The sequence below is a fragment of the Cryomorphaceae bacterium 1068 genome (genome assembly GCA_027214385.1).
Taxonomy (GTDB): Bacteria; Bacteroidota; Bacteroidia; order Flavobacteriales_D; family Cryomorphaceae; genus JAKVAV01.
Genome location: JAPVXR010000001.1, coordinates 1 through 57671, shown reverse-complemented (window position 1 = coordinate 57671; position 57671 = coordinate 1). Strand labels below are relative to the sequence as shown.

Below are 57671 nucleotides of genomic sequence, written 5' to 3'. Positions count from 1 at the left end.
TCGCGGCCACGTAGCTTGAACTTGCTGAGCTAGCCTAAATTCAAAAAGATCAGAAGTACCTGAACGAAACGTTTGGAAACCCGCTATCGCAGCATTTAAACTGATATCCTTATTCACCTTAAAGCTTGCCGAAGGACGCAGATAGATGGTGCTAAACTCATCTGATGTCAAGATACCTCTCGTTCCACCATCGCCGCCAAAAGTCCACTTAGGTGAAGCGATGTACGAGTAATTGAAATCAACCCAAGAGTTGAAGTCTTGATCTTTTTGACCACTCAATTTTTGAGTTGAGAAAAAGAATAGACCCATCAAAAGAAAGGGATAAAGAACCGCTCGGTAAATCAAATCATTCATCGGAGTATTCGAGGGTCTTTTCCAAAACGAATTTGGGCAGTAAAATAAGAGCATGCTTAAAACCTCGCCGACAAAAACAAATTGCCTCCACTAAAGTCGAACAAAACGCGTCCCTCAAAATCATTGCTTAAAGGAAAATCCTCTACAACGTACTGTGAAGTCGAATAAGCTGCACCAACTCCTACATTTTTAAGAATAAAATACTCCAATGAGGCCCTTGTTTCAAGAACATTAATAGTAAGATCTTCAACACTCAGTGCAAAATATTCTATGCTATATCTGGCCAATAGACGATCTGTAAGGTAACCCGAACCATGAAGACCAAAGAGTACTGAAGGAGCGATAACACTGGAAGATTCGCCATACTCCGACCCATTGAAGGTGGCGTCTGCTTTGACCACAAATTCAGCTGCCCGAAGCCCGAAGGAGACACCCGCATTCCAATTGGGATGGTTGAAGAATGAGTACCTCCAAGTGAGCGCGTAATAATTGACATCAAATTTTAAATCTAACCGGGCCCCGATGTAGAAACTTGTATCACCGATTTCTATATCTCGGTCTATTTCAAGGCTGCTATTGCGAGACATGTTTTCAAATGCCAAAACGAATTGCGAGCGATTCTTCACTCTCACAACGGCTTGTGCATAAAACACGGCAATGCGCTCATCAAAATTAAAGTCATCTTCTAACCCCAGATCAGTTCCCAATCCATTTTTTGAATCCACTCTAAGCGAAGTCGTCAAATTGGGGAAAAACAAACCTACACTGGCATATGCACGGGTAGATACGGTATCTCCCTCAGGGCTGATATAGCCCTGTCCGTTAAGACTTGCCGAAAAAATCAGCAGAACGAAGAAAAATAAAAATCTCATGGGCGAAAGATAGCCTCTTTTACTATTTTACCGTGCAAATGATTGCTGTAAAGAGGTAAATTCTTTCTTCTGACTAATTCTACCAAAAATGAGTGAGGCCAAACAAAGACGCCTCGAATTTAAAGTATACCTAGTCCGAGAAGTTCACACCTCAGTACAGCGAGAAAATTTAAGATTTTCTTAATAGGTTAGTCGATTCCCATTCAAATAATCTTGACTTATATTGCAAACGATGCGCATTAAGTCGGTTCTCCTTTTTGTAATGGCGATTTGTTCCATTACGCTATTTGCTTCGGGTGATACTTCAGGAGCAGATTCGGGTCATCATGATCCTTTCGCTCGTGTCTTCGAATTCTTTTTCCTCATCTTATTCTTAGCCTTGATCGGTCGATTCGCTTCGAAAAAGCTGAATCAGTCGGCAGTTTTGGGAGAACTACTGATAGGAATTATCGCCGGAGCCATTTTATATCCATTGGATACTCCGGTACTCACGGTATTCCGAAACTTTGAAGTGATTGAAGAAGTAGGGCGAATGGTTACCCAAGAGAATGTCAACTATACCGCCGCCATTGATATCATTTTGACCGACGCAGATCTAAAACCTGAAGCTGCCTCAAAATTACGCAACTTGTTTATAGAGCCCGATTTGAGGGAGTATCTCATCATCGCTAATTCAATCCGATTTATATCGAGTTTAGGGATCATCCTCCTTCTATTTATGGTCGGTTTGGAGATCAGCATCAGCGATATGAAGAAAAGCGGACGCAATTCCTTCATCGTTGCCGTATTGGGTGTTATTCTGCCATTCGCTTTTGGATATTTTGTTAGCCTTTGGCTATTGCCACAACTAGATGATGGCGCTCATATTTTCGTCGCTGCTACATTGTGTGCCACAAGCATTGGAATCACAGCTCGAGTTTTCAAAGACCTGCACAAGTTGTATCTACCCGAAGCCAAAATTGTATTGGGTGCGGCCGTACTGGACGATATACTGGGACTTATTATTCTGGCAGTAGTCACAGGTGTTGTTACCACAGGTGCCATAAGCGTTTCTGAGGTCATTATCATATTCGTAAAAGCAATCGTATTTTTTGCTGCCATTTTATGGTTTGGATCCGCCTTATTGAAGAGAACCGTCAAACTCTTTGCTCGTTTTGATCGCGCCCAAGTAAAACTTCTTTATCCCTTTGCTTTGCTCATGATCTGCGCTTATTTGGCAGATTTGGTTGGGCTCGCGACAATAGTCGGAGCATTTGCAGCCGGACTGATCATACGCGAAGAGGCATTTCAATTGAGTGATACTATTGGTATTAGTTCAAAGGAATCTCTTGAAGTGATTCTAACACCTCTCGAAGGTATTTTCGCTCCTGTTTTCTTCGTGGTCATGGGTCTACAAGTCGACACTTCACTGCTTTTTACTTGGGATGTACTTATGTTAGGAGGAATTCTGACAGTTGCAGCTATTTTGGGTAAATGGCTTGCAGGATTGCCTCTGCGGAAAGGTTTAAACAAAAATGTCATCGGATTTGGTATGGTTCCCCGCGGGGAGGTTGGTTTAATATTCGCCGGAATAGGAAAAAGCATTGGCGTCTTGGACAACAAGCTGTTTGCAGCCGTAATTCTAGTCGTTCTCCTTACTACAGTCATCACCCCGCCTATCTTGGTAAAGCTTTTGAAAAAATAGCTTGCGCAAAGAATTAGCTCTGCTACCGAAGGACTATTTAGTAAAATGAAAGGCTATCTTTGGAAGTTGAAAGACTTTAAAAATCACTCTTATGTTGAACAGAATTACCTGCGTTACCCTCCTCTGCACATTGCTTTTTAGTTGTGCCAATACAGAGAACAAAACGGAAGAAGAAGGAACAAAATCAAGTTTCGTAGAATCCTCCTCGGTTCTGCTTTCTTGGAATGATGATGAAACACGCGATCGCCTCATCTCTTTCGTTACAAATAGTGTAGACTCTTCTCATGCAGACTTCCTCAAAACAGAGGACCGCATAGCCGTTTTTGACAATGACGGCACCCTCTGGGCTGAACAGCCTTATTATTTTCAACTGGCATACGCCATGGATCAGGCCAAGTTTATGGCCACGGACCATCCTGAATGGATGGAAGATGAAACGATGAAAGCCGCAGCAGAAGGAGACATAAAGGGCGTTTTAGCTGAAGGTGAAAGGGGACTCATAAAAGTGGTCATGTCGACGCACGCAGGGATGACTGAAACGGAGTTTGCCAATTCCGTAAAAGCTTGGGCGGATACTGCTACTAACCCTTTAACCGGAAAAAGATATGTCGAAATGATCTACGAGCCGATGCTCGAACTCCTCGACTATTTGAGAGAGAACGAATTCAAAACATACATCGTGAGTGGAGGGGGCGTAGCTTTTATGCGAGCAGCCCTATTGGACACGTATGGAATTCCTGCTGAGCAAATTATTGGATCGACGATCAAAAGAGAATTTGTAGATGGTGAAATCGTTCGGATGCCCGAAATCGAATTCATTGACGATAAAGAAGGTAAAGCCGTGAACATCGAAAGAATCATCGGCAAGATTCCGGCTATTGCTTTTGGAAACAGTGACGGCGACTTAGCCATGCTTCAATATACCGCAAGTGGCGGATCGAACAGGCTCATGGGATACGTTCACCATACCGATAGCATTCGCGAATATGCCTATGATAGAGACTCCCATATTGGACGATTGGACAAAGGATTGGATGAAGCCATAGAAAAAAATTGGCTAGTCGTAGACATGGCTGAAGACTGGAAAACCATTTATCCGAATGACTAAAATTTATCCGAAGTACATTCTTTGCCTGACCATATTGGTTGCATCAGTTTCCTGTTCCGAACCTGCTCCGGATCAATCCCCAGAAGTGAAGGTAGCCGAAGTTGAGTCACCCCAAAAAACGGTGAATACAGACGGGATGGTCTGGATAGAAGGTGGAGTCTACGTCATGGGTAGCGATGGAGACTACGCCGAAAACCACGAAGGTCCCGAAGTCACGGTGGAAGTGTCTGGGTTTTACATCGACACCAAAGAAGTCACCAACGGGCAATACCGCAAATTTGCGGAAGAGACAGGCTATATCACCCTTGCAGAGAAAGATGTGGACTGGGATCAAATTTCCAAAGAGTTGCCTGCCGGCACTCCCAAACCTGCAGATAGTTTACTGGCCGCAGGGTCGCTTGTTTTTACTCCTCCCTCAGGCCCTGTTCCGTTTGACGATATCAGGCGATGGTGGCGATGGCAAGAAGGTGCCAATTGGCGGCACCCGTACGGTCCCGACTCAGACCTGAAGGGCAAAGATGATCACCCTGTTGTTCACATAGCTTATGAAGACGCTGTCGCTTATTGCGATTGGGCGGGAAAAAGACTGCCCACGGAGGCGGAGTGGGAGTTTGCTGCAAGAGGTGAATCCGGTGATTCCCAATTTCAATGGGGCGAAGAGTTGACACCCGACGGAAAATACTTGGCCAACTTTTTTCAAGGGGAGTTCCCTTACGAATTGAGAGCTGAAGATGGGTTTGAGTATTCGGCTCCGGTTGGAACCTTTCCACCAAACTCTTATGGACTTTACGACATGATTGGGAATGTATGGGAATGGACTTCAGACTACTACCGACCCGACATAAAAAAGCAATACGTTGCCATGAATGTGCAAGTATGCCGCGATCCGCGCGGGCCTTCTACCAGCTATGACCCAAATGATCCTTACGCCACGGAAAAACGTGTTATAAAAGGAGGGTCGTTTCTCTGCAGCGAACAGTACTGCGCAAATTATCGTCCCACCTCTCGCATGGCTACCAGCTTTGACTCAGGTCAAAATCACTTGGGGTTTCGGTGTGTTATGGATAAGGTCGAACTATGATTCGGACCATCTTAATACTCATATTCAGTCTAACAGCATCGACTGGTTTTAGTCAAGAAACAGAAGGCAACTCGGAGGAAAAAGAAAGAAGGCACCGCATTACTTTCATGCCGAGTCATACCTATGTAAAAGTTGATGTTGACAATAAGCAGAAGTGGAAGTCTTTCGCTTCTTACGGACTGAATTATGACTACTGGATTAAAGAAAACATCGCTATTGGGCTGCATACAGACTTGGTCGGGGCATCGTTTGCAGTGACTCGCTTCGATGACAAACAAATCCTTGAACGAAAAAGACCGGTAGCAGTCATCGGTGTTTTTCTCTACAAACTTAAGTTCGGCTTAACTCCTGTAGTAGGTTTAGGTGTAGAAATTGATGACGAAGATCAGCTGGCACTCCTTCAACTGGGATTGGAATACGGAGTTGAATTCGGAAAGGGCTGGGAAGTTGGTGCTAATGCCACCTTCGATGCGAAAGTAGAAGTGTACGACTCCATTACTTTCGGCTTATCCCTTTCGAAAAAGCTTTAGGAAGGAATGGTTCTGGTTTTCGGGACTTATAAATAGGCGGTAAACAGCTCATAAAGGTTTCTTTGGCGATGAGCGGGCACAAAGAGCCTGAAAAACCCGACTGATCTTCGTATTTTTGCGGCTCTAAACGCTATGTCGGTTAGAAAACCACCAACTCGAAGATTATGGAAACCATTGCTCCTTATAAGCCCAAGAACAAGGTTAGAATAGTAACCGCTGCTTCGCTATTTGACGGCCATGATGCTGCTATCAACATTATGCGTCGCATTATTCAATCGACTGGTTGCGAAGTGATACACCTCGGTCACGACCGCAGTGTAGAAGAAGTCGTGAACACCGCGATTCAAGAAGATGCTCAGGCCATTGCCATGACCTCTTACCAAGGAGGACACAATGAATACTTCAAGTACATGTATGACCTTTTGAAGGAGAAAGGTGCGGGTCACATCAAGATTTTCGGTGGTGGCGGAGGAACCATTCTTCCTGAAGAAATCGCCGAACTTCAAGCATATGGCATCACCCGCGTGTACCATCCCGATGATGGCCGCAAGATGGGCCTCCAAGGAATGATCAACGACATGGTTGAGAAGTCTGATTTTCCAACGGGCCAGAATCTGAACGGAGAAGTAAAAGCGTTTAAAAGCAAGGACAAGCTCAGCATAGCTCGAATGATTTCGGCAGCTGAGAATTACCCCGACTCTTTTAAAGAAGAACTTGGACGGATCAAGGAAATTGCCAAAAAAGTCGACACTCCGATTCTTGGAATTACAGGAACAGGAGGAGCAGGAAAGTCATCATTGGTAGATGAGCTGATCCGACGATTTTTGGTTGATTTTGAAGAGAAAACGCTGGCCATCGTATCCGTAGATCCTTCTAAGAGAAAGACAGGAGGAGCCCTTTTGGGAGATCGAATCCGAATGAATTCGGTGAATAACGATCGTGTCTACATGCGGTCTTTGGCTACTCGCCAAAGCAATCTGGCGTTAAGCAAACACGTGGCCGATGCGCTATCTATTCTTAAGGCGGCCGAGTTTGACCTCATCATTTTAGAGACCTCCGGAATCGGTCAAAGCGATACCGAAATACTCGATCACAGCGATGTATCCCTATACGTAATGACTCCCGAATATGGAGCGGCCACTCAACTGGAAAAGATCGACATGCTCGATTTTGCCGACCTCATCGCCCTGAACAAATTTGACAAACGCGGGGCACTCGATGCGCTTCGCGATGTGAAAAAGCAATACAAGCGCAACCATCAACTTTGGGAAACTCCAGACGAAGAACTTCCCGTACACGGAACAATCGCATCGCAATTCAACGATCCGGGAATGAATGCGCTCTACCGATCGGTGATGACGAAAATCACTGAAGAGACCAAAGCTGATCTGCAAACGACCTTTGGTGTTTCCAGCGAAATGTCGGAGAAGATTTACATCATTCCGCCAAACCGAACTAGGTACCTGTCGGAGATTTCTGAAAACAACCGAGGCTATGACAGTCGCGCAAATCAACAAGCCGATACGGCCGATAAACTTTACAGCTTAGCTCAATCACTGCTCTTGATGGGCGGCCCTAACAAACTAAATGGTGAATCAATAGCTTCAGATGCCGACGAACTGGTGAAGCAATTGGACGAGCGATTTGAAACCATCAAAAAGGATCTGGACCCCCACAATTGGGATACAATCGTAGGGTGGAACGACATGAAAGAAAGCTACAAAGCTGACGAGTTTGTCTTCAAGGTGCGCGACAAGGAAATCCGTGTTCCCACACATACCGAATCCCTTTCTCACTCTAAAATACCCAAAATCGTTACGCCTAAATACCGCAGTTGGGGAGATATCCTAAGATGGACTTTGCAAGAAAACGTGCCGGGCTCATTTCCCTACACTGCAGGAATTTATCCTTTCAAGCGGGTGGGCGAAGATCCGACCAGAATGTTTGCGGGTGAAGGTGGCCCCGAAAGAACGAATCGTCGTTTTCACTACGTAAGTGTAGGAATGCCAGCAGCTCGTTTGAGTACGGCCTTCGATTCTGTGACCCTTTACGGAAATGATCCCGATCATCGCCCAGACATCTATGGTAAAATTGGAAACTCCGGGGTAAGCATTTGTTGTCTCGATGATGCCAAAAAGCTCTACTCGGGATTTAATCTCTGTGATCCGACCACTTCCGTGAGTATGACCATCAACGGCCCTGCCCCAATGCTACTAGGCTTCTTCATGAATGCCGCCATCGATCAGCAATGTGAGATTTACATCAAAGAAAACGGCCTGGAGAAAGAAGTAGAAAAAAAGATTAATGCCAAGTACAAAGAATTAGGTTTTCCACGCCCCGAGTACCACGGCGAATTACCCGAAACCAATGATGGCTTAGGCCTGATGCTTTTGGGAATAACGGGAGATGAAGTTTTGCCGACTGATGTTTATAATGACATCAAAGCCCGCACGCTTAACGTTGTTCGTGGAACTGTTCAAGCCGATATTCTAAAGGAAGATCAAGCGCAGAACACGTGTATTTTTTCAACAGAATTTGCCTTGAGACTGATGGGTGATGTGCAGCAATATTTCATCGATCAGCAAATCAGAAATTTCTACAGTGTTTCTATCTCCGGATATCATATTGCCGAGGCAGGAGCCAATCCGATTACTCAGCTGGCGTTTACACTGGCCAATGGGTTCACTTACGTGGAATACTACTTGAGTCGAGGAATGGACATCAATAAGTTCGGGCCCAACCTTTCTTTCTTCTTCTCGAACGGAATCGATCCCGAATACGCTGTGATTGGTCGCGTAGCTCGAAAAATTTGGGCGAAAGCCATGAAAGAAAAGTACGGAGCTAACGCCCGTGCGCAAATGCTGAAGTACCATATTCAAACTTCAGGACGCTCGCTTCACGCGCAGGAAATCGACTTCAACGACATACGAACCACGCTTCAGGCACTTTACGCGATTTACGACAACTGCAACTCGCTGCATACGAATGCTTACGATGAGGCGATTACCACTCCAACGGAAGCTTCGGTAAGGCGTGCCATCGCGATCCAGCTTATCATCAACAAGGAATTGGGTTTGACCAAAAACGAAAATCCGATTCAAGGTTCATTCATCATCGAAGAGCTGACCGATTTGGTTGAGGAGGCAGTCTTGACAGAGTTTGACCGCATTACCGAAAGGGGCGGTGTGCTTGGCGCCATGGAGACCATGTACCAGCGTAGTCAGATTCAAGAGGAGAGCATGTACTATGAGACGTTAAAACACAACGGAGAATTGCCCCTTATCGGAGTGAACACTTACTTGAGTAAAAGTGGCTCCCCCACCTTAACTCCGGGAGAGGTAATTCGCGCCACGAATGAGGAAAAAGAAGCGCAGATCAATACGCGCGACATGCTTCATAAACGAAATGCCAATGATGGCCCCTCTGCTTTGAAAAGAGTTCAGGACGCTGCACTCAAAAACGAAAATCTCTTCGAAGCGCTGATGGAAGCCACCAAGGTTTCTTCCTTGGGGCAGATTACCAATGCCCTGTTTGAGGTGGGTGGACAGTACAGGAGGAATATGTAGAACTGGTATTGCGTATAGGGTATTGAGTATTGCGATGGCTGTTAGCTATTAGCTGGTGTTCATTCAGAAATCACACGTTCGCAAGTTCTTTTTGGGTCGCCAATTTCTTTTGGCGAATTTTTGGGTTAATCGGGGTAAAAACACAATTCCACAGTTCGTAGATTTATCTGCACATCAGAACCACCGCACAAAAAGTCATTTTCTTGTAATCCAAATACTTAAGTTCATTACATCGTTAAAAAAAATTCGTACGGTTTTTGCAATTGAAAAGCAAAACTTAACATCATGGACTTAAAAGACAAAGTAGCCATCGTAACCGGTGGCGGATCAGGAATCGGAGAGCACACTGCCAAACTTTTTGCTCGACACGGTGCAAAGGTAGTTGTGAGCGATATCAATGAGGAAGGTGGAAATCGAGTAGTAAGTGAAATCAAAGACAAAGGTGGAGCTGCCTTATTCATGAAGGCCGACACTTCAAACCACGAAGATTCGAAAAAAACCGTGGATGCCGCGTTGAAAGAATTCGGGAAATTGGACATTGCCGTAAATAATGCCGGCGTTGGCGGACCACAGTCTAAGATCGGCGAAACAGATATCGACGAGTGGAACAAAGTTATTGACATCAATCTCAACGGTGTTTTCTACGGAATGCGCTATCAAATTCCCGCGATGCAAAAGAACAATGGAGGTTCGATTATCAATATGGCCTCCATACTTGGCCAAGTCGGTTTTGCCACCAGTGCGGGATACGTATCGGCGAAACACGGAGTAGTCGGTATGACAAAAAACGGTGCCTTGGAATATGCCGCAGAAGGAATTCGCGTGAATGCCATAGGGCCGGGCTTTATCAAAACTCCACTAATCGATGACAATCTTCCCGAAGAAGAGCAAGAGCAACTCAAACAGCTGCACCCGATAGGAAGACTGGGAAAACCCGAAGAAGTGGCAGAACTCTGCCTTTGGTTAGCGGGAGATAAATCCACTTTTGTAAATGGGTCATACTATCCGGTTGACGGCGGATACTTGGCGCAGTGAGACTCGTACGTCGTTGTGCGTAGCGCGTGGCCAAAATAAAAATTAGTCTTGGGCTTTCCAGAGATAGAGACTCGCTATACTGCGGTAGGGAGACCAAATCTCGGCTCGTTGGATGAGCTTTTCGTGTGATTGTTTTTCTCCTTCGAAGATCAGGTTTTCCATTCCGCGTCGTATCCCCAAATCTCCGATCGGGAAAACATCTTCTCGAAGGAGAGTGAACATCAAGAACATTTGAGCCGTCCAGACGCCTATACCCTTAATTTCTGTAAGGGTATTGATGACTTCCTCATCAGGCAATTCATGAAGTTGATTGTACACTTCAGGTTTTCTCGAAAAGGCTTCCGCCAGAGCGTATAAATAGGTAGTCTTTTGACCTGATAGCCCTGCGCTGCGCAATTCTTCTGAAGGAATAGATAATACTTTGGGGGGAGTCATATCGTTTTCCAAGATAAGACTGACGCGCTGAAAGATGGTAGATGCAGCCTTTACCGATAGTTGCTGAGAGACGATACTGTCTATCAATGACTCGAAATTTGCTCGGGGCGGGGGCAGATTAATTGGTCCTGTTTTATTCAGAATGGTTGCGAATTCTGAATCGACATCTTTCAGGTGACTGATGGCCTTTTCGAAATTCATTGATCAATTATTCATACCTCAAGGCATCAATCGGATCCAGAGCAGCCGCTTTCTTTGCCGGATAATAACCACTAACTAAACCCACGAAAAAGCAAAGCACGACTCCGCTTATAATCCAAACCCAAGGAATAATGAAACTACTACCAATGAAATAGGAAATAATATTTCCAACTGAGATCCCTAAGATGATTCCAAGGATTCCCCCTATTTGACCAATGACGATTGCTTCTACCAAGAACTGATTTCGGATGGTACTCGAAGCAGCGCCAATGGCTTTTCTAACACCAATTTCTTTGGTGCGCTCGGTTACAGAAACAAGCATAATATTCATCAAGCCGATTGCAGCACCGAGCAGCGTTATTCCACCGATCAAGGTTGCGATCAATGCGATAATACCTATTTGTTCCAAGACCAGGTTGGCTAAGCTATCGCTCTGTGTTGTTCCAAAAGTACTGTCTTCACCGGGTCTATCCCCCCTGATGTTTCTCATGAGTCCTGTTGCGGCAACTGTTGCCGCGGGAAGTTCTTCTGCCCGACCGGTCTGTACATTGATGACGTAATTGGTATTGGAGCCGCTAAAATTCAATTTGGCATTGTTTAGAGGTATGATCACTTGATTGTCTCCGCTAAAACCTATGCTGTTTCCTTTGCTCCTTAATACGCCGACAACGGTAAATCTCTTGGAGCCAACAAAAATGCTTTGATCCAATGGAAACACCAATCCGTCATTGAACAGTTTTGCTTCGACGTCAGTGCCTATTATAGCAACATTAGCACCATCGACGGCTTCTGTCTCGGTAAAATTTCGACCTAATTCCAATTGATATCCTGCCGTACTCAAGTAATTTTCAGTACCCGCTATGACTTGGACATTCGGATTTGTTTCTTCTGAGCGATGCTTGATAGTGGCTGTGAAACTCACCATAGAAGAGAGCGATACCGTAGCTGGAAATTCGTACCGTTCTAAAAAACTATTGGCCTGATCGTAAGTAATAATCTCGTTCCTGATTTTACGCTCTCCCCTGCTTCTCCCGGAAATATTGCCGGCATTTGAACGAATATTGAAAGTATTGGAACCCATTCGTGAGAAATCGCTCTCAATCTTTGCCTGCAAGGCATCTATAGCCGTCAGTATTCCTACTAAGGCCATGATCCCAACAGCTATAATCAGAGCAGTTAGGGTGGTACGAAGTGCTTGTCCTCGAATGGAGCGCAAGGCAACTTTTATGTTCTCAAAATGTAAATCTTTCAACTTTTGCAGAATCGGGCTAAATAGATGCGATAAAAGTACAAATCGAGCCATCAAAGCTTCAACCGCTCATCATAATTTGATATTTTCGCGACTCTTGAAAAAAAACTCAAAAATACCCACCTATGGTCTTTGATTTAGATATGATTAAAGCGGTATATCAGAAGTACCCCGAGCGCGTGGCAGCTGCTCGAAAATTACTTAACAAACCGCTCACATTAAGTGAAAAAATTCTTTACACTCACCTCTCGGAAGGCGAAGCCAAAACGGCATTCGAAAGAGGCAAGTCATATGTAGATTTTGCACCCGACCGAGTAGCGATGCAAGATGCCACTGCTCAGATGGCTCTTTTGCAATTTATGCAGGCTGGTAAAAAACAAACTGCGGTTCCCTCAACTGTTCACTGCGACCACCTTATTCAAGCCAAAGTTGGAGCCGACGCAGATCTTCAAAATGCCATAAATACCAGCTCTGAAGTCTTTAATTTCCTCGATTCTGTTTCGAGCAAATATGGTATTGGCTTTTGGAAGCCCGGAGCAGGAATCATTCACCAAGTAGTTCTTGAGAATTATGCATTCCCCGGAGGAATGATGATCGGAACCGACTCTCATACAGTAAACGCCGGAGGTTTGGGAATGGTAGCAGTAGGAGTAGGTGGAGCAGATGCCGTAGACGTAATGGCCGGAATGCCTTGGGAGCTAAAATTCCCGAAATTAATCGGTGTAAAACTCACCGGAAAATTAAACGGCTGGACTGCGCCAAAAGATGTCATTCTTAAAGTAGCGGGCATTCTTACTGTGAAAGGTGGAACTGGCTGTATCGTTGAATACTTTGGCGAAGGAGCACAGAACCTGTCTTGTACAGGAAAAGGAACCATATGTAATATGGGTGCCGAAATAGGTGCAACGACCTCAACTTTCGGTTACGATGACTCTATGGAGCGTTACTTGAGAGCCACAGGCAGAGCTGAAGTAGCCGACGCGGCAAACGGAATTCGCGAGCATCTCACGGGAGATAGCGAAGTTTACGCCAATCCTGAGCAGTACTTTGACCAAGTGATTGAGATCAATCTTTCTGAACTCACTCCGCATATTAACGGTCCGTTTACGCCGGATTTGGCAACTCCTGTTGCTGATATGAAAGCAAAGGCAGCAACAACTGACTGGCCGACTGAAATTGAGTGGGGATTGATTGGATCCTGTACCAACTCATCTTACGAAGATATTTCTCGGGCCTGCTCCATTGCTGAAGATGCATTGGCAAAGGGACTTAAGCCAAAAGCCGAGTTTGGAATTAATCCAGGATCAGAACAAGTGAGATTTACCATCGAAAGAGATGGTTTCATCGATACTTTTGAAAAACTAGGTGCAAATATTTTCACCAATGCATGCGGACCTTGTATTGGTCAATGGGCCAGAACAGGAGCAGAAAAGGGCGAAAAGAACTCTATCATCCATTCGTTCAACAGAAACTTCTCAAAAAGAGCGGACGGAAATCCAAATACACATGCCTTTGTAGCCTCTCCTGAAATGGTAGCGGCTATCGCAATTTCGGGTGACTTGACCTTCAATCCCATTACCGACACCTTGATCAATGACAAGGGTGAAGAGGTAAAACTAGCAGAGCCATCAGGCTTTGAGCTACCTCCAAAAGGTTTTGACGTAAAAGATGCCGGCTTTAAAGCTCCGGCAAAAGACGGTAGTGAAGTGGACATCATTGTTTCTGAAGATTCCAAAAGACTTCAATTGCTATCTCCTTTCTCTCCATGGAATGGAAAGAACATAGAAGGTATGAAGCTTTTAATCAAAGCGTTTGGAAAATGTACGACTGACCATATTTCGATGGCAGGACCGTGGTTGCGTTTCCGCGGACACTTGGACAATATCTCAAACAATACCTTGACGGGAGCGGTGAACGCTTTCAATAAAGAAACCGATAAGGTGAAGAATCAACTCACAGGTGAGTACGGGGCTGTACCTGATACAGCTCGCGCATACAAAGCTGCTGGAATTTCATCCATTGTTGTAGGAGACCACAACTATGGTGAAGGATCGTCAAGAGAACACGCTGCGATGCAGCCACGTCATTTGGGAGTCATGATTGTTCTGGTAAAGTCATTCGCTCGAATCCATGAGACCAATCTCAAGAAACAAGGTATGCTCGGTTTGACGTTTGCCAACGAAGCAGATTATGACAAAGTTCAAGAAGATGACACCATTGACACCGTGGACCTAGATCAATTCGCACCTGATCGTCCGATAAAACTTCGGTTGAGACATGCAGACGGTTCTGAAGAAACCATTATGGCGAATCACACTTATAATGAAAATCAAATAGAGTGGTTTAAAGCTGGGTCAGCCCTGAACTTGATAAAAATGCAAGAAGCTCAGAGTTAATCGGGTATATTTCCTCTATTAAAATTCCAAAGCCATCGTTTCATACGATGGCTTTTTTGATACCAATTGTATCTACTGCCCTTGTCAAGGCTCATCTAATTAAAAAATTTACAATTTGAATATCAACGCATTAACACAATTATTGTATACAATGTGATAAAAGTCAGTTTGCAAATCAATATCCATAACTAAATTCGCCCCGAAACAATAAACCATAAAACAATGAAAAAGGTATTTAGTCTATTGGCACTCGTTGCTGCTTTTACTTTTGCTATGAACAATGCGAATGCTCAGGAGAGCTTCGGTTCAGCAGGTCTTGAAATAGCAATTCCTCTTGGAGACTGGGCTGATGCAGGTGTGAATTTCGGAATCGGTGGATCGGGAACCTACGAAATCGGTCTATCTGATAATTTTGCAGTACTCGCTCATGCAGGAGTAATTTTTTATGCTACTGATGACATTGAGGTACCTGTGATCAATCCTGATTTTACGATTGGAACAGAGACCCTGGATTACAGCGTAACTCAGATTCCGCTGCAAGTAGGTGGGCGTTACTACTTATCTGAACAAAAAGAAGGACTATTCCTATCTGCACTTCTTGGTTTTCACATTACCAGTGTGAGCATTGGAGATGAATCCGACAGTTCTACTGACTTCAGTATTGCTCCTGAAGTAGGTTACTTCGTCACTGAGGCGATTTCAGTTGGTCTGAAATACCAAATCGTTACCGGTGATGACGCGAATGCCGATTATTTAGGTATACGAGCCGCTTACAACTTCTAAAAAATCAATACACTATTTTAAAAACCGCACTGTTATCCCAGTGCGGTTTTTTTGTTTGGAGGGGAACCTACGCAATGCTTTGCCTGTTTTGATTAACGTAAAACCCTTTGACAGGTATAGAATTAAAGATGTTTTTTGACTTGTTAATTCCTCTCTGTTTTATATTCTTCGGTGATCGATCTATATTTAAAATTCTAAACGGTTTAATGCGGTTTGTCTTTTCTCTTCTTCTTACCCTTATCTCGCTAGGCATATGTGCTCAGGACTCAGATTTTGAGGAAAGGAAATACACGAAAGAAAAAAAGCTCAACTCCCTGTTCACCGTAGAGTTCAACATGGCCTTCGGCATTCTTGATGTGGAGAGTGTGACCATGGCTGGACTCCAAACTTCTTACGGAATTGAATTAGGCGATCAATTAACAGTTGGTGCGGGTACAGGCTTACATCTTTACGAATCAGAACGGTTTCTTCCATTATTCGGCGAGTTCAGGTATTTGCCGGGAAATGGCTCCACCAGAATTATGTTGGGTGGTTCAATAGGCGCCTACTACGGAGGTGACGATAATAGCTGGGATCGCTACATTAATCCGTTCATGGGGTTTTCTAATCAGGCTTTTGAGAATATTCATTTCACCGTATCCCTTGGAATAACTTATAAAGAATACCAAGTACCTAATGAGCCTGTGAGGCTGCCCGGTGGCGGCTTTTCCAATATTGCGGGTACAAGAGAAGTGATCGGACGATTCTTTTCCGTTCGGTTTGGTTGCCGGTTTTAAGTCTTGTCTCTGGAAATCGATTATTTTTGGCGCTTCTAACAATGACGACACTTAAAAACGATTTACTACTCAGAGCTGCACGCGGCGAAAAAACGGAAAGAACACCCGTTTGGTTAATGAGGCAAGCAGGAAGAATTCTGCCCGAATACCGAGCCGTCAGGTCCAGCCTTTCAGGATTTAAGGAATTGGTAGAGACACCCGAGCGGGCTGCTGAAGTGACTATACAACCCGTTGATATCCTCGATGTAGATGCAGCGATCATCTTTTCCGATATTTTGGTTATCCCTGAAGCCATGGGCCTTCCGTATGAAATGGTGGAAAAAAAAGGACCCATCTTCAGAAATACGATCGCCTCAAAAGCTGACTTAGACAAAATCAAGGTTTCTGACCCTGCCGAGCTCTCCTATGTTTACGATGCCATAACCCTTACGGTAAAAGAATTAGACGGACGTGTTCCCTTGATAGGTTTTGCAGGAGCACCATTTACCATTTTCTGCTACATGGTAGAAGGAAGCGGCTCCAAGACATTTTCTAAAGCGAGAGCTATGCTCTACTCCGAGCCTGAGCTTGCCAATAAATTGATGCAAATGATTACCGACTCTACCATCGCTTATTTGAAAGGTCAGGTAGATGCCGGTGCTAATCTATTGCAGATATTCGATTCGTGGGCAAGTGTTCTAAGTCCTGAGCTCTATAAGAGTTTTGCCTTGCCTTATATGAAGCAGATAACGGATGCTTTGACTGGCCTCGTTCCAATTACCTTATTTGCCAAGGGGGCTAATTTCAGTATATCTGACCTAGCCGAACTCTCTTGCAATACCATTGGATTGGACTGGAACGTACCTGTCGAATTTGCTAAAGAACAATCAAGGGGCAAAACACTTCAAGGTAACTTGGACCCTGCGGTGCTTTATTCATCCGGCAAGGATATTGTAAAACATACCACAACAATGATGGCAGCATTCGGCAGTCATCTTCATATTGCCAATCTCGGTCACGGAGTATACCCCGACATGAAACCCGAGGCTGTTCGAACCTTTATAAATACAGTTAAAGAATACCGACATGAATAAATTCAACATTAGTCTGTTTTTTGCCTTAATGGCTCTTGCCAATATTGGCTGGGCTCAAGAGGAAATAGAACAAGAAGAAGACAAAGACAACCTGGTGCCCAACTGGAGCTTTGAAACCATGGTTGAAGATGAAGATCTCCGCAGATATGACGAATTCAATCTGGCTGAAGGATGGTACGATCCTACTTCAGCTTTATCAGAGTTATTCTCAAGTCAAACGAGAAGTCGATACGTGAAAGCCCCTGACAATATGTACGGTACTGAAATGCCTTTCGATGGAGAAAACTATGCAGGGATTCACGCCTACAGTCCTCGAAGCCGTGAGCCAAGGACCTACATAGGTGTGCAGCTCAAAGAAAAAATGGATGAGAACGCCCTCTATTGCATTAAATTCAGAGCTTCATTAGCAGAAAGAAGTCTTTACGCTGCAAACAACTTGGGAGTAGTGATATCAAGCAAAGAAGTCTCAAAGAAAGGGGAAACGTCGATCACAAGAGATGATGCGATCTTGACAGACAAGAATGAGGTCGTAACCATTTCTGAAGGTTGGTGGGAATACTGCAAGCGCTACAATGCCAAAGGTGGTGAACGCTATTTGGCCATTGGAAACTTTTCTAGCGACGAAAAAACCGCTTACGAAACCATGGAAGTATCTTCTGAATATGAAGATGGAAGCGAACCGGCAGCTTATTACTACATCGATGCAGTTGAGGTAAGACAAGTTGAAGCGACAGAAAATTGTGGATGCAGCAATACAAAAATTCCCGATAGCAAGATCATATACTCTGCCAGTGTTCAAATTCCTGACGATATGCCTGTGGGGGAAAAAGTGGAGGCAATCGATGCTTATTTCTATCAGTATAAAGATGAGTTGGTCTCTTCTGCAAAGCGCACAATCGATGAGATAGTAGCGCTTATGGAAGTGAATCCGGCAATGCGCGTAGAAGTAATTGGTCACTCAGACAAAGAAGAGGTCGAATTGGCAAAGAGTGAAATGAGTTTGAAATCTCTGGCCGAGAACAGAGCAAAAAATACGAGAGAATATATGGCTGAAAAAGGTATAGACCGAGGTAGGATTGTCACAAAGTCTATGGATGATAAGCAACCTGTCTCTACAATGACAACTCCACTTTCACTAGCCAAAAACCGAAGAGTAGAGTTTAAAATTGTATTTTAATTGACCCTGTCAATGCTAAAGAAAGGCGCTCATCGAAGCGCTTTTCTTTTGCCTTATATTCACCTTATGAAGTGGTGGTCTGCTTTTGGTTTTGTATTCATTTCTTATTTGGCTCAAAGCCAAAACCTCATTCCCAATCCCGGCTTTGAGGAAGTGTTTAGCGAAATCGAATACCAATGGGTACAGCCTCAGGGACCATATTATCATTATGAAAAGGCTGACTCGTCTAGTCTACACAAAGCCCACAATGGTGATTACGTGAACGGGCTTTGCATGTATAACAATCGTGAGAATGAATTTCTACACGTAAAGCTGCTTGAACCACTCAAAGCAGGAGTGACTTACGAATTAAAGGTGATGGCTCGACTGATGCGTGCAAAGTGCTTCAATGATAACTTGCAGACACTAATCGGGGTGCATTTTGGAGAAGTAAGATTGGACACCCATATACCGGGCGATCTCTATTTGCAACCACAACTCAGCCTTGAGCTCCCCGACAGCAGTCGCTTTGACTGGTTTGAGCTCAGTGGCACCTACGCGGCCAAAGGAGGTGAGAAGTTTTTAACCATAGGTTACTTTGCCGCGACTCAAACAGAGGAGATAAGAAGAGCTGAGTCATGGAACAATATTGTACCCGTAAAGAAATCGGACAAAGATGAAGTGGATAACAGCTGGCTGTACCTTCCTCCCGACGAACAGAAAAAGTACATTAAAGCCCAAAAGAAAAAAGCCAAAAAGAGAAAGAAAGGAGACAAGAGTTCCGAAGCTATACCGAACTTCTCAAAACCCGAATCAGATTGGAATAATATACCCGAGACAGGACGAGACCCGAGTTCACTCTACTTCATGGTTCGGTATTACTTTGATGATTTCTGTTTGACACGTATTGATGAAAGTGGCGAAATTGACTGCGCCCCTTCCACTCCACCGTTGATACTTGAAAAAGGTAAGAGCATCGCTTTGCGCAATGTATTCTTCGAAACGAATGAAGCCAAGCTCCTAGACGAATCATTGGTCCAGCTGAACGCCCTGAATAGAATTCTGAAAGACTACCCTGAGATGAGTATTGAGCTTCGCGGTTACACAGACGACCGTGGTGAAGATGAGTATAACCTGGTCTTAAGTGAGAGGCGGGCACAGTCGGTTAAGACGTGGCTATTGGAACAAGGTCTTTCTGAAAACAGGATAAGTGCAAAAGGGTTTGGGGAAAAAGATCCTATTGAAATCAATTCTACAGAGGCAGGCAGAGCCCGAAACAGAAGAGTTGAGTTTTTCATTGTGAATATGTGATTGTGAGAAGAACACTACCGTTCAATTGATTTTTCTATTTTTCACAAATGCAAATGGCCGAAGGGGCGCTTAACAGTGCCATAACCAAAGATGACGAGAAAACAATAAATGGATGGGCCATGTACGACTGGGCCAATTCGGTCTATTCACTTGTCATCACTTCGTCTATCTTCCCCATTTTTTTTGAGAATAACACCACCTCTGAAGTGGAGTTACTTGGTCGTACATTTAAAAACACGGCACTCTATTCCTACACTCTTTCCGCATCTTTTCTGATTGTCGCGTTGATCTCGCCCCTACTTTCGGGTATAGCCGACTATTCAGGGCAGAAAAAGCGATTTATGCAGTTCTTCTGCTACTTGGGAGGCCTGGCCTGTGTTGGGCTTTTCTTCTTCGATGCAAATTTTTTGGGCTTTGGCTTGCTGATGACTATGATGGCGGGAATCGGCTATTCGGGGAGCCAGGTTTTTTACAATGCCTATTTACCTGAAATAGCGTCCATCGGCCGACAAGACAGCGTGAGCGCTAAGGGCTTTTCACTCGGATACATCGGTAGCATCATATTGCTTATCGTCAATCTATTCATGATTATGAATCCCGAAGTATTCGGTTTTAGCGATGGAGATATGCCTGCGCGTGTTTCTTTTGCGATGGTTGGTATTTGGTGGATTGGCTTTGCACAAGTCACATTCAGCCGCTTGCCTGGCAATGTGTATGGCAAAAAAGTAAAAGGGGAGTATCTCTACCGCGGTTATGTGGAATTAAGAAAGGTTTGGAACGAGCTTAAAAAAACTACCAGATTGAAACGCTACCTGATTTCATTTTTCGTCTTCAACATGGGTGTCCAAACAGTGATGTACATGGCGGTTGGATTTGCTAAAAATGAAATTGCCGGAATGCCCGATGAGGGATTAATCATCAGCATTCTCATTATCCAATTCATCGCGATAATAGGCGCTTACTTTCACTCTTGGCTGAGTTCTAAATATGGCAATCTAAAAGCCCTGTTAACAGCTGTAACCATCTGGATAGGAATTTGTGTGATGGCTTTCAAAATCACTACCCCCGTCGAATTTTATGTACTTGCAGGAATCGTAGGGTTTGTAATGGGAGGAATTCAAGCTTTAAGCCGCAGTACTTACTCAAAGTTCTTACCTCAAACCACATTGGACCATGCTTCTTATTTCAGCTTTTACGATGTTTCTGATAAAATAGGAACCGTAGTCGGCACATTGGCTTTCGGATTAATCTTTGAATTAACCGGTAATCTGCGCCATTCCGTGCTGGCGATTGGAGCCATCTTCGTAGTTGGTATTATTTTTCTTTTGGCAGTGCCGAAAGAAGAATCTATTCAATCATAATTTTCTTCATCTCTGAAGACTCCCCTCCAATGGCTCGAATCAGATAAATTCCTGCCGCCAAACGGGTCGTATTCAAGTCCAATCGCAACTCTCGGTTTGCCTCTGATACACCTGAATAAAGATCCATCAAAACACGTCCGTTCAAATCCAAAAGTTGCACTTGATAATCTCCGTGCACTTCAGGTGTAAAGAGTATCGACGCATTAGGGCCGGAAGTATATTGGGTAAGGTTTGAGGCACAGTTTTGGACTGTAATCGTAAGCGTGTTAGAAACGTCCAAACAGCCTTGGATATTCTGCGGATCTACTTCGCCGAGATTAACACCATTTGAATAGGAAACATGAACGACGCGATAAACACCTGATCCAAAATTATCAAAGTTGAATTCGGGGCTATTCGCAGACGAAATGACTTCGGTAAAACCGGAGTTGAGAACGGCCCACTTTGAATTTGCTCCTTCTGCACCGACTAACACAAAGTTGATCGTGGATGGCTGGCCATCGTCACCACATACCTGTGTCGACTCATTGGTTGAAATCACTCCACCTTCTACCCTATTCACACTGAAAAAGATACTATTAGAAAGTGCATAACATCCTTCTAACTCTGATGCATTCGAAACGGAAGGATTAACCCCTTGAGCATAAGTCATATGCTTGATTCTATACGTACCCGACGACAGGTTGTTGACATTAAAATTTCCCGACTGCGAAGAGCCCATCACATTGTTTGCTTGATCTACAATACCAAAAACACCAGCGAAACCAACGTTTCCCTGAACATCGACCTCTATTAAATCAGGTGAATTATCCCCTGCACAAAGATTTGAAAGAGCACTGAAAGTAGAGATTGACCCTGCCACTACATCGCAGACGTTATCAGGCATCAAAGCCACATTTAGTAAAGTCGATTCATCATTTTCAATGCTTACGGTGATGGTTTGCGACTGATAACCATCAGCAGAAAAGGTAACGTCGTAAGAACCTTCATGCAAATAGCGGTGATAATTTCCATTTGGCAATCTTGAATAAACATCGGAATTCTCCATATCATGATTGAAGATATAGGCATTGGCGACAATAGGCTCGCCGGTGTTCGCATCGGTCACGATGCCCCTTAATCCGAAAAGAGATTGCTCCATATAATTGTAAAGAGCGCTCCTGTTATAATTCCAAAAATTGTCAAATTGAGAAGTAGAGAGTAATTTCTGATCGCTCAGCTCTAAAGTCAATTCTCGACCATGATGAAAATAGGTCATAAAGTCTTGACGACCTCCTGCCACAGAATACCAAGCATATCCATTTGTTATTCCATTGTCGAGAAAATTGAAATAGCCCGATGGTGAATTTTCCTGAGCGGTATCGGCGTACTGCCGACAAACGTGTACCCACCAATCATCATCTGCATGCAGAAATGACCAAGTATCCCAAGGATAATTTGCCACTTCCACTCCCCCATGCATATTGCTGCTCATATCGAAATGAACATCTTCTGCAAGCTCCATAAAAGCGATAGTCTCGTCCTGATAGGGATTGCCGTCCGGATTAGCACCATCGTCGGGATCGAGGTAATTTCGGTTGAGATCGACAAAATTAGAATTGGTTCTCCTCGCCCCGTTTAATGTATTGTTTCCCAAAGCATAAGTACCGTCTGGATTTGCCAAAGGATTTATCCAAATCTCAACATTATCAACCAGATTCGCTACTTGAGCATCAGACGAATAATTGCAAAGAATATCTTGAATCATTCGCATCATCAACATATAACCGGCAGTTTCATCTCCATGAATACTAGAGGTGTACAGAAATCGAGGTTCATCTTCGACTTCGTCTGGATTATCTGAGATTACTACAGCTAATAGCTTTCTTCCACTCGGAAGCGTTTCTATTTCTTCATAGCGACATATTTCAGGATAGTCAATTGCAAAATCGAACATCATTTGCTCGTATAAGTCATAGGATGGGTATCCTGTCAAAAAAGTACCACAGTCTGTGCTCTTTGCTTGATTGTAAGTTTTGAGATCGATCATTTCAATCTCAACAGCTTTATTGGGGTGATCCAAAACGGTGTAGTTAACGCCCAAGTCAATGAAATCTTGAAGCTGTGGGAGAGTTACAATTGCTTGAAATGTCTCTTCATCCGAGAAGTGCTCATCGATATAAAGTACATTCTCTAATTTCTCTAAATCTTTAATCTCTGATTTGAGAATTGAAACATGAGCTTCACCATTGTAGAGAACTGCTTCATTTATTGAACTCTGAGAAAAAAGCGCGGCGGGAACCAGGGATAGAATTAAAAGTATTCTTTTAAGCATGAACTAGAATTAGGATCTAAAAGTAGAGCTAATTTTCACACGTGTCCAATAAAAAACCCCGTCTCAAAATATTTGAGACGGGGTTTTTCAAGATAAATTAATCAGCTTAATCTACAACCATCAACTTCTTGGTCACTTGGTGTGAACCGTTTGTGATTCTGTAGATATAGATACCGTTTTCGAATGCGCTTGTATTCACATTCACTCGGTATTCCAATCCTGACTTCACTTCTGCATTGAAGAGTGATTCTAATGGTCTACCTGACAAGTCAAATAGATCAACCTGAGTCCGTACATTTTCTACAGGCTCGAAAGTAATCACAGCATTATCCACAGAAGGATTAGGGTATACTTGAGATGGGAATGACAACAGCTCGTCAGCAACGGCAATTGAAACCGTCTCTTCTTCTCCTGTGCATCCACCAGCTAGATCTCCATTGTACAATGGTAGGTCTATGTCATATGTTGCTACAACTTCCTGAGTGGCTAAGCTCACTTCTTTAAGCAGGCTATTACCATCTCCATCAGCTAGAAGCACATTTCCGTTCTCTAGTACTGCCGCACCATTGATTTCCGGAACATCTACACTAAAGGCTCCATTACCAGGGTCAAGAACTCTTGTGAAGGTTCCATTATTACGGGTGATAATCCAAAGCTCTTCAGCTCCTTCTTCTCCCGTAGGTGCGAAGATCAAGTCTCCTCCATTCACATTGATGCCCGTCGCAACGTTCGTAGCTTCTCCCGTTACAGGATCACATTCCCAAACGTTGTTTCCTGCACCGGCAATGAACAATTGATTGTCCGGACCAACTACAGCAGCAGGGAAGCTCGACAAGTTGGACTGGTTCGCTCCGTTGAAGATATTCACATTATTAGTGATTAACCCTGACTCGACATTGTAAGTCTGAACATTGCTTCCTCCAACCATGTAGATTTCAGAACCATCATTCGATAAACCGATATGAGAACTACCCAAGTCTTCCAACAAAGTTGTGTAGGTCGCATTTCCTAATGCATCTAACTCAACCTGAAGCAAGCTGTAGTCGCTTGAACCCTCTGGGTTGTGCGTGTAGTACAAACGGTAGCTGCAAGGCTCAATACCGAAGTTGTTTGCACAACCTGCAGCCATATCACCACCATCAGCCAACTCAAACATGTCTTCACCCAACATCGCGATATATACTTTCTCAGTCATACCATTAGAGGCATTCACTTTCGTAAAGTTCGCTGAACCTGCATTCGAAAGAATCAGGTCGGTTGAGTTGTTGGCCTGTGCCATACCACTGATTTCAGGACTATCTGTAGCCGCGACTAGAACTGCTTCAGGCCCTCCTCCGTTATCAACGAATTCATAAAGGTTTGTATTTCCACGATTCACCAAGTACAAGGTACCGTCTTGAATCGCGAGATCTCCACCTTCAACAGGTCCTTCGGCAAAGAAATTCGCATCACCTAATCCCAAAGGATCAATCGTGTAAATTTCGTCATCGTTCGCATCTCCTACATAGATCAATTGATCCATCGGGTTGTATACCACAGCAAACAACTGGTTAATGCTTCCACCAATTGTAAGCTCAAACAATTCTGTATCCGTAGATGGATCATATGCCAGAATTGAGGAACCATTAGAGTTCACTAAGTAAACAACGTCATTCACAGCATCAAAAGCAATGTGTGCACTGAAGTCCACATCTGTTTCGTATGTCAGCAATGCTTCTGTAGCAGTGAATTCCACACTGTAGAGCGTAGTTTGACCACCGCTTATGTCAGCATAGTAAGTCGTGAAGGAGTTACAGTCATCATCAAGATCACATGTCGGATCATCACTAGGAATAGTGAACACTCTTTCACAAGTTGCTGTTCTTCCACAATTATCCGTGATAGTGTAAGTATAGATGTAATCTGTTCCTGAACAGCCGTTGTCGACTACTTCGGGTTCAGATACCACTGCGACATCACAGTCGATTCCGCAAGCAGTTACATACTCAACATCGTCAACAGAAACTACGATATCTTCAACTGATTCTACCATTTCATTCTCACCACAAGTGATAATTGTCGGACCTTCATTTTCAATCGTAAAGATCTGCTCAATCACTTCTTCATCACCACAATCATTTGTGATGGTGTAGACAACAACATATTGTGCTCCAGGGCAATCCTCAGTACAGCAAAGCTGCGTAGGAGGCGTAACCTGGATAAATACATCAGAACTACAAGGAGAGAAGTACTCGATACCCCATGGGTCAGGAACGATATCTTCATAACAAGTTACGATACCATCATCAGGGGTTTCAAAAATGTCGAGACCATCATTCACACAAGTAACGATTTGTACATCTGACGATTCTCTATCACATTGATCAGTAACCGTATAAGTCACCTCATACTGAGTCAAATTACACGAACCTTGTCCTTCGATGAGAACAGGGTCGCTAACAACTACCTCTGATGTAAAGTCACAAGCAACCATCACTGTTGCATCATCTGCATTTGCTACATAATCGTCTATACAGATCACCTCTATATCATCCGGAGCTTCAATAGATGGTCCTGCGTTCTCGATCGTTACCAATTGCGAATCCGAAACAGATCTTCCGCAACCATCAGTCACTGTGTAAACAAATTCCCAAAGTGAGCCATCACAGAAACCGTCTCCTTCTAAAAGAATCGGACCTTCTGCAGTAACTGTTCCACCAAGGTCACAAGCAGTTGTGCTTATTACACCTTCAATATCTGCAGCAGCATCAGCCGCACACTCGATGATCACATCTTCAGGTGCCACTATCGTCGGCATCTCATAAGTAACGGTAATTATCTGTGTACAAGTCGAAGTATACCCACAACCATCTGTCGCGGTAAACGTTCGTTCGATAATCATAGGACATCCTTCAGAAACGACTACATCTTCATATGTAACCTCTGCATCTGAACAATCGTCAGTGGCTGTAGCCATCCCCGTTACGTCTGGAGAAGTTCCTTCCTCACATGCAACGGAAATATCGTCTGGACAAGTGATTACGGGCGCAGTATTATCGATGATGAAAATACTTGTAGCCGCAGGTTCCGATACATTTTCACAATCGTCAACTGCTACAAAGATGCATGTAAGTTCTACAAGAACCGGACAATCTTCGGACACGACTGCTTCAATACCTACTTCTACAACTTGAGCATCACCACAAGTGTCTTCTGCGCCTTCAGGAATCAAACCTAGTTCAACAAAGAGTGCCGCTGCTTCTGCCAAGAATTCAGCTTCATCTTCCGGGCTAAGTGTCCCTTCTGCAAAAGCAATTGCATCTTCCAACGGAAGATCAGAACAAGTTACATCTGCTTCCGTTACATCAGGCATGTTCAAAACGGGAGGAATGTTATCCTCTACCGTGATGATCTGAACTCCTGTTAACGTTCCGCCACACTCTGACTCTGATGACCAGGTTCGCTGGATCACTAATGGACAGGATTCTTCCAGTATTTCATCTTCATAAGTTACGTCAAGTTCTCCTGCACATGCCTCTGAGGCCACGGCCATTCCAGTATTCTCAGGAAGGGTGGACTCTTCACAACTGATCGTAACATCTTCCGGTACCATAATGGAAGCACCGTCGTTTTCAATCGTTACCATCTGGGAAGCACTTGCTGTGCGGCCGCAGTCATCGGTTACCGTGTATACAAACTCCCAAAGTGAACCGTCACAGAACCCGTCTCCTTCTAATAGAATCGGGCCTTCTGCCGTTACTTCTCCACCAAAATCGCAAGAAGTTGTAAATGAAACTCCTTCGATATCAGCAGCTGCATCTGCAGCACATTCGATGATTACGTCTTCAGGAGCCATGATAGTGGGACCTTCGTTAGAAATCGTCACTTGTTGTGAAGCACTTGCCGTATTTCCGCAATCATCAGTTACCGTGTACACAAACTCCCAAAGTGAACCGTCACAGAGTCCATCACCTTCTAATAGGATCGGACCTTCTGCGGTTACCTCTCCACCGAGTTCGCACACGGTGGTAAAGGTTACTCCTTCAATATCAGCAGCTGCATCCGCAGCACATTCGATGATTACATCTTCAGGTGCTGTGATAGTTGGTACATCGAAGGTGATAGTGATTTCCTGCACACAAGATGAAGTAAGTCCACACCCGTCTGTTGCTGTAAATGTTCTTTCAATAATCGTAGGACATCCGTCTGATACAACAACATCCTCAAATGTAATTTCTGCTTCTGAGCAATCATCGGTAGCCATTGCCATTCCCGTTACATCAGGAGAATCTCCATCTTCACAGGATACAGAAATGTTCATTGGACAAGAAATAACCGGAGGGGTATTATCTACAATAGCAATGCTCGTGCTTGCTGGCTCCGAAACATTACCACACTCATCCTCTGCTACAAATACACAGGATAAAACCACTAGAGTCGGGCATGTTTGATCAGGAACGACAGCAGAAATATCAATTTCATTCCACTCTGCATCTCCGCAGCTATCTTCAGCTCCTTCAGGAATCAATCCTAAGTCTACAAAAAGTGCTGATGCCTGCGCCAAGAATGCAGCCTCTTCTTCAGGACTAAGAGTCCCTTCTGCAAAACCAATTGCATCTTCCACTGGAAGATCAGAACAAGTTACATCTGCTTCCGTTACATCAGGCATATTCAATACAGGAGCTTCATCATCTGTAACAGTGTAGTTACAAGAAAAACCACCACCTACATTTTCACATTCATCAAGAGCCTCGAAGTCCACAGTAAAGCTCTTGCTGCACCCATCACCTTCTTCGGTGATTGACGCTACACGAATCACAATGTCCTCATCTGAAGTGCAATTATCTGTTACGCAACCAAACAACGGAAGAATATCAACTCCAGCTATGCTGTATCCTTGAGTAACAGGGAACTCATCGCCTTCTTCAAAGCTGAATCCAGCTTCTGCGGGGCAATCTGCACCCTCGCTCGTCAATAAATCAAAGTCAAACTGACAATCTAAATCAAACACGGGAGCCTCTTCATCTACAATTGTGATGGTTTGAACACCACTTACCATTACTTCACATCCGTTCATCGCCGACCAAGTTCTCTCAATCACTTGAGGGCACGACTCAGAAACAACCGCATCTTCAAAGAACACTTCCAATTCTCCCTCACAAGGGTCAGAAGCTGTTGCTGTTCCTGTTTCTGAGGGATCAGTTGAGTCACCACATTCAAGATCAGCATCGTCAGGTACTACTATAGATGGGCCTTCATTGAAAATAGTTACAAACTGCTCATCAGTAGCCGTACGTTCGCAAGCATCTGTTACAGTATAAATATACTTCCAAACCGAACCAACACAGGTTCCGTTGCCTTCAACTAGAATAATTTCTGAAGCCGTAACAACTCCGCCAAGCTCGCATGATGTAGTAAAAGAAACTCCATCAATATTTTCAGCAGCATCAGATGCACATTCTATTGTCACATCATCAGGAGCCGTGATAGTCGGACCATCATTGTCTAATGTATATGTTCTGGTGCAAGACGCAGTGCGGTCACATTCGTCAGTCACCATATATGAAACTTCATAAACAGCTCCTGAACAGCCTGCATCTCCGCTCACTAACATTGGAATTCCAACCATTACGTTGGTTTCAACTCCTTCAATAGCTCCAATTACTTCCACATCATCTTCAGATGGAGTAATATCTGAAGCACATTCTACAACTTCAGAATCGCTACATACTATTTCCAGCTCGGGCGGTGGTATTGTAAAAATCTGCTGACACTCATCTGTTCTTCCACAACCATCAGTGACGGTGTAAGTGTAGATGTACATGTCGCCCATGCAAGGATCATTATCCTCAGTGTATTCAACATCCACGGTGATTTCAGAGCAAAGAGGATCATCAGGACATGAGAATGTAAACTCAACTGCATCTACATCAGAAACCGCTTGATCAGGCGTTTCAATTATCCCACCTTCCGGACAAGATGTAATCTCAGGACCAGGATTATCAATGGTAAAGATTTGATCACAAGTCACATTATTGCCACACTGGTCCCAAACATCATATGTCACTACATATTCTGTTCCGGGGCAAGAACCGGTAATAAGCACTCCAGGCGGCTCATATATAATAATGATACCGTTAGGACCACAATTGATTGTATACTCCAATTCTGAAGCAGTATGACCAACATCACCAAAACATTCTACTGTTTGATCTGCAGGACAATTTTCAATTGTAGGTGGTGTTCCTGTGGGCTCTGTATCGCCCAAAGTACCGATGGACGACTGCTGGGCAGCATACTCAGATATGAGTGCCTGAACCTCAGCAGGAACAACTCCATCTCCCGGATAGTATCCCTTTTTAACAATTACTAATGGTTCATCACCATTAGAACCGGATTGGGCGAAAATAAAGGTAGATGAGAAAAGCAAAGTCATTGCAATCAACATTCCTTTGGTTAGGAAAAGACTACAATTAACCGCTCGATTCATCACCTTAGTCAGCACATCCGACTTAAGTGTAGCATCTGTTTTCATTTGGTTAAATTTTAGATTTAGAATTAATGTTAATTTGAAATTTCGATCACAAAACTTTTCTAAGCCTATCGATATGTTAATAACTTCTTAGGCTTACGAATAATCAAATTTACCCATTATTAATCGCTTTTCAACGTTTCGTCGACATTATTTTATGTTTTGTCGAAACGCAATTATTCAAAGTTCTTTTTTTTTCAACAACAACTGCATGGGAGAAAAAGTCATATTACCATGATAATCAATATTGTTGAAGCAAATTATAGATCTGGAAAATGCAAAAAGCTTGTTTCTAAAAATCACACTCAAAAAATTCATCGATCGAAAATCTGTATTCATCGAATTTTTTTGTTCACTAGCATTATTTCTGATAAAAATATTCACTCCTGTCTGCAGCGAAATTCGCTTACCAATCAGAAGTATTTTAGTCTACAGTCAATAATTGAGGTCTATTCTGGAATCAAGTAGGAAATAAAAAAGCCGCTTCCTGAGGGAAACGGCTTTAAACATTAATGGTTGCTCTCTAACTATACGTACAAAAGATCGTAATACTCTTCGAGCATCCTCTTAACGGCAAATTGATCTTTACAGTCAAGAATACTCTGCTTCATCATGCTTACCCACTTATCGCGGTCGTTATAAAAAGTAGGGATTACTTCATCCAAAAGGACTTTGTAAAGTGCATCACCATCATGCTTGTCGTGCTCAGCCTCAGTTACTCCCACAAAGGCATCTCCGAATTGCCATCCGTTCTTACCATGATCGCAAGCCTCAGGCCACCATCCATCTAGAATACTGCAGTTCAGCACACCGTTGATCGCTGCCTTCATTCCTGAAGTTCCACTCGCTTCTTTCGGGCGACGCGGATTGTTTAACCAAACATCAGATCCTCTGGTGAGGGCTGACCCCGTTGCCATATCGTAATTTGGAATGTAGACAACAGCGTGAGGGTATTTTTTAGAAAAACCAACAATCTCAGCAATCAATTGCTTTCCGCCATCATCCAATGGGTGCGCTTTTCCTGAATACACGATTTGTAATTTTCCCTCTTTCAAAAGCGGATCTATTACCTCAGGATCGCGGAAAAGCAAATTGGCTCTTTTATAAGCTACCGCTCTTCTTGAAAACCCTAAAGTCAGAACATCTTCCTTCAACTCAGCTCCTGTTCGTTCTTTCACAAAATCAACAAGCGCTCGCTTATTCTTCATGTGGCTTTCCCAAATATCGCCCTTTCCTTCGGCGGCATCTGTCATTGCAGAATCTACCCACGTTGGCCGGTGGATGGCATTGGTAATGGGAACTATTTCAGAACCACCTTCAACGTGTGCCCACATTTTCTGAGCTGTTTCTCCGTGAAGTTGTGCAACGGCATTTGCTTTCTTAGACATTCTAAGTGCTCCTACGGTCATATTGAAAGGTGCACCACCGAGGCTCACCATTTGTTCAACTGTCATTCCCATATTCGCACCCATGTACATGAGGCGATCAATGGTGTGTGATTCGTTTCCTTGTACAACAGGTGTGTGCGTTGTGAAAACGATTTCTTCGCGGCTCGCATCCAGTGCTTCGTCAAATGACTTACCTGCATCACGCTTTTCGCGAACGAGTTCAAATCCGGCAAAAAGAGCGTGTCCTTCGTTAAAGTGATAAAGATCTACGTCAATTCCTAGTGCGCGCAAGGCTCTAACACCTGCTACACCGAGAACCATTTCCTGAGCAATACGCTCTTCACCAAACCAACCGTAAAGTTGACCGGTAATCCATGCGTCTTCGTTTTCAGGAATGTCGGTATCAAGTAGATAAAGTGGCGCATTTCCAAATGAATCACATTTCCAAACCTTCACGAAAACTTCGCGCTGACGAATAGTAACAGAAACCGTAACTCCGGTATCTTCCAAGAAATCATAGTTTTGATTCTTGTAGCTATCGTACGGTTGACCGTCTTTGTCAATGTATTGATCGGTATAACCTTGCTTCCATTTAAGCCCCAAACCCACAATTGGAAAATTGTGGTCTTTGGCTCCTTTCATGTAGTCTCCCGCTAATATTCCGAGACCACCTGCGTATGTTTTCAATTTATCATCGAGGCCATATTCCATGCAGAAATAGGCTATTCTTGGCTTTGATTCAGGCATTTGTATTCAGTTAAATTATTTGGCGACAAATATAAGTGTTAATGTGACAATAAGTACTTCGGAAGATTGGATTTAATCTAATCTTAACAAGTCTCAAAATCAGCCGCAAATAAAGGACTTATTCGCGTGAATCAGATAGTTGGAGTGAAAAAGTATGCTTAGACTACTTGATAAAGAACTGCAGCATAGGCAAAGAATCGAGCGATTCTAAAAATGCCTAGAATGGCAAGCGTTCTAAATGAGAATTTCAACATCCCGGCTCCCAAACACATGGTACTGAAAGGGAGAGGCAAAAGAGCTGCAATAACGATGATCAGTCCACCCCACGAACGAAGCATGGCAAATTGCTTTTCGAATTTAACGTGGATGTATTGCCTCATTTTATTCACAGCTACCAATCTTACACCTAGATAGTAGGCTAGTAAACCCGCCAGATAACTCAATACAGCCAAAACGGTTACTACTGCATAAGGTGAGGCAAACTGCTTAGCCCAAACAATAAAAAGATCGGGAGGAATAAGACCGAGGAGCGTTTCGCTAATGAAGAAAAAAGTCAGCACCAATTCCTTCGAAAAAGCAGTAGAATACACTTCGAAGTAATGAGAGATGCCAGGGGTAAATAACTCAAACATATATAGGGCTAAAAGAATCACAGCCATGATCAAACCAAATTTTACCGTGATTGACCTCAAAAACTTATAGAAGCCTTTTCTATGGTAAAAAAAGTGATAACGCCTGATCGATTTCCACATATGTTTTAAATTCGGAACAATAATACGCTGAAATTGATTCTATTGTTCTAGTAATACTCATAAATCTTTGCAATGAATCGTTATTCCCTTTTGAGAATTGGTATCCTAGTTCAGTTATGTTCAATTTTATGTGTTCCATTAAATTGTTCGGCGCAAGAAAGAATTCCTGCGATAGTCATTCACGGAGGTGCAGGAACCATAAAAAAAGGTCTTTTGAGTGATAGCCTAGAACTTGAAATCCGCTCAAGTTTGCAAGCGGCACTTGACTCCGGGTATGCTGTGTTGGATCGAGGTGGATCTGCTAAAGATGCCGTAGTCAAGGCTATTATAGTTCTGGAAAACGCACCACATTTTAACGCAGGGAAAGGTGCTGTAATGAATGCCGAAGGAAATCATGAACTCGATGCTTCGATTATGATTGGAAGTGAAAAAAATGCGGGAGCAATAGCTGGGGCTACTACCATTAAAAATCCCATTCTTGGCGCAATAGCCGTGATGGAAAATACACCACATGTTTTGTTGGCAGGTGATGGGGCTGATTTGCTTGCCAAAGAAATCGGGCTCGAACAAGTCGAGAACTCCTATTTCACGACTGAGAGAATTAAATCGAAATGGGAGAGATCCCAAAGCGATGTTTCGAATTCTGAATTCTCAAAATTCGGAACTGTCGGTGCCGTAGCCATCGACAAGGAAGGCAACATAGCTGCGGGAACGTCAACGGGCGGAATGATGAATAAGCAATACAATCGTATTGGCGACAGCCCCATTATTGGAGCAGGAACTTACGCCGATAATGCCACATGCGGAGTTTCTTGTACGGGTCATGGCGAGTATTTCATCCGCGTGGGCGTAGCGAAAGAAATTTCTGCTCAAATGGAGTTCGGAGATAAATCGCTGGAAGAATCCGTCAATTTCACTTTACACGAAAGGCTTTCGGGAATGAATGCGGGTGGAGGCGTAATTGCAATCGACAAAGATGGTAATATCGTGATGGACTTCAATACCGAAGGCATGTACCGCGGCTTCAAGAAAGGCAATGAATCGAAAGTCAGCATCTATGGGAATGATTAAAAGACTTAAAACGAATGGCATTCTTTCAAATACTCAATCACTTCCTTTAATCGACAAAGACATTAGCAAGAAGTAGTACTCCATGAATTTTCTCTCTCGATTTTATGAACTTACCTTGCAAAAAACTTTCGAAATGAGTGTCCGAGTATTTCTTCCAACCTTGGTTTTAGCCTTTTTTGTGTCATGCTCGGTCGAAGATGTCCCGGCGAAAGAAGTAAGAACGGAACCGCAAGAAGACGAGCAAGGATCTGATTGTGTCCCGATGCAAGAAATTAGCTATGCCAATGGCTTAGCCTACCGCAACGAAACACCTTTTACCGGGACAGTCTGTTCCTATCACTCTAATGGAGAAATCCACACGCTAACATCCTATCGAGAAGGAAAAAAGAATGGATTATGGGAGGTTTTCTTTGCGAACGGCCAAAGAGAAAAATCGGGGTTTACCCGCCAAGGTAAGGACGACGGTCTTTACCGTGAATGGTATACCAATGGTGAGCTGAAATACGAATACCACTATGACTTGGGAAAGAAAGTAGACGTTTGGAAAAGTTGGTACGAAGATGGCACCCGCTACACCGAAAGGCACTTTGAAAACGATGAGCTCAACGGAAAAGTATTGGTTTGGGACGAGAGCGGAAAGCTGGCCAAAGAATACGATTATGTAAATGGCCGACTGATGAACAGTCAGATGCATTTTAAAGAGTAAGCATCTAGTTTTTTCGAATACTCCCTGAACCCGACACGTTCTTATCCACACTAACAGGACTGCCTGTGTAAGTTATACTCCCGGAACCTGAAACGCTTGCTTCGAGATTTCTCGTCACGTTTACTTTCATCCCTCCTGATCCTGAAATACTAACATCCACATCTTGGGCCTCCATCTTACCGAAATTCATATTTCCGCTACCCGAAATACTCGCTTCTAACATTTCACATGTACCCGAAGCATTGATATTTCCAGAACCTGATATGTTGGCGTATACCCTGTTCGCATTTGACTGGACATCAATATTACCAGAGCCACCAATTTTTAAGTCTAAATCTTTCTTAGTTTCTAAAGCTCCTTCAAAGCTTCCCGAGCCTGAAATGGAAATCCCCTCGAGTTGACTGTTGGCTATCACAACTTCAATATCGGGACTCATATATCCTGAATTATCCAGATCAAGAATCAATTCGCCATTCTCTACTCTCGTTTCGATATCTGCAATAGCGTCACTAGGAGCAGTTATGGTAAGCCCACTTTCCTTATTTGGATCGATTATCACATCAAACGGACCTTTCACTTTGATTTTGCTATACTCGCTCACGGAGCGTTTTTCATTAGTCGGATCTCCCTTGTATGTTTTTAAATTGCACGACGACATAACTGCTATCAGGCAAATCAGAAGTAGTGGATAGATTTTTTTCATGATCAATTGATTTGATAACAAGGTGTGCAACTCACCTCTATTCAACAAATAAATCTACGCAAATGGAAAATGTGCCGTATGATCGGTTAGACAGTCTCTTTAAGATGTTGGCGATAGAGATACAAGGCGATTCCATCTGAAAGACCAATTTTGGGAACACTAATTCGGTGAACGTTCGCCTTAGCCATTACACGGCAAAATATTTCACCTGCGGGAACAATCACATCCGCCCGATCTGAGCGTAGGTTCAATTTAATCATTCTCTCCCTGAACGTGAGGGACTTGATGTATTCATGCATTTCGATTAGTTCATCCAACCCCATCAACTCTCCGTAATTGAGCTTACTCATTTTGAAGAGTCGGTTGATATTACCACCCGTTCCGATAGCCACCATATCCTTCTCATCCTCGGTAATTTCAGCTACCCATTTCTCCATATCCGTCCAAATGGATGGCTTGATATTGCTCTTCAGTATCCGCACAGTTCCAATTTTGAAAGAACGCGCATGGACACGTTTGCCATTTTTCAGTAAGGTGATCTCTGTGCTTCCTCCCCCAACATCGATGTACAAATAAGTCCCTAAAGGATCTAACTTCTGAGTCTTGAAAGTGGAAAAAATCAAATCCGCCTCGGTGCGGCCATTGATCACTTCAATCTCCACATTGGCGTAATACTTTACCCTGGCAATGACCTCGTCCGAGTTGATAGCCTCACGCATAGCAGAAGTGGCGCATGCTCTGAATCCCTTAACGTCGTATACATCCAAGAGGTAGCGGAAAGCCTTCATCGTTTTTGCCAGACGCTTGGCCTTACTAGAACTGATATAGCCTTTTTCGAACACTGAGGCTCCCAATCGGATGGGGACACGTGTCAGCGATAGCTTCTTTATAATCAAATCTTCTTCGGTCTCGATCACATCAGCAATGAGCAATCGAACCGCATTGGACCCTATGTCAATCGCTCCAAATTTCAAGATATCATGCCTTTCAGTTGCTCTTCAAGCACGGCGATCTTTGCTACCGCATCTGCTTCTTTCTTGCGCTCATTGGCCACTACTTGTTCAGGAGCACCAGCCACAAATCGCTCATTCGAAAGCTTCTTTTGCACCGATTTTAAGAACCCTTTAGTGTAGTTGAGTTCTTCTTTTATTTTATCTGCTTGCTCAACGGCATCTACAGTTCCCTCAAAAGGAACCCCATACTCAGCACCACCCATCACGAAAGTAAAAGCTTGTGAAGGCAGTTCAGCTACTTTGTCGATACTCTCCAGATTGCAGAGCTTTTCGATTAAGCAGTGGAATTCTTTTTCACGCTCATCCTCACCTCGCACTTCTAGCTTGAGCTTCTCTTTGTTGGGAATATTATTCTGTTTCCGAATATTTCTAACCGAAGTAATCACCTCGGTGCTGCGTGAAAAAGCCTTAAGAAACTCCTCATCGGGAGCAATTGCTTCGGGCCATTGCGCTACCACCAGACTCTCTTCAGGAGAAGTTCGTTCTTTCAGCAAGTGCCAAATCTCTTCCGAAATAAAAGGCATCAAAGGGTGAAGAATCTTTACTACCGTTTCAAAATGATTGATCACGGCAGCGTGTGTCACCTCATCAATTTGCTCTCCATAAACGGGCTTTACCGCTTCGAGGTACCAGCTGCAGAAGTCGTTCCAGGTAAATTTATAAGCAGTCATCAAAACGTCGGAAATTCGAAATTTCGAATAGTGATCGTTAATTTCGTTCATCACCTCAGCGATGCGCTCATCCATCCATTTCAAGGCGATTTTTGCCGCCTTGGGCTGCTCGCGTTTCTGGGGCTCCCAGCTCTTTACTAGTCGAAGTGCATTCCAAATCTTATTTGAAAAATTTCTTCCCTGTTCGCAAAGCGCTTCATCGAAGAGCAGGTCATTCCCGGCAGGAGATGAGAAAAGCATACCTGCTCGAACACCATCTGCTCCATATTGCTTCATCAACTCTATCGGATCAGGAGAATTCCCTAGTGATTTACTCATTTTTCTACCCTGCTTATCGCGAACGATACCAGTGTAGTATACATTTTTGAAAGGCTTCTCTCCTCTGTATTCATAACCTGCAATAATCATTCGAGCCACCCAGAAAAACATAATTTCAGGGGCTGTCACCAGATCATTGGTCGGATAGTAATAGTCTATTTCTTCTTTAGAATAGAACCCATCAAATACAGATATCGGCCATAGCCAAGAAGAAAACCAGGTATCCAATACGTCCTCGTCTTGCCGAAGATGATCTTTGGTAATCGGTATCCCCGCTTTCTCAGATGCTTTGGATGCGGCTTCGTCAAGGGTTTCTGCAATCACAAAATCATTTTCACCCGTGCCATAATAATACGCCGGTATTTGGTGTCCCCACCAAAGTTGACGTGAGATACACCAGTCCTTCACATTCTCCATCCAGTGGCGATAGGAGTTTTTGAACTTCGGAGGCCAAAACTTCACATCGTCGTTCATCACGTGCTCAAGTGCGGGTTTGCTCAGCTCCTTCATGCTCACAAACCACTGCAATGAAATTCTCGGTTCAATCGGAACATCGGTTCTTTCGGAGTAGCCTACCTTATTTTGATAGGCCTCTTCTTTCACCAAATCGCCGCTCTTTTTGAGGTCTGCTGCTATTTTCTTCCGAACATCAAAACGATCTTCACCCACGTAGAAGCCAGCAGCCTCACTCATGGTTCCATCATCGTTAAGGATGTCGATTGTTTCCAGATTGTGCTTTCCACCCAGTTCGTAGTCATTCACGTCATGAGCAGGAGTAATTTTCAAACACCCCGTTCCGAACTCCATATCTACATACTCATCGGTAATGATGGGTACTTCGCGGTTTGCCATCGGCACGATGGCCTTCTTTCCGTGAAGGTGCTTGTAACGCTCATCATCCGGGTGAACGCAAATGGCAGAATCACCTAAAATCGTCTCGGGACGTGTGGTAGCAATGGTGAGATACTCATCCGTTCCGGCTATTTGGTAGCGAACGTGGTAGAGCTTTGAATTTACTTCTTTGTGGATTACCTCTTCGTCGCTCAGGGCCGTTTTTGCAGCAGGATCCCAATTGATCATGCGCTTGCCGCGATAGATATATCCTTTATTATAAAGATCTATAAAGGTGTCGATTACGCTCTTGGAATAATTGGGATCCATTGTAAAAGATTCCCGATCCCAATCGCAACTGGCACCCAGCTTTTTGAGCTGCTCGAGGATTATCCCTCCGTGCTCGTTCTTCCATTCCCAAGCGTGCTTCAAAAAGTCTTCCCTACTGAGGTCGCTCTTTTTTATTCCTTTTGCGCGCAGGCGCTGAACCACCTTTGCCTCAGTTGCAATGGATGCATGATCGACTCCGGGCACCCAACAAGCGTTCTTGCCTTCCATTCTGGCTTTTCTGACCAAAACATCTTGCAGCGTATTATTGAGCATATGTCCCATATGCAATACTCCCGTCACATTGGGCGGTGGAATCACTACAGTGTAAGGCTCGCGATCGTCTGGGGTTGAATTGAAAAAGCGGTTTTCCAACCAATAAGAATACCATTTGGATTCTACTTTGATCGGGTCGTACAGCTTGCTAATTTCCATGAGAATAAGGTCGAAAACAATAAGTCGGCAAAGTTAGAAAAATGGATGGTGCTGAGTCAAGCCAATTGACCATCAAAGAAATCTTGTTAATGTTTTGTTAAGCTAATTAACAAATGAGAGTACTTCATCTACTTTTATCAGGCAAACAATAAAAATACAGACAAATGAAAAAATTCTTACTATCACTCGCAGTAGTTGCCTTCACAGTAATGGGAGGATACGCTCAAGACGCGAAAGCGGTAACAGGTGGACCTGAAATTTCTATTGACAAAGAAGTTCATGACTACGGAACGATTAAACAAGGTGCCAATGGGAGTTGCGAATTCGCAATCACCAACACAGGTAGTGAGCCTTTGATTATCTCACGTGCCAAGGGATCATGTGGATGTACTGTACCTGAGTGGCCAAAAGAACCAATCATGCCGGGAGAGTCAGCAGTAATGACTGTACGTTACGACACCAAGCGTGTTGGAGCCATCAACAAATCAGTTACAATTACTTCTAATGCAGTAACTAACCCGACTACAGTAGTACGTATTAAAGGTAAAGTATTGGCTTCTGAGAATACAGAGAGTATGCCTGTGAAAAAGCAGGAAGGTGCTCCAATGGCAAACTAAATTGTCTACCAATAAAGCCCGTTATCGGCGTTGCACTTATTTTGAGAACAGTCTCTGACACTTGTCAACTCCTTGATTTTCAAAATTGCATGCTCCTTGCTAACGAAATTTTCAGACGAGACAATTACTAGAAACGCAAAACCTCCTTGGATAAAAGTCCGAGGAGGTTTTTTTACAATTAAAGGCAGTCAGCTTTAGCCGAAAGCCCTGCTGACGAATGCCAAATACCAGTCAAATACATAGACCATAGATAGCCGCCTTGGATAGATTGTCCAAGGCGGTTTTTTTATGCCCGAATTTTTCGGATTTTTGTGCCCCTAAATCACTAAACAATGCCGAAGTTATCGCAGAAAGCTTTTGAGATGCCCGAATCACCTATTCGGAAGCTAATGCCCTTTGCCGAAAAGGCCAGAGCTGAAGGGAAGAAAGTCATTCACCTCAATATCGGACAGCCCGACATTAAAACGCCTGAGGTGGTTATGGATCGACTTCGAAACATCAAAAGAGATGTAATTGAGTATTCCAGCTCAGAAGGCTTCGCGAGCTACCGCGAAAAACTAGCAACCTATTACCAAAGCCAAGGTATTCCTGTGAAGACAGAAGAAATCTTAATCACAACAGGAGGCTCCGAAGCATTGGTTTTTGCCATGATGACCTGCTTTGACCCAGGAGACGAAGTAATTATTCCTGAACCTTATTACGCAAACTATAGCGGTTTTGCCACAATGGCAAGTGTTCATGTGAAGCCGATCACAGCCAAAATTGAGGACAATTTTGCTCCTCCTCCCGTTTCTGAATTTGAAAAACTCATCAACGAGCACACAAAGGGAATTGTTCTGTGCAATCCGGGTAATCCAACGGGAGCCGTTTACAGTCGGGAAGACATTCAGGCGATTGCCAATTTGGCAAAGAGTCATGACCTTTATCTCATCGCCGATGAGGTGTACCGTGAATTTTGCTATGAAGGATCAACTCCTTTTAGCGTATACAATCTGGAAGGCATGGACGAAAACGTGATCCTCATCGATAGTGTATCAAAACGTTACTCTATGTGTGGAGCTCGAATTGGAGCGATGATCACACGAAATAGCGAAGTAAGAAGGCTCGCTATGAAATTTGCCCAGGCCAGACTTAGCCCTCCCACACTAGGTCAAGTTGCTGCCGAGGCTGCGTTGGAAACCCCGCACTCCTATTTTGAGGATGTGATTGAAGAATACCAAAAGCGAAGAGATATTTTGGTAGAAGGAATGAATGCGATTCCAGGAGTGATTTGCCCTAAGCCTGGAGGTGCATTCTACTGTATAGCTAAGTTACCCATTGAAGATTCTGACGATTTTTGCCGTTGGCTATTAGAGTCCTTCAGCATAGATGGGGAAACCGTTATGCTGGCGCCCGGAACGGGATTCTACATCACCAAAGGATTGGGAAAGCAAGAGGTGCGCATAGCCTATGTACTCAATGAATCGGACTTGAAAAAGGCCATCAATATTATAAAAGAAGCGCTCGTGGTTTACACAGCGAAAACATCAGTTTGACCCCTTAAAAGCATTCAAAACTATGAGTCTGAACCAAAACGTTTCTAACCTTCTACAGCGCCTTAGCGAATCAGCTACGCTGGCGATGGCCCGCAAGAGCCGAGAATTAAAAGAATCAGGTGTATCTGTAATTAGCCTGAGTTTGGGTGAACCCGATTTCGACACTCCCGTTTTCATAAAAGACGCGGCGAAAGAAGGTATTGATCAGAATTACACGCATTATATGCCTGTCCCGGGATACGCCGACTTCCGCGAATCGATCAGCAAGAAATTCAAAAGAGACAATCACCTCAATTATAGCCCTGATCAAATTGTTGTTTCAACGGGGGCTAAACAGTCGTTGATCAATGTAATTTTAGCTACAGTAAATCCAGGTGATGAAGTCTTGCTACCCGCTCCCTATTGGGTTTCGTACATTGAGATGGTAAAAATGGCAGGGGCTACTCCTGTCGTGGTTGAGACTTCGATTGAAGATGATTACAAGATTTCGGCGGAGACTCTAAGGAAGAATCTGAACGATAAAACGCGGATGCTAATTTTTAGCTCACCCTGCAACCCAAGTGGTTCGGTCTATAGCGAAGCTGAATTGAGAGCTTGGGCCGATGTGATCAAAGACTTCCCGAACCTGATCGCGATAAGCGATGAGATTTACGAACACATCAATTACACGGAAAATCACTTTAGCCTGGGTTCAATTGCCGAGATCTACGACCAGACTGTAACTGTAAACGGAGTTTCAAAATCGTTTGCCATGACGGGCTGGAGAATAGGCTACATCGGCGCACCACTATGGATTGCCAAAGCGTGTAACAAGCTTCAAGGTCAGTTCACTTCCGGTGCTTCGGGAATATCTCAGCGTGCCGCAAAAGCTGCCATTGATGCAGATCCTTCTGTGGCAGGCGAAATGAAGGCAACTTTTCTAAAGCGACGTGAGTTATTTGGAAAACTCCTTTCCGAGATCGATGGAGTTGAGATAAATCAACCGAAAGGCGCATTTTACATGTTCCCTCGTGTATCAAACTTCTTTGGCAAAAGCCATAACGGAACAATGATTAACAACAGTGATGATCTAGCCGAATACATTTTGAGTGAAGCTCACGTAGCTACTGTAAGCGGCGGTGCATTCGGTTCTCCTGAATGCTTGCGTCTATCTTATGCTGCATCTCAAGCCGAGCTGGAAGAGGCAGCGAAACGCATGAATGAAGCATTGAACAAACTTAGCTAGTATGACTTCTCAAGGTATCGATCAACTATTCGAGAGTTTCAACGACTTAAGAGTCTTGGTAATAGGCGATGTCATGATCGATGCTTACCTCTGGGGAAAGGTTGATCGAATCTCACCTGAAGCTCCCGTCCCCGTAATTACGGTAACCGAGCGAGAGGATAGATTGGGAGGTGCGGCAAATGTCGCTTTGAACGTTGCCGCGATGGGCGCACACCCTATTGTATGTGCCATTGCGGGAAAAGATGCCAAAGGAGAAATACTTGCTGAACTTCTTGAGAAACGTGGACTTTCTTCAAAAGGTGTTGTCTACTCTTCTGCTCGACCTACTACAGTAAAGTCAAGAGTAATCAGCGGGCATCAACACATTGTGCGCGTGGATGAAGAATCAACGAGAGCATTGGAGGCAGAAGAAGAACGTGCATTCTTAGAGAACCTCGAAGTCATTATTCGCGTGGAGAAACCCGACGTGGTGATTTTTGAGGATTACAACAAAGGTTTACTTACACCGAATGTCATCTCTCGTGCCATAGCACTTAGCTCGAATGCCGGCATTCCAACTGCCGTAGATCCTAAGAAAGCCAATTTCTTCAGCTATAAAGGAGTGACACTTTATAAGCCAAACTTAAAAGAACTTAGAGAAGGCCTTAAAGTAGAATTTGACAAAAAAGACCAAATAGCTCTTCGCCAAGCAGTCGATCAACTAGAAGCTGAAATCAACAATAGAATTTCACTTATCACGCTAAGCGAAGAGGGTGTCTACGTAAAGGATGGCGATAAGGAAAACCGCATTCCTGCGCATATCAGAAACATTTCGGATGTGTCGGGAGCAGGCGACACTGTGATTTCTGTGGCGGCCCTTTGCTTAGCCCAAAACACTGACTCGGCTTTCTTAGCGGCTTTGGCCAATTTGGCCGGTGGCCTTGTTTGTGAGCGTGTAGGTGTAGTACCTATCGATCGCAATCAGTTGCTGAGAGAGGCAAAGCTCCATTTGCAGAAACTTTAATCCTCTCCCTTTGTTATGGAAACGTTATGATGAAGCACGATACGGTTACTCCCTACGAAACGTCCGACTCGAAGAAGCAACAAGTCGCAGAGATGTTCAACAATATCTCGGGTAGCTATGACTTTTTGAATCACTTCTTTTCATTAGGAATTGACAAGCAGTGGAGAAAAAAAGCCATCAAAATCCTGAAGGAAGATCAACCCAAAGAAATTCTGGATGTTGCCACAGGAACGGGTGATTTTGCATTTGAGGCAATGAAATTGAATCCCAATAAGATCGTTGGGATTGATATCTCAGATGGCATGTTGGAAATCGGCAGGAAGAAGATCAACAAAAGGGGAATGTCTGATAAAATGACATTTCTCAATGCCGATTCGGAGAATCTTCCGTTCGAAGACGCCAGTTTCGACGCAGTAACAGTGAGTTTTGGTGTAAGAAACTTCCAGGACTTACTTGCGGGTTTAAAAGAAATCCAACGCGTTCTTCGCCCAGGCGGAAAAGCCATTGTTTTGGAGTTTTCAAAACCTAAGCATTTCCCTTTGAAACAAATTTATTTCGGTTACTTCAAATACATTATGCCCCTTTTCGGAAAGGCGATTTCCAAGGATAAGGCAGCATACTCATACCTACCGAAGTCAGTGCTCGCTTTCCCGGAAGGAAAAGAGTTTGAAGCAGTGCTGGCCGAGGCTGGATTTACAAAGTCGAATCAAAAGACTGTGACAGGCGGAATAGCATCCATCTATACGGCTTGGAAATAATATTTGCCTAATTTCGTTCTGGATTCGTTGATATGAAAAAAGGCCTACTCATACTTATCTTACTTTCAACTGCGACAGCAGTATTAGCCCAGAAAGGCTACAAGCCAAAAAATCTGGGAAGCTTTGATAAGAAGAAGTACCACTTTGGCTTCATGCTAGGCTTCAACACTGCCGATGTTTACATTGATAGAAAGGCTTACACGGGCTTTAAAGATTCTCTTCTCGCGGTCAATAGTCGAAATGCTCCAGGCTTTAATTTAGGGATCATCACTTCGGTAAATTTCACAAAGAATATCAGCCTTCGTTTTTTACCTACGTTGAGCTTTGAAGACCGTGTATTGGAGTATGATTTTTATGCCAATGCCGACAGCAGCACCTTTTACGAAAAACGGATCGAATTCACCTATATTGATTTTCCTGTAAATTTTAAATTCAGAACGGATCGACTGAATAACATTGCGCCGTACGTCTTGGTGGGTGGCCGCTACCGGCTGAATATGCAATCTGAGAAAGATGTGAAAAATGCCATAGCTGAAGAAATCATCGTAAAAGCTCGTCGTGATGACTTTATGATGGAATTTGGCGGTGGTATGGACTTTTTTCTTCCCTATTTTAAATTTGGAATAGAACTCAAAATGGCTGTAGGAATCCCAAATATTTTGGTAGAAGAAGATACGCAATTCTCAGCTCCTCTTCAAGGTCTGCGAAGCCGGACCTTCATGATTTCTTTCACCTTCGAAGGTTAATCATGTCCGACATCTACGATATTTCAGTTTTTCCTCATGAGGTCAATGATCATGACGTTTTAGAACGGGAGCTTGTAAAAAGCGGGAAGAAACCAGGCGATCCGTTCTATGTATTGAAAGAATCCATTGACGCCAGAAAACGTCAAGTCGTTATTCGATTGCGATGTGTCGTGGGAGACCATCCGCCGGAGGTGCAAAAACCGATAGCCAAGAATGTCAAAAATGCTACCGAAGTCTTCGTTATCGGTAGCGGGCCATGCGGCCTATTTGCTGCGATTAGACTCATAGAGCGCGGCTTGAAACCCATCATTATAGAGCGTGGCAAAGACGTGAGAACACGAAGGCGAGATTTGGCAAAACTCAATAAGGAGCAAATCGTAAACCCCGAATCGAATTACTGCTTTGGTGAAGGTGGAGCCGGGACCTACAGCGACGGCAAACTATACACACGGTCAAAGAAACGCGGCAGTGTAAACGAAGTGCTGAACTTCTTGGTAGCTTTTGGTGCATCTCCCGATATTTTGGTCAAAGCTCATCCACATATCGGAACGAACAAGTTACCTCAGCTGATCACGAAGGTTCGCGAATTCATTGAGGATTGCGGCGGAGAAGTTCGGTTTAACACCAAGCTGACCGACTTGAAAACAGCAGATGGCACCTTAAAAAGCATTTGCCTCAACGGCGACGAATGGGTGAATTGTAACCGACTGATTTTAGCAACAGGCCATTCGGCGAGAGATATATTCAAGCTACTCTATCGCAGAAATATTCTAATTGAATCCAAGCCATTCGCCTTAGGAGTGCGAATTGAACATCCGCAGGCCATTATCGATCAAGCTCAATACAAATGTGCAGACAGAGGTCAATTTCTGCCTCCTGCATCCTATTCTCTCACGCATCAAGTGGATGGATTAGGGGTGTATTCATTTTGTATGTGTCCAGGAGGAATTATCGCTCCCTGTGCCACTGCTCCCGAAGAAATCGTCACCAACGGCTGGTCGCCCTCAAAACGGAATAATCCGTACGCAAACTCCGGAATGGTAGTAAGCATTACTCAAGCAGAGTATGACCCAAAGGCCACAAACAACCCTTTACTAGCCCTTGAATACCAACAAAAGGTAGAACGGTCCGCTTGGATAGCAGGAGGTGGCGGGCAAGTGGCTCCCGCTCAGCGTATGATGGATTTCACTAGTAAAAAAGTCTCTAAGGATCTGCCCAAGTGCAGTTATCAACCAGGCTTGAATTCTACTGATCTACGCGAGTTTTTGCCAGCTACAGTTCACCGACGTTTGGCGGAAGCCATGAAAGCTTTCAGCAAAAAGATGAGAGGCTACGGCACCAACGAAGCAGTATTAGTAGCAACTGAATCGAGAACCTCATCTCCCGTTCGAATTCCCAGAAATGAATTCCTGGAGCACCCGCAGATAAAAGGACTTTTTCCCGGAGGTGAAGGTGCAGGTTATGCAGGTGGAATCGTATCGGCGGCCATTGACGGAATGAATATCGCCGAGAACATCGCAGCCAAAGTAAATGCTACTTCCTAAGGTGAGATAATAGGATCCCGGTAGAAACTGCCACATTCAATGACTCACCACCCCCGAATTGAGGAATGCTGATTTTCCCGGTACACTTGGCGGCAATCTCAGATCGCAAACCGTGAGATTCTGATCCCATCACCAAAATTCCTTTTTCAGGAAAATTAAATTTGTAAACGGAATCACCTGACATATCGGCTTCCAGAATAGTCTCCAAATCACTCTTTTCAAGATACTCTTCAAGTTGAGCGTAGGATACGTTTACTCGGAATATACTTCCCATGCTGGCCTGCACCACTTTGGGATTAAAAACATCGACACTATCCATAGCGCAGACGATCTGATCAACACCCATCCAGTCACAAATACGAATGATAGTCCCCAGGTTTCCAGGATCAGAAATTTGATCGAGCGCCACTATCCAACCTTCAGCCACCTCCTTCCGAGGCCAGTCTTGGTGACAAACTGCCAAAACTCGATTAGGCGTTTTAAGAGCTGACATTCTTCCCAAATCTTTTGACGAAACTCTCCAACTGTTGGCAGGTATTTCAAATGGAAGCTCTTCCTCATCGCAGGCATAAACAATCATTTCTAACTTTGCCAACGAGTGAATGGCTTCATTCACCAGCTTGACTCCTTCCGCTAAAAAAAGCCCATGTTCATCGCGGTATTTTTTTTGTTGAAGCGATTTCACCAACTTCATGCGGTTATTCGATAAATGGTCGGTCATATTTCCAGCTTCCTTTCTGTTCTGTTCCTTAAGCATCTGCGAAGGCCGATCAATATTCTCATGCTTTTTGGTATGGCACTCCTTTTTGGATGCAATCCCACAAAGCGCCTGGCAAACGACGAATACCTCTTAAAAAAGAACGAATTTAAATTTGAAGAGGAGCCAAAGATAGATAAGGATGATTTAAAGGAAGTAGTCAGGCAGGATCCCAACAGAAAAATCTTGGGAGCGCGGTTTTATTTATGGGCCTACAATGTTCCCAATCCCGATAAATTTGAAAAAAGGAATAAGAAAAGGCTGAAAAAACTTCAAAAAAAGAATCAGAAGCGAATAGAAAAAGGAAAAGACCCAAAAGAGCTCAAGCCTTTTGGCTCCTGGTGGCGAGAAACCGTCGGAGAACCACCTATAGTATTTGACTCAACCTTAGTAGACAAAAGTACTGCCCAAATCCAGACCTTTTTGGTTAAGCATGGATATTTCAATGCAGAAGTTTCCTCTCAAATAAAGACAAAAGAGAAGAAACAGATGAAAACGGCAGTATACCTCATTGAGCCCAAAAAGCCTTATTTAATTGACAGTCTTTCCTTTAATATCCCTGATGATTATCTGATGCAATTGACAATCGAGTCAAGGTCAAAAGGAAAAAAAGTAAAAGTAGGAGACCGATTTGATATTGAGCAGCTGGATGAAGAGAGAAAAAAAATCACTGCCTTTTTTAGAAACAGAGGTTATTATGACTTCCACAAAGACCTTATCTATTTTGATGTGGACTCGGCTCAAAGTAGTTATTCAGTTCACTTGCAGTTGGGTATCGTACCAAGAAAAGTTCCGTATGAAGATAATCCTGATTCACTGATAGTGGAACCCTACAAGCGGTACAAGCTGAATGAAATCAATGTAATAGACCGTCCCTTCTTAAGGGGCAAAGAAGTTTTTACATCAGACACCATCATTTTAAGGAACTACCGCATAATAGATCAAAATCAGCTGAAGGTCAAACCTAAAATCATAGGCCAAAATATCATGTTCGATCAGAACGAATATTACGAACTGGACAAGGTAACGAGGACTTACCGCCGCTTGAGTACACTACCTATAGTAAGAGCCGCATCCATTGAATTTCAGCCGGTAAGCGATGATATCGAAAACCGTTTATTGAATGTCAATATAGGTCTGTCTCCTGCGGCAAAACAGAATTTCTCCTTGGAATGGAACGGGACGAACCAAGGTGGTTTTTTAGGAATTTCAGGAGCTGTTGGCTACCGAAATCGAAATATTTTTGGGGGAGCGGAGGTGCTGAGTATGGAAATAAGCGGAGGCGTTGAAGCCCAGCAACTACTAACAGAATCAGGAACCGACAATGAAGTTGGACAAGGTCTTGCCTTCAACACCCTTGAATTCGGTCCTCAAATCTCACTCACCTTCCCTAGGTTCCTGGTTCCCTTCAGCACCGATAGATTCGCAAAGTCAGCTAATCCAAGAACGACACTGATCACAAACCTCTCTTACCAAAGAAGACCTGACTACATACGAACAAGATCGTTCGGATCGATTTTATATCGCTGGAATGAAACGGTAACGAAAGAATGGCAGATCAGTCCGTTGGAATTGAGCTTGATTAAGATTGATCGTTCTGCCGAATTTGACGAACGACTTGAGGAAATTAATGATCCCTTTTTGACAAATAGTTTCCAAGACCACTTTATTCAAAGCACAAGGGTAGCGTTTGTTCTGAATACGCAAAGACGAGACAACCCCAAAAGGAATCTTTATTTCTACCGTGGAGAAATTGAATCAGCCGGAACAATGCTCAGAGGGCTTTACAACCTTTCAAATGCACCAAAGAATGAAAATGGAAGTTATGAAGCCTTGGGGATTCCATTCGCTCAATACGTCAAAACAGTACACGACTTCAGGTATTATAATGTCCCGAATGAAAAGATGAGTACTGCCTATCGCGTCTCGGCTGGAGTAGGAATTCCACTAGAAAACTTAGATGTCCTACCCTTTGAAAAGAGCTTTTTTGCTGGTGGGGCTAATGGGATTCGCGCTTGGCAAGCAAGGACATTAGGGCCGGGTAGTTACCGTGATCCTGTCCAAAACTTTGATAAAATCGGAGATATTTTGATCGAAGCCAATATCGAATACCGCTTTGACATTACTGATATTTTGGAAGGGGCATTATTCGTTGATGCAGGTAACATTTGGATCATGGGAAATGAAACTGAACGTCCTGGAGCGCTATTCGAGTTTGATCGATTCGTCAGTGAGATAGCAGTGGGTGCAGGTGCGGGGACCAGGTTCAATTTTGACTTTTTCCTGATCAGACTTGACTTGGGCCTTCAGATTAAAGATCCTTCGCTCGATCCCGGTGAACGATGGCTTATTCAGCCAAAAGACAAATACAACGCGTACATTGACGACCTTAATGCAGGAGACAACGATTTACCTCAACTCTCCTACTACCGCTGGCAATGGAATCTGAATATTGGTATCGGCTATCCATTTTAATATTTGGCGAACGAGTTTTTTATAGTTTTGTCCTAAGATTGGAACAACATGGGTTGGTTTAAAAGAATCAAAGAAGGTATTACGACATCAACCAAAGACAAGAAGGAAACCCCCGAAGGTCTGTGGTACAAATGTCCCAATTGTAGCACTGTGGTGAGCATGGATGAGCACATTGAAAACACTTACGTGTGTAGCAATTGTGATCACCACGATCGCATCGGTAGTAACGAGTATTTTGCTCTGCTCTTTGATCATGGAAAGTTCACAGAATTCAATCGAAGCATGTCTTCAGCAGATCCTCTGAAATTTCAAGACACCAAGAAGTATCCTGATCGAATAAAGGCCGGGCAGAAGAAAACGGGATTGAAAGATGCTATCAGAACGGCTTATGGAAAGTCTGAAGGAAGAGATTTGGTGATTGCTTGTATGGATTTTGCCTTCATCGGAGGTTCAATGGGTTCAGTCGTGGGGGAGAAAATATCTCGTGCCATTGACAAAGCCATTGATAAAAAATGTCCGTTTCTCTTGATTTCAAAATCAGGTGGTGCCCGAATGATGGAAGCAGGATTTTCACTGATGCAAATGGCTAAAACCTCTGCAAAGCTCACCCTACTTAGTGAAGCAGAACAACCGTATATTTCCTTACTTACGGATCCAACCACAGGAGGAGTCACAGCTAGTTTTGCCATGCTGGGTGACTTGAACATTGCTGAACCAAATGCTCTCATTGGCTTTGCGGGACCAAGAGTTGTAAAAGAAACCATCGGAAAGGACCTCCCCGAAGGTTTTCAACGAAGTGAATTCCTTTTAGAGCATGGCTTCCTGGACTATATCATCCATCGACACAACTTGAAAGAAAGGTTATCGCTCACCTTATCAATGTTTGAGAAACAGAAGGAAAGCCAAAAATAAAGTCTATATTTGCACCCGCAATTTATTCGCATAACTAACATTTAAAGAAATTTAGGAATGTATTTAGCACCTGAAAAGAAGGCAGAAATCTTCAAAAAACACGGTAAGTCTGAATCTGATACAGGTTCAACAGAAGGGCAGATCGCTCTATTCACTTACCGAATTAATCACCTAACAGAGCACTTGAAGAAAAACCGAAAGGATTTCAATACAGAAAGAGCTCTTGTAGCGCTAGTAGGAAAAAGAAGAAGCCTACTTGACTATCTAATCAAGAAAGACATTACTCGCTACCGTGCGATTATTAAGGAACTTGGAATCCGAAAATAATTGTTCTTAACGAAGCGATTATAAAACACTTAAAGAGGCAATATGTCAAAGGGACTATTGCCTCTTTTTGCTTAAATATATACACACAAACAAAAGATGAATTACGACTTAAAAAGTAAAACGATTGACCTTGGTGATGGAAAGGCCATTACTCTGGAAACAGGTAAACTAGCAAAACAAGCCGATGGCTCTGTGATGCTACGAGTAGGAGATACTATGCTCCTTGCCACTGTTGTTTCCAACAAAGAAGCAAAGCAAGGAATTGACTTCCTTCCCCTTACAATTGATTACCGCGAGAAGTACGCCTCGACGGGAAGATTCCCTGGTGGATTCTTCAAAAGAGAGGCTCGTCCGAGCAACAATGAAATTTTAACCATGCGTCTTGTAGACCGTGCGTTGCGCCCGTTGTTTAATGACGACTACCACTCAGAAACTCAGATTATGTTGGCTTTGATGTCATCTGATCAAAAACATATGCCTGATGCACTGGCTTGTTTAGCGGCATCAGCTGCACTAGCAGTTTCTGATATTCCATTCAACGGCCCCGTTTCTGAGGTGCGCGTAGGAAGAAAAGATGGAAAATTCATTATCAACCCTACTTTCGAAGAGCTTGAAGGAAGTGATATGGATATGATCATTGCAGGTACTGAATCAAGTATCGTAATGGTAGAGGGTGAGATGGACGAAGTGTCTGAAGACGAAATGGTGAGCGCTATCGAAGCTGCTCATGCCGCTATCAAAGTTCACTGTCAAGCCCTTAAGGAATTTGGCGCGATGGTAGCCAAGTCTGAGCCAAAACGTGAGTACAGCCATGAAACAAATGACGAAGAATTGGCTAAGCAGGTAATGGATGCTTGCTACCAAGGATGCTACGATATAGCTAAAAAGCAACTCGGTAAAGAAGACCGAAGCGCTGCCTTCTCTGAAGTAAAAGAAGAATTCACTTCAAAGTTCTCTGAAGAAGAACTTGAGGAAAAAAGTGAATTGATTAAGAAATACTTCAAAAAAGCCCAAAAGAAAGCCATCCGAGACTTAGTCCTCAACGAAGGAATTCGATTGGATGGAAGGGCTACTACTGACATTCGTCCTATTTGGTCGGAAGTTGACTGCCTACCTGGAACACACGGTTCTTCTCTTTTTACCAGAGGTGAGACTCAGTCTTTGACTACGCTTACACTTGGTTCGAAAATGGATGAGCAAATGATTGACGGAGCCTTGATTAAAGGGACTGAAAATTTCTTGCTTCACTACAATTTCCCACCATTCTCTACGGGAGAGGCTTACCCAATTCGCGGTACTTCAAGAAGGGAGATCGGACACGGAAACTTGGCCTTGCGCGCACTTAAAGGTATGCTTCCAAAGCCACCTGAAAATCCATACACTATCCGTTTGGTAAGTGATATCCTCGAATCAAATGGTTCATCTTCTATGGCAACTGTTTGTGCAGGAACCATGGCATTGATGGATGGTGGAGTTCAAATCAAAGCACCCGTATCGGGTATCGCCATGGGATTGATCACGGATCCTGACAGCGACAAGTACGCAGTGCTTTCTGATATTCTCGGAGACGAAGATCACTTGGGAGACATGGACTTTAAGGTAACAGGTACTTCTAAAGGATTGACCGCATGTCAAATGGACATAAAGGTGGAAGGGTTAAGTTTCGAAATATTGAAAAATGCTCTTTACCAAGCTCGCGACGGACGTGCACATATTCTTGGTGAAATGCTTAAAACCATTGATACTCCAAATGCTGATTATAAACCACATGCTCCTCGCATCATATCGTTTATCATTCCTAAGGATATGATAGGTGCTGTAATCGGACCCGGTGGTAAAATCATTCAGGATATCCAGAAGCAAACCAACACTGAAATCGTTCTTGAAGAGATTCCTGAAGGAGGAAAGGTTGACATCGTTTCCAGCAATAAAGAAGATATCGATGCAGCTGAAAAGCGCGTGAGAGATATCGCATTCCCTCCGACCGTAGAAGTAGGAGAAGAATATGAAGGAAAGGTGAAAACCATCATGCCTTATGGGGCATTTGTTGAGGTGGTTCCCGGAGTGGATGGATTACTTCACATATCTGAACTGGAATGGGGAAGGGTAGAGAGAGTGGAAGACGTCTTGAAAGAGGGTGAAATGGTCAAATTTAAAGTGACCGGAAAGGATCCTAAGACAGGTAAACTCAAACTTTCTCGAAAAGTATTACTCGAAAAACCGGAAAGAAACGATTAAAAGAGAAGTTTTTAAGATTTCTCCGAAAGTGCTCTGAAATAGAGCGACTTACGACTACAAGTTCTGACACCCGCTTGATTTTTTGTAACTAAAAATCGGCGGGTGTCGTTATATCAGACGATATTTTTTTTGATAAAACACTTGTAGAACACTTTCATGAGACAGCTTAAAATCACGAAACAAGTCACCAATCGCGAAACCGCTTCTCTCGATAAATACCTTCAAGAAATTGGCCGTGTAGAACTGATCTCTGCTGAAGAGGAAGTAGAACTAGCACGACGAATAAAGAAGGGCGATCACGAAGCACTCGAACGGCTAACAAAGGCCAATTTGCGATTTGTTGTATCCGTTTCGAAGCAATATCAAAACCAAGGCTTAACCCTTCCTGATTTGATCAATGAAGGCAACCTCGGTTTGATCAAAGCTGCTCAGCGCTTCGACGAAACTCGCGGATTCAAATTCATTTCATACGCAGTATGGTGGATTCGTCAATCAATCTTGCAAGCATTGGCCGAGCAGGCCAGAATTGTTCGATTGCCATTGAACAAAATAGGTTCTGTCAACAAGATCAATAAGGCTTTTGCCAAGTTGGAACAAGAATTTGAAAGGCCCCCAACGAGTGAGGAAATTGCGGAATGTCTGGAAATGACTCTGGAAGAAGTTCAGCAGTCTTTGAAAAATGCCAATAAGGCGGTCAGTATGGATGCGCCTTTGGGATTTGATGATGATGCGTCGGGAAATATGTACGAAGTATATAACGACGCTGACAATCCAAAACCAGACGATCATTTGATCTCGCAATCATTGGGAATGGAAATCGAAAGATCTCTTCACACCCTTACAGCAAGAGAAGCGGATGTAATTCGACTCTACTTCGGGTTGACAGGAGAGAATCCACTAACTCTGGAAGAAATAGGCCATCGGTTTGATCTCACTCGGGAAAGGGTAAGACAGATCAAAGAAAAAGGTTTGAGAAGACTCAAACACAATTCGCGTAGTCAAATGCTACGTTCATACTTAGGATAGCAATCAATCAAACAACAAATATTAGGGGGTGTCATCACCCCCTTTTTTATTTCCTTTGCAAAAAAAACAGCATGGGACATTTGATAGCTCCTTCAGTTCTTTCGGCAAATTTCGCCAACCTCATAACAGATATTGAAATGCTCAATGAGAGCGAGGCTGACTGGTTTCACATTGATGTGATGGACGGAGTCTTCGTTCCAAATATTTCCTTCGGTTTCCCTGTAATGGAGGCGATCAATAAGCACACGCTCAAACCAATGGACGTGCATTTGATGATCGTCAATCCCGACAAGTACATCAGCCAATTCAAGAAAGCCGGAGCCAATATCTTAACTGTTCACTTGGAAGCTTGTACACACCTGCACAGAACCATTCAAGCCATCAAAGCAGAGGAAATGAGCGCAGGAGTATCACTCAATCCACACACTGCGGTCAACGATCTCGAAGATATCATTACCGACATTGATTTGGTTTTGATCATGTCTGTAAATCCCGGATATGGTGGGCAGAAATTTATAGAGAATACCTACCGCAAAATTGAACGCACCCGAAACTTGATTGAAAAATCAGGATCGAAAGCTAAAATCGAAGTTGATGGAGGCGTGAATCTTGACAACGCGCCAAAGCTGATCGAAGCAGGTGCAGATGTATTGGTAGCCGGGAGTTTCGTTTTCGGATCAGATAACCCAACACAGACCATCTCCGATCTAAAAAACGTTTAATTCACTCTTTCCCTTCGACATAATCTTGTAGATACTCGAACTCAGTGGTCAGACTTCCTTCCAAATTGGTTTGAGTTGCTCTTCTGATCACAGAGGAATTCTTGTTTTCCAATAATTCAGGAAAGATATTGTTGATCAGCTCTTGTCCAAAATCTTCGGAAGCATCTTTCGGAAGCTCACAGGGCAAATTATCGACTGCCATTACCCCTATGGCTGCCTCATCCATAAAATCAGTTACTTCTTCTTCTGAAGGATCATAGCCATAAAGCGGATCTGCTATGGTTGAAGGTTCTAAAGTACTTGCTACTGGTCCGTCAATATCGCAACTGATATCGGCTACTACCTTTAGATTGAAAGAGTCTTCTTTAGCATCTTCGCGTGTAAAAATAAATGGGGCATTAGAGTCCCAGTAATGACAAGATATATACATATCTGCTACTTCTGAATATTTGGCGAAGTCTGAATCAAATCTTTCGGGAAATGAGTAAAAGTCAGATTTTTTGAATTCTGAGCCGTCTTTGGTTTTATTGTAATCCTGCACACCCAGTTGAGTGTATACCGGCTCAGAAAAGGTTTGCTCGAGAAAGGCTTTTGGCGACACCTTTCGAATCCCGGCAGAATCTAAAATCTCCATTGCTCCGCCCGCCACTCGACCTTTTCCTGTAATCACTGTTTTGAACCCATTCGGAAGATCAATCTTTTTCAATTCGCGCTCTACCTCTTTTCTGTCTTCACATTCATATGCTGGCTTGAGGTCATATCGTTGAAATTTTTTACCCGCAGCAAGGAGAGCATTGTACGCTCCAACAATTCCCGCATATCTTCCGAAACCGATCAGTCGTCTTCCTTTCTCATCAGTCAATACCTCGTAGTCAATTAACCGGATTTTTTTATCCAATATCGTTCTCAATAAATCTCGATTGTATGGCTGTTTCTTGTACGTATGGGAGAAAAAGAAATACGTCCTATTGGGAATCAACATATCGAATGGCACCTCTTTTACACCAAGGAGAATTGAGCACTCACTCAAATCTTCCACTACTTCAATTCCCTCGCTTCTGTATTCATCATCTTTAAAAGCGCGAATAGGACTTGTTTCTACCAAAATCTCAATATCAGAATGCTTCTCCATTAAAAGCTTACACTGAGCAGGAGTTAACGGAACCCTCTTGTCCGGTGGAGTTTTTCCTTCTCTGATAATGCCGATTTTAGTCATAATGGTCGATTTTTTGAGAGGTGCAAATTTAGGCTTTTCCCATCGGGCAAAAAAGCCTCTGAAATAGTCGATAAAACTTAACCGTTCCCCTCTACAACTTATAGATGAATTTATACCTTTCATAAAATAGAGTAACTTTTGATCCGGTAATTCGTCCAACTTTTGAATTCCACCATCAGATGCTTTTGAGAACCTTCACTATTCTGTGCTTCGCTCTGCTCTGCTCTTTGCTAAGCAAGGGGCAAAACCTTGCTGAAAAGGATACCATACCCGTTAAGCAAGAGGTAACAGAATCGACGGAAGAGGTTGATGGACTGCTCGCATTTGCGGGATATTTGGGAAAAAAGCTTTACGACGGACTGAGCGATCAATTCGATGAAGAACAGCCTGAAGAGAAAGCAGAGGTGAAACGTGTTCGAATTAAGCTTGGACCAATCAAGATAGAACGTATCGAGAAAAGGTAGGATAATGACGAAATGTCATATACCTTTGCTGATCGCAATAAAATCAACCTTTGGGATGGTTTTTGCTTAAACAAAGTAATTCTTTGAAATATGGGGCCGACCGGTTTTGACAACATGAGTTGGTTGTTTGGTAAGCGTGTCGAGCGTTGGAAGTTTGCTCGTACAAATCAATTTCCAAGCCTATAAATGGCGAAAACAATTACGCTCTCGCAGCTTAATAGTCTAAGACTATAAAGTTTAATTCTGAAGTGAAGTACAGTAGCTCAGAACGAGTACCCTTCAGCTTATCCGTCTTATATAGGCTGAAATCTGGGTATCAATCTTTAAGACTAGGGGGTGCAGTGACCTGATGCACTCCCGAAGCTGAATTAGGTCTAAGCGCTGAGTAGGCTGTTCGATGCCGGCTCTTCGTCGAAAAATAATATTGGACTACACACGTAGAAGGCTAGATAGTCCCATGCTTGGACGAGGGTTCGAATCCCTCCGGCTCCACTTGATGATCAAACCCTCTGAACGCAAATGCGTTCAGAGGGTTTTTTATTTAACTGAATGGCCGAAAGCGGCAAGGCGGTTGAATAAAAAATCGCCGAAGCGATAGAAGCGGCATGAGTTTGATTCCCTGCATGGGTTAGGTGGGAAAAGCCAAACCAATCCCATTCGAAAAATGAACTTTACAGATCTAACCTTAAACAGTCGATGTGAAAACTGCGATTAGGTTTTTATCCCGCAATCCATTAAAGAAAAATTGCTCGTAAAAAAAGGACAGCGGCTCCCGTCATCATCCTCTTTAATTTCACAATAAACTATTTCTTAATACGAAGCCACAAAATTTGCAAACTCCTTGTCTTCTCCAAGTAATGGCTCCATCGCATCTATGAAAGGCGTAGCATCACTTTTTCTGCCTTCTTCTTTCATAAGCTTGGCAAACTCCATTACGGCATATCGATAAGCAGGCTTTCCTTCTGAGGAAACCGAAGAAGGAGTGAAAGCCTTAAGCGCTTCTTTTGCTTCTTCAATGGTAGTTTCTGCCTGGTATACATTCTTACTCCTCCACTCTGCCGTTGCCTTTAGCAATATGGCACTCACATCATTAGGATCAAGTCGCTGAACGTTCTTAGCAAAGGTCGTGCTCTTTCGGTAATTCTCCGTTTCGTAATAAAATTTAGCCTCTTGCATCACCTCTGCCTTCAGCTCACTTAAGTATCGGTCAAAATCAGGCATGTATTCATTTTCTTTATCATATCTCCTTGCCTTACCACCATATTTAATAGCATCTCTAAAGGCTCGTGGATAATCTTCTGCCATCTCATCATTCTTAGAGATTTCAAAATAAGCCATAGAAGCGTAC

43 protein-coding genes and 1 other RNA gene (1 of these 44 running past the window's edge) are annotated in these 57671 nt (G+C 43.5%); 30 read left to right on the top strand and 14 right to left on the bottom strand.

The features are described from left to right. A protein-coding gene (locus tag O3Q51_00220; protein ID MCZ4407212.1) for a DUF2490 domain-containing protein crosses the window boundary here: on the bottom strand, positions 1-354 show its 5' portion. It extends 396 nt beyond the left edge of the window; 354 of the gene's 750 nt are visible here — the first part of the coding sequence; it begins with the start codon at positions 352-354; its stop codon lies off the left edge, out of view. A 56-nt stretch (positions 355-410) separates the two neighbouring features. Continuing rightward, entirely contained in the window at positions 411-1226 is an 816-nt protein-coding gene (locus O3Q51_00215) for a hypothetical protein (GenBank protein ID MCZ4407211.1), read from the bottom strand. A 232-nt stretch (positions 1227-1458) separates the two neighbouring features. Between O3Q51_00215 and O3Q51_00210 the strand changes: the two genes are divergently transcribed. The 6 genes from O3Q51_00210 to O3Q51_00185 all read left to right on the top strand — a co-directional run bounded on the left by O3Q51_00210 (position 1459) and on the right by O3Q51_00185 (position 10230). Beyond that, positions 1459-2910, top strand: a complete 1452-nt coding sequence (locus O3Q51_00210) for a cation:proton antiporter (protein MCZ4407210.1) — start codon at positions 1459-1461, stop codon at positions 2908-2910. A 91-nt stretch (positions 2911-3001) separates the two neighbouring features. Beyond that, positions 3002-4018, top strand: a complete 1017-nt coding sequence (locus O3Q51_00205) for an HAD family hydrolase (protein ID MCZ4407209.1) — start codon at positions 3002-3004, stop codon at positions 4016-4018. Continuing rightward, the gene (locus tag O3Q51_00200; protein MCZ4407208.1) at positions 4011-5099 is read left to right on the top strand and encodes a formylglycine-generating enzyme family protein; all 1089 of its coding nucleotides are present in this window, start codon (positions 4011-4013) and stop codon (positions 5097-5099) included. The genes O3Q51_00205 and O3Q51_00200 overlap by 8 nt, the downstream gene beginning before the upstream one ends. Next, a complete protein-coding gene (locus O3Q51_00195) occupies positions 5096-5629 on the top strand; it encodes a hypothetical protein (GenBank protein MCZ4407207.1) in 534 nt (177 codons plus the stop codon). The genes O3Q51_00200 and O3Q51_00195 overlap by 4 nt, the downstream gene beginning before the upstream one ends. Before the next feature lie 164 nt (positions 5630-5793). Continuing rightward, the gene (locus O3Q51_00190; GenBank protein MCZ4407206.1) at positions 5794-9195 is read left to right on the top strand and encodes a methylmalonyl-CoA mutase family protein; all 3402 of its coding nucleotides are present in this window, start codon (positions 5794-5796) and stop codon (positions 9193-9195) included. 282 nt (positions 9196-9477) lie between these two features. Continuing rightward, the gene (locus O3Q51_00185) at positions 9478-10230 is read left to right on the top strand and encodes a glucose 1-dehydrogenase (protein MCZ4407205.1); all 753 of its coding nucleotides are present in this window, start codon (positions 9478-9480) and stop codon (positions 10228-10230) included. A 42-nt stretch (positions 10231-10272) separates the two neighbouring features. Here the strand turns inward: O3Q51_00185 and O3Q51_00180 are convergent, their stop codons facing one another. After that, the gene (locus O3Q51_00180) at positions 10273-10866 is read right to left on the bottom strand and encodes a DNA-3-methyladenine glycosylase 2 family protein (GenBank protein ID MCZ4407204.1); all 594 of its coding nucleotides are present in this window, start codon (positions 10864-10866) and stop codon (positions 10273-10275) included. Positions 10867-10873: 7 nt separating this feature from the next. Then, positions 10874-12118 carry an ABC transporter permease gene (locus O3Q51_00175; GenBank protein ID MCZ4407203.1) on the bottom strand — a complete coding sequence of 415 codons (1245 nt, stop codon included), beginning with the start codon at positions 12116-12118 and terminating at the stop codon, positions 10874-10876. 122 nt (positions 12119-12240) lie between these two features. Here O3Q51_00175 and O3Q51_00170 point away from each other — a divergent pair, with 122 nt between their 5' ends. From O3Q51_00170 to O3Q51_00140, 7 genes are all read left to right on the top strand, one after another. Continuing rightward, positions 12241-14511, top strand: coding sequence for an aconitate hydratase (locus tag O3Q51_00170; protein MCZ4407202.1), 2271 nt, complete (start codon positions 12241-12243; stop codon positions 14509-14511). 222 nt (positions 14512-14733) lie between these two features. Further along, complete coding sequence (locus O3Q51_00165) at positions 14734-15294, top strand: outer membrane beta-barrel protein (GenBank protein ID MCZ4407201.1); 561 nt, start codon at positions 14734-14736, stop codon at positions 15292-15294. Between the two features lie 206 nt (positions 15295-15500). After that, on the top strand, positions 15501-16070 hold the full coding sequence (locus O3Q51_00160) for a hypothetical protein (GenBank protein MCZ4407200.1): 570 nt from the start codon (positions 15501-15503) through the stop codon (positions 16068-16070). Positions 16071-16111: 41 nt separating this feature from the next. Then, positions 16112-17143, top strand: coding sequence for a uroporphyrinogen decarboxylase (gene hemE / locus O3Q51_00155; protein ID MCZ4407199.1), 1032 nt, complete (start codon positions 16112-16114; stop codon positions 17141-17143). After that, the gene (locus tag O3Q51_00150) at positions 17136-18320 is read left to right on the top strand and encodes an OmpA family protein (GenBank protein ID MCZ4407198.1); all 1185 of its coding nucleotides are present in this window, start codon (positions 17136-17138) and stop codon (positions 18318-18320) included. Before hemE ends, O3Q51_00150 begins: the two co-directional genes overlap by 8 nt. Before the next feature lie 66 nt (positions 18321-18386). Further along, entirely contained in the window at positions 18387-19610 is a 1224-nt protein-coding gene (locus O3Q51_00145; GenBank protein MCZ4407197.1) for an OmpA family protein, read from the top strand. A 47-nt stretch (positions 19611-19657) separates the two neighbouring features. Further along, positions 19658-20971 carry an MFS transporter gene (locus O3Q51_00140; protein MCZ4407196.1) on the top strand — a complete coding sequence of 438 codons (1314 nt, stop codon included), beginning with the start codon at positions 19658-19660 and terminating at the stop codon, positions 20969-20971. Here O3Q51_00140 and O3Q51_00135 read toward each other — a convergent pair. The 4 genes from O3Q51_00135 to O3Q51_00120 form a co-directional block, all read right to left on the bottom strand. Then, entirely contained in the window at positions 20958-23285 is a 2328-nt protein-coding gene (locus O3Q51_00135; GenBank protein ID MCZ4407195.1) for a M14 family zinc carboxypeptidase, read from the bottom strand. The two genes, O3Q51_00140 and O3Q51_00135, sit on opposite strands and share 14 nt — an antisense overlap. A 106-nt stretch (positions 23286-23391) precedes the next feature. Further along, the gene (locus O3Q51_00130; GenBank protein ID MCZ4407194.1) at positions 23392-29799 is read right to left on the bottom strand and encodes a T9SS type A sorting domain-containing protein; all 6408 of its coding nucleotides are present in this window, start codon (positions 29797-29799) and stop codon (positions 23392-23394) included. Between the two features lie 524 nt (positions 29800-30323). Then, a complete protein-coding gene (gene glgP, locus O3Q51_00125; protein ID MCZ4407193.1) occupies positions 30324-31931 on the bottom strand; it encodes an alpha-glucan family phosphorylase in 1608 nt (535 codons plus the stop codon). Between the two features lie 158 nt (positions 31932-32089). Continuing rightward, positions 32090-32590, bottom strand: a complete 501-nt coding sequence (locus O3Q51_00120; protein MCZ4407192.1) for a short-chain dehydrogenase — start codon at positions 32588-32590, stop codon at positions 32090-32092. A 165-nt stretch (positions 32591-32755) separates the two neighbouring features. On the opposite strand from O3Q51_00120, the gene O3Q51_00115 reads away from it, so the two are divergent. Both O3Q51_00115 and O3Q51_00110 read left to right on the top strand, forming a co-directional pair. Next, positions 32756-33754: an isoaspartyl peptidase/L-asparaginase gene (locus O3Q51_00115; protein ID MCZ4407191.1), complete on the top strand. Its 999-nt coding sequence runs from the start codon at positions 32756-32758 to the stop codon at positions 33752-33754. A 133-nt stretch (positions 33755-33887) separates the two neighbouring features. Further along, positions 33888-34460 carry a toxin-antitoxin system YwqK family antitoxin gene (locus O3Q51_00110; GenBank protein MCZ4407190.1) on the top strand — a complete coding sequence of 191 codons (573 nt, stop codon included), beginning with the start codon at positions 33888-33890 and terminating at the stop codon, positions 34458-34460. A gap of 4 nt (positions 34461-34464) precedes the next feature. Here O3Q51_00110 and O3Q51_00105 read toward each other — a convergent pair whose 3' ends face one another. The 3 genes from O3Q51_00105 to O3Q51_00095 all read right to left on the bottom strand — a co-directional run bounded on the left by O3Q51_00105 (position 34465) and on the right by O3Q51_00095 (position 38758). Further along, positions 34465-35163: a DUF2807 domain-containing protein gene (locus tag O3Q51_00105; protein MCZ4407189.1), complete on the bottom strand. Its 699-nt coding sequence runs from the start codon at positions 35161-35163 to the stop codon at positions 34465-34467. An 86-nt stretch (positions 35164-35249) separates the two neighbouring features. Continuing rightward, positions 35250-36137, bottom strand: coding sequence for an exopolyphosphatase (locus tag O3Q51_00100; GenBank protein ID MCZ4407188.1), 888 nt, complete (start codon positions 36135-36137; stop codon positions 35250-35252). Continuing rightward, positions 36134-38758 (bottom strand): valine--tRNA ligase, encoded by a 2625-nt coding sequence (locus O3Q51_00095; protein MCZ4407187.1) that lies wholly within the window; start codon positions 38756-38758, stop codon positions 36134-36136. Before O3Q51_00095 ends, O3Q51_00100 begins: the two co-directional genes overlap by 4 nt. Before the next feature lie 164 nt (positions 38759-38922). Here O3Q51_00095 and O3Q51_00090 point away from each other — a divergent pair, with 164 nt between their 5' ends. The 7 genes from O3Q51_00090 (at position 38923) to O3Q51_00060 (ending at position 46186) form a co-directional block, all read left to right on the top strand. After that, positions 38923-39375 (top strand): DUF1573 domain-containing protein, encoded by a 453-nt coding sequence (locus tag O3Q51_00090; GenBank protein MCZ4407186.1) that lies wholly within the window; start codon positions 38923-38925, stop codon positions 39373-39375. A gap of 332 nt (positions 39376-39707) precedes the next feature. Further along, a complete protein-coding gene (locus tag O3Q51_00085; GenBank protein ID MCZ4407185.1) occupies positions 39708-40910 on the top strand; it encodes a pyridoxal phosphate-dependent aminotransferase in 1203 nt (400 codons plus the stop codon). Between the two features lie 22 nt (positions 40911-40932). Further along, a complete protein-coding gene (locus O3Q51_00080; GenBank protein ID MCZ4407184.1) occupies positions 40933-42135 on the top strand; it encodes a pyridoxal phosphate-dependent aminotransferase in 1203 nt (400 codons plus the stop codon). Position 42136: 1 nt separating this feature from the next. After that, positions 42137-43138, top strand: coding sequence for a bifunctional ADP-heptose synthase (locus O3Q51_00075; protein MCZ4407183.1), 1002 nt, complete (start codon positions 42137-42139; stop codon positions 43136-43138). Between the two features lie 29 nt (positions 43139-43167). Continuing rightward, positions 43168-43896, top strand: a complete 729-nt coding sequence (gene ubiE / locus O3Q51_00070) for a bifunctional demethylmenaquinone methyltransferase/2-methoxy-6-polyprenyl-1,4-benzoquinol methylase UbiE (protein MCZ4407182.1) — start codon at positions 43168-43170, stop codon at positions 43894-43896. A gap of 32 nt (positions 43897-43928) precedes the next feature. Further along, positions 43929-44642: a porin family protein gene (locus O3Q51_00065; GenBank protein ID MCZ4407181.1), complete on the top strand. Its 714-nt coding sequence runs from the start codon at positions 43929-43931 to the stop codon at positions 44640-44642. Positions 44643-44644: 2 nt separating this feature from the next. Next, positions 44645-46186 carry an FAD-dependent monooxygenase gene (locus tag O3Q51_00060; protein MCZ4407180.1) on the top strand — a complete coding sequence of 514 codons (1542 nt, stop codon included), beginning with the start codon at positions 44645-44647 and terminating at the stop codon, positions 46184-46186. Here the strand turns inward: O3Q51_00060 and O3Q51_00055 are convergent. Then, complete coding sequence (locus O3Q51_00055) at positions 46176-46907, bottom strand: RNA methyltransferase (protein ID MCZ4407179.1); 732 nt, start codon at positions 46905-46907, stop codon at positions 46176-46178. The two genes, O3Q51_00060 and O3Q51_00055, sit on opposite strands and share 11 nt — an antisense overlap. Before the next feature lie 72 nt (positions 46908-46979). On the opposite strand from O3Q51_00055, the gene O3Q51_00050 reads away from it, so the two are divergent. The 6 genes from O3Q51_00050 (at position 46980) to rpe (ending at position 54643) form a co-directional block, all read left to right on the top strand. Then, entirely contained in the window at positions 46980-49418 is a 2439-nt protein-coding gene (locus O3Q51_00050; GenBank protein MCZ4407178.1) for a BamA/TamA family outer membrane protein, read from the top strand. A gap of 48 nt (positions 49419-49466) precedes the next feature. Further along, positions 49467-50330, top strand: a complete 864-nt coding sequence (gene accD / locus O3Q51_00045) for an acetyl-CoA carboxylase, carboxyltransferase subunit beta (GenBank protein ID MCZ4407177.1) — start codon at positions 49467-49469, stop codon at positions 50328-50330. 57 nt (positions 50331-50387) lie between these two features. After that, positions 50388-50657 (top strand): 30S ribosomal protein S15, encoded by a 270-nt coding sequence (rpsO, locus tag O3Q51_00040; protein ID MCZ4407176.1) that lies wholly within the window; start codon positions 50388-50390, stop codon positions 50655-50657. A gap of 96 nt (positions 50658-50753) precedes the next feature. After that, positions 50754-52895, top strand: a complete 2142-nt coding sequence (locus O3Q51_00035) for a polyribonucleotide nucleotidyltransferase (GenBank protein ID MCZ4407175.1) — start codon at positions 50754-50756, stop codon at positions 52893-52895. 156 nt (positions 52896-53051) lie between these two features. Beyond that, positions 53052-53921, top strand: coding sequence for a sigma-70 family RNA polymerase sigma factor (locus O3Q51_00030; GenBank protein MCZ4407174.1), 870 nt, complete (start codon positions 53052-53054; stop codon positions 53919-53921). Between the two features lie 71 nt (positions 53922-53992). Next, positions 53993-54643 (top strand): ribulose-phosphate 3-epimerase, encoded by a 651-nt coding sequence (gene rpe / locus O3Q51_00025; protein ID MCZ4407173.1) that lies wholly within the window; start codon positions 53993-53995, stop codon positions 54641-54643. Between the two features lies 1 nt (position 54644). Here the strand turns inward: rpe and O3Q51_00020 are convergent, their stop codons facing one another. Beyond that, positions 54645-55859: an NAD(P)-dependent oxidoreductase gene (locus tag O3Q51_00020; GenBank protein MCZ4407172.1), complete on the bottom strand. Its 1215-nt coding sequence runs from the start codon at positions 55857-55859 to the stop codon at positions 54645-54647. Positions 55860-56038: 179 nt separating this feature from the next. Here O3Q51_00020 and O3Q51_00015 point away from each other — a divergent pair, with 179 nt between their 5' ends. Next, positions 56039-56323: a hypothetical protein gene (locus tag O3Q51_00015; protein MCZ4407171.1), complete on the top strand. Its 285-nt coding sequence runs from the start codon at positions 56039-56041 to the stop codon at positions 56321-56323. 92 nt (positions 56324-56415) lie between these two features. Then, positions 56416-56818: a transfer-messenger RNA gene (gene ssrA, locus O3Q51_00010) on the top strand. A 315-nt stretch (positions 56819-57133) separates the two neighbouring features. Here ssrA and O3Q51_00005 read toward each other — a convergent pair. After that, positions 57134-57671: hypothetical protein (locus O3Q51_00005; GenBank protein MCZ4407170.1), on the bottom strand; the 538-nt coding region annotated here is incomplete at its 5' end.

Coding starts and splice junctions, on each gene's coding strand:
- O3Q51_00030 (MCZ4407174.1), top strand. CDS start 53,052: ATGAGACAGCTTAAAATCACGAAACAAGTCACCAATCGCGAAACCGCT.
- O3Q51_00020 (MCZ4407172.1), bottom strand. CDS start 55,859: ATGACTAAAATCGGCATTATCAGAGAAGGAAAAACTCCACCGGACAAG.
- O3Q51_00145 (MCZ4407197.1), top strand. CDS start 18,387: ATGAAGTGGTGGTCTGCTTTTGGTTTTGTATTCATTTCTTATTTGGCT.
- O3Q51_00150 (MCZ4407198.1), top strand. CDS start 17,136: ATGAATAAATTCAACATTAGTCTGTTTTTTGCCTTAATGGCTCTTGCC.
- O3Q51_00115 (MCZ4407191.1), top strand. CDS start 32,756: ATGAATCGTTATTCCCTTTTGAGAATTGGTATCCTAGTTCAGTTATGT.
- O3Q51_00015 (MCZ4407171.1), top strand. CDS start 56,039: ATGCTTTTGAGAACCTTCACTATTCTGTGCTTCGCTCTGCTCTGCTCT.
- hemE (MCZ4407199.1), top strand. CDS start 16,112: ATGACGACACTTAAAAACGATTTACTACTCAGAGCTGCACGCGGCGAA.
- O3Q51_00205 (MCZ4407209.1), top strand. CDS start 3,002: ATGTTGAACAGAATTACCTGCGTTACCCTCCTCTGCACATTGCTTTTT.
- O3Q51_00065 (MCZ4407181.1), top strand. CDS start 43,929: ATGAAAAAAGGCCTACTCATACTTATCTTACTTTCAACTGCGACAGCA.
- O3Q51_00075 (MCZ4407183.1), top strand. CDS start 42,137: ATGACTTCTCAAGGTATCGATCAACTATTCGAGAGTTTCAACGACTTA.
- O3Q51_00135 (MCZ4407195.1), bottom strand. CDS start 23,285: ATGCTTAAAAGAATACTTTTAATTCTATCCCTGGTTCCCGCCGCGCTT.
- O3Q51_00215 (MCZ4407211.1), bottom strand. CDS start 1,226: ATGAGATTTTTATTTTTCTTCGTTCTGCTGATTTTTTCGGCAAGTCTT.
- O3Q51_00095 (MCZ4407187.1), bottom strand. CDS start 38,758: ATGGAAATTAGCAAGCTGTACGACCCGATCAAAGTAGAATCCAAATGG.
- O3Q51_00160 (MCZ4407200.1), top strand. CDS start 15,501: ATGCGGTTTGTCTTTTCTCTTCTTCTTACCCTTATCTCGCTAGGCATA.
- O3Q51_00035 (MCZ4407175.1), top strand. CDS start 50,754: ATGAATTACGACTTAAAAAGTAAAACGATTGACCTTGGTGATGGAAAG.
- rpe (MCZ4407173.1), top strand. CDS start 53,993: ATGGGACATTTGATAGCTCCTTCAGTTCTTTCGGCAAATTTCGCCAAC.
- glgP (MCZ4407193.1), bottom strand. CDS start 31,931: ATGCCTGAATCAAAGCCAAGAATAGCCTATTTCTGCATGGAATATGGC.
- O3Q51_00050 (MCZ4407178.1), top strand. CDS start 46,980: ATGGCACTCCTTTTTGGATGCAATCCCACAAAGCGCCTGGCAAACGAC.
- O3Q51_00055 (MCZ4407179.1), bottom strand. CDS start 46,907: ATGACCGACCATTTATCGAATAACCGCATGAAGTTGGTGAAATCGCTT.
- O3Q51_00200 (MCZ4407208.1), top strand. CDS start 4,011: ATGACTAAAATTTATCCGAAGTACATTCTTTGCCTGACCATATTGGTT.
- O3Q51_00085 (MCZ4407185.1), top strand. CDS start 39,708: ATGCCGAAGTTATCGCAGAAAGCTTTTGAGATGCCCGAATCACCTATT.
- O3Q51_00080 (MCZ4407184.1), top strand. CDS start 40,933: ATGAGTCTGAACCAAAACGTTTCTAACCTTCTACAGCGCCTTAGCGAA.
- O3Q51_00195 (MCZ4407207.1), top strand. CDS start 5,096: ATGATTCGGACCATCTTAATACTCATATTCAGTCTAACAGCATCGACT.
- O3Q51_00180 (MCZ4407204.1), bottom strand. CDS start 10,866: ATGAATTTCGAAAAGGCCATCAGTCACCTGAAAGATGTCGATTCAGAA.
- O3Q51_00090 (MCZ4407186.1), top strand. CDS start 38,923: ATGAAAAAATTCTTACTATCACTCGCAGTAGTTGCCTTCACAGTAATG.
- ubiE (MCZ4407182.1), top strand. CDS start 43,168: ATGAAGCACGATACGGTTACTCCCTACGAAACGTCCGACTCGAAGAAG.
- O3Q51_00105 (MCZ4407189.1), bottom strand. CDS start 35,163: ATGAAAAAAATCTATCCACTACTTCTGATTTGCCTGATAGCAGTTATG.
- O3Q51_00130 (MCZ4407194.1), bottom strand. CDS start 29,799: ATGAAAACAGATGCTACACTTAAGTCGGATGTGCTGACTAAGGTGATG.
- accD (MCZ4407177.1), top strand. CDS start 49,467: ATGGGTTGGTTTAAAAGAATCAAAGAAGGTATTACGACATCAACCAAA.
- O3Q51_00120 (MCZ4407192.1), bottom strand. CDS start 32,590: ATGGCTGTGATTCTTTTAGCCCTATATATGTTTGAGTTATTTACCCCT.
- rpsO (MCZ4407176.1), top strand. CDS start 50,388: ATGTATTTAGCACCTGAAAAGAAGGCAGAAATCTTCAAAAAACACGGT.
- O3Q51_00140 (MCZ4407196.1), top strand. CDS start 19,658: ATGCAAATGGCCGAAGGGGCGCTTAACAGTGCCATAACCAAAGATGAC.
- O3Q51_00165 (MCZ4407201.1), top strand. CDS start 14,734: ATGAAAAAGGTATTTAGTCTATTGGCACTCGTTGCTGCTTTTACTTTT.
- O3Q51_00190 (MCZ4407206.1), top strand. CDS start 5,794: ATGGAAACCATTGCTCCTTATAAGCCCAAGAACAAGGTTAGAATAGTA.
- O3Q51_00210 (MCZ4407210.1), top strand. CDS start 1,459: ATGCGCATTAAGTCGGTTCTCCTTTTTGTAATGGCGATTTGTTCCATT.
- O3Q51_00060 (MCZ4407180.1), top strand. CDS start 44,645: ATGTCCGACATCTACGATATTTCAGTTTTTCCTCATGAGGTCAATGAT.
- O3Q51_00110 (MCZ4407190.1), top strand. CDS start 33,888: ATGAGTGTCCGAGTATTTCTTCCAACCTTGGTTTTAGCCTTTTTTGTG.
- O3Q51_00170 (MCZ4407202.1), top strand. CDS start 12,241: ATGGTCTTTGATTTAGATATGATTAAAGCGGTATATCAGAAGTACCCC.